The sequence below is a fragment of the Parasphingorhabdus sp. genome, assembly GCF_059726685.1.
In genome coordinates this window covers 3,075,252-3,132,458 of record NZ_AP041068.1, presented here as the reverse complement: position 1 = coordinate 3,132,458, position 57,207 = coordinate 3,075,252, and the positions used below count along the sequence as shown (strand labels likewise).

General features: G+C 54.5%; 56 protein-coding genes (2 of these 56 running past the window's edge). 39 read left to right on the top strand and 17 right to left on the bottom strand.

Annotated elements, in window-relative coordinates:
- From AC6I9Z_RS15425 to AC6I9Z_RS15385, 9 genes are all read left to right on the top strand, one after another.
- Positions 1-831, top strand: partial view of a cytochrome c oxidase subunit 3 gene (locus tag AC6I9Z_RS15425; RefSeq protein ID WP_461456776.1) — the 3' portion only. 39 nt of this gene lie to the left of the window's left edge; only the last 831 of its 870 coding nucleotides appear in the window; the start codon falls outside the window, past its left edge; the stop codon is at positions 829-831.
- Positions 832-852: 21 nt separating this feature from the next.
- Positions 853-1,245 carry a DUF983 domain-containing protein gene (locus AC6I9Z_RS15420; RefSeq protein ID WP_461456774.1) on the top strand — a complete coding sequence of 131 codons (393 nt, stop codon included), beginning with the start codon at positions 853-855 and terminating at the stop codon, positions 1,243-1,245.
- Complete coding sequence (locus AC6I9Z_RS15415) at positions 1,242-1,832, top strand: SURF1 family protein (protein WP_461456772.1); 591 nt, start codon at positions 1,242-1,244, stop codon at positions 1,830-1,832. The genes AC6I9Z_RS15420 and AC6I9Z_RS15415 overlap by 4 nt, the downstream gene beginning before the upstream one ends.
- Positions 1,833-1,874: 42 nt before the next feature.
- Positions 1,875-3,278 carry a threonine synthase gene (thrC, locus tag AC6I9Z_RS15410; protein WP_461456948.1) on the top strand — a complete coding sequence of 468 codons (1,404 nt, stop codon included), beginning with the start codon at positions 1,875-1,877 and terminating at the stop codon, positions 3,276-3,278.
- A 22-nt stretch (positions 3,279-3,300) separates the two neighbouring features.
- The gene (locus tag AC6I9Z_RS15405; RefSeq protein ID WP_461456770.1) at positions 3,301-4,155 is read left to right on the top strand and encodes an RsmD family RNA methyltransferase; all 855 of its coding nucleotides are present in this window, start codon (positions 3,301-3,303) and stop codon (positions 4,153-4,155) included.
- Positions 4,156-4,234: 79 nt separating this feature from the next.
- On the top strand, positions 4,235-4,606 hold the full coding sequence (locus AC6I9Z_RS15400; protein ID WP_109356322.1) for a dihydroneopterin aldolase: 372 nt from the start codon (positions 4,235-4,237) through the stop codon (positions 4,604-4,606).
- Entirely contained in the window at positions 4,603-5,376 is a 774-nt protein-coding gene (locus tag AC6I9Z_RS15395) for an SDR family oxidoreductase (RefSeq protein ID WP_461456768.1), read from the top strand. Before AC6I9Z_RS15400 ends, AC6I9Z_RS15395 begins: the two co-directional genes overlap by 4 nt.
- Before the next feature lie 114 nt (positions 5,377-5,490).
- Positions 5,491-6,048: a fasciclin domain-containing protein gene (locus tag AC6I9Z_RS15390; protein WP_461456766.1), complete on the top strand. Its 558-nt coding sequence runs from the start codon at positions 5,491-5,493 to the stop codon at positions 6,046-6,048.
- Positions 6,049-6,153: 105 nt separating this feature from the next.
- On the top strand, positions 6,154-6,561 hold the full coding sequence (locus AC6I9Z_RS15385) for an EVE domain-containing protein (protein WP_461456764.1): 408 nt from the start codon (positions 6,154-6,156) through the stop codon (positions 6,559-6,561).
- Positions 6,562-6,625: 64 nt separating this feature from the next.
- Here the strand turns inward: AC6I9Z_RS15385 and AC6I9Z_RS15380 are convergent, their stop codons facing one another.
- The 3 genes from AC6I9Z_RS15380 to AC6I9Z_RS15370 all read right to left on the bottom strand — a co-directional run bounded on the left by AC6I9Z_RS15380 (position 6,626) and on the right by AC6I9Z_RS15370 (position 10,321).
- The gene (locus AC6I9Z_RS15380) at positions 6,626-7,129 is read right to left on the bottom strand and encodes a VOC family protein (RefSeq protein WP_461456762.1); all 504 of its coding nucleotides are present in this window, start codon (positions 7,127-7,129) and stop codon (positions 6,626-6,628) included.
- Between the two features lie 80 nt (positions 7,130-7,209).
- Positions 7,210-8,874, bottom strand: coding sequence for a thiamine pyrophosphate-binding protein (locus AC6I9Z_RS15375; RefSeq protein ID WP_461456760.1), 1,665 nt, complete (start codon positions 8,872-8,874; stop codon positions 7,210-7,212).
- 10 nt (positions 8,875-8,884) lie between these two features.
- A complete protein-coding gene (locus AC6I9Z_RS15370; RefSeq protein ID WP_461456758.1) occupies positions 8,885-10,321 on the bottom strand; it encodes an NAD-dependent succinate-semialdehyde dehydrogenase in 1,437 nt (478 codons plus the stop codon).
- An 85-nt stretch (positions 10,322-10,406) separates the two neighbouring features.
- Between AC6I9Z_RS15370 and AC6I9Z_RS15365 the strand changes: the two genes are divergently transcribed.
- The 12 genes from AC6I9Z_RS15365 to AC6I9Z_RS15310 all read left to right on the top strand — a co-directional run bounded on the left by AC6I9Z_RS15365 (position 10,407) and on the right by AC6I9Z_RS15310 (position 25,344).
- Complete coding sequence (locus AC6I9Z_RS15365) at positions 10,407-11,327, top strand: SMP-30/gluconolactonase/LRE family protein (RefSeq protein ID WP_461456756.1); 921 nt, start codon at positions 10,407-10,409, stop codon at positions 11,325-11,327.
- The gene (locus AC6I9Z_RS15360; RefSeq protein WP_461456754.1) at positions 11,324-11,989 is read left to right on the top strand and encodes an HAD-IA family hydrolase; all 666 of its coding nucleotides are present in this window, start codon (positions 11,324-11,326) and stop codon (positions 11,987-11,989) included. Before AC6I9Z_RS15365 ends, AC6I9Z_RS15360 begins: the two co-directional genes overlap by 4 nt.
- 183 nt (positions 11,990-12,172) lie before the next feature.
- A complete protein-coding gene (locus tag AC6I9Z_RS15355) occupies positions 12,173-12,547 on the top strand; it encodes a hypothetical protein (RefSeq protein WP_461456753.1) in 375 nt (124 codons plus the stop codon).
- A gap of 300 nt (positions 12,548-12,847) precedes the next feature.
- Entirely contained in the window at positions 12,848-14,368 is a 1,521-nt protein-coding gene (locus AC6I9Z_RS15350; RefSeq protein WP_461456751.1) for a beta-helix domain-containing protein, read from the top strand.
- 77 nt (positions 14,369-14,445) lie between these two features.
- Positions 14,446-17,142 carry a TonB-dependent receptor domain-containing protein gene (locus AC6I9Z_RS15345; protein WP_461456749.1) on the top strand — a complete coding sequence of 899 codons (2,697 nt, stop codon included), beginning with the start codon at positions 14,446-14,448 and terminating at the stop codon, positions 17,140-17,142.
- A 118-nt stretch (positions 17,143-17,260) separates the two neighbouring features.
- Positions 17,261-18,100, top strand: coding sequence for a type II secretion system protein N (locus AC6I9Z_RS15340; protein WP_461456747.1), 840 nt, complete (start codon positions 17,261-17,263; stop codon positions 18,098-18,100).
- Positions 18,100-20,304 carry a type II secretion system secretin GspD gene (gene gspD, locus AC6I9Z_RS15335; protein WP_461456745.1) on the top strand — a complete coding sequence of 735 codons (2,205 nt, stop codon included), beginning with the start codon at positions 18,100-18,102 and terminating at the stop codon, positions 20,302-20,304. Before AC6I9Z_RS15340 ends, gspD begins: the two co-directional genes overlap by 1 nt.
- A complete protein-coding gene (gene gspE / locus AC6I9Z_RS15330) occupies positions 20,304-21,869 on the top strand; it encodes a type II secretion system ATPase GspE (RefSeq protein WP_461456743.1) in 1,566 nt (521 codons plus the stop codon). Before gspD ends, gspE begins: the two co-directional genes overlap by 1 nt.
- Positions 21,862-23,076, top strand: coding sequence for a type II secretion system inner membrane protein GspF (gspF, locus tag AC6I9Z_RS15325; RefSeq protein WP_461456741.1), 1,215 nt, complete (start codon positions 21,862-21,864; stop codon positions 23,074-23,076). Before gspE ends, gspF begins: the two co-directional genes overlap by 8 nt.
- Positions 23,077-23,131: 55 nt before the next feature.
- On the top strand, positions 23,132-23,584 hold the full coding sequence (gene gspG / locus AC6I9Z_RS15320; protein WP_109357614.1) for a type II secretion system major pseudopilin GspG: 453 nt from the start codon (positions 23,132-23,134) through the stop codon (positions 23,582-23,584).
- Between the two features lie 153 nt (positions 23,585-23,737).
- On the top strand, positions 23,738-24,865 hold the full coding sequence (locus AC6I9Z_RS15315; RefSeq protein WP_461456739.1) for a type II secretion system protein L: 1,128 nt from the start codon (positions 23,738-23,740) through the stop codon (positions 24,863-24,865).
- Entirely contained in the window at positions 24,862-25,344 is a 483-nt protein-coding gene (locus AC6I9Z_RS15310; protein ID WP_461456737.1) for a type II secretion system protein M, read from the top strand. Before AC6I9Z_RS15315 ends, AC6I9Z_RS15310 begins: the two co-directional genes overlap by 4 nt.
- A 4-nt stretch (positions 25,345-25,348) precedes the next feature.
- On the opposite strand, the gene AC6I9Z_RS15305 is transcribed toward AC6I9Z_RS15310, so the two are convergent.
- Complete coding sequence (locus tag AC6I9Z_RS15305; protein WP_461456735.1) at positions 25,349-26,446, bottom strand: acyl-CoA desaturase; 1,098 nt, start codon at positions 26,444-26,446, stop codon at positions 25,349-25,351.
- A 255-nt stretch (positions 26,447-26,701) separates the two neighbouring features.
- Positions 26,702-27,127 carry a MarR family winged helix-turn-helix transcriptional regulator gene (locus AC6I9Z_RS15300; protein WP_461456733.1) on the bottom strand — a complete coding sequence of 142 codons (426 nt, stop codon included), beginning with the start codon at positions 27,125-27,127 and terminating at the stop codon, positions 26,702-26,704.
- 79 nt (positions 27,128-27,206) lie between these two features.
- On the opposite strand from AC6I9Z_RS15300, the gene AC6I9Z_RS15295 reads away from it, so the two are divergent.
- Positions 27,207-28,256, top strand: a complete 1,050-nt coding sequence (locus AC6I9Z_RS15295) for a zinc-dependent alcohol dehydrogenase (protein WP_461456731.1) — start codon at positions 27,207-27,209, stop codon at positions 28,254-28,256.
- Positions 28,257-28,267: 11 nt separating this feature from the next.
- Here AC6I9Z_RS15295 and AC6I9Z_RS15290 read toward each other — a convergent pair whose 3' ends face one another.
- On the bottom strand, positions 28,268-29,104 hold the full coding sequence (locus tag AC6I9Z_RS15290) for a hypothetical protein (protein ID WP_461456729.1): 837 nt from the start codon (positions 29,102-29,104) through the stop codon (positions 28,268-28,270).
- 220 nt (positions 29,105-29,324) lie between these two features.
- On the opposite strand from AC6I9Z_RS15290, the gene AC6I9Z_RS15285 reads away from it, so the two are divergent.
- Positions 29,325-30,719 (top strand): cytochrome P450, encoded by a 1,395-nt coding sequence (locus AC6I9Z_RS15285; RefSeq protein WP_461456727.1) that lies wholly within the window; start codon positions 29,325-29,327, stop codon positions 30,717-30,719.
- Positions 30,720-30,843: 124 nt separating this feature from the next.
- On the opposite strand, the gene AC6I9Z_RS15280 is transcribed toward AC6I9Z_RS15285, so the two are convergent.
- Positions 30,844-31,428 (bottom strand): cytochrome b, encoded by a 585-nt coding sequence (locus AC6I9Z_RS15280; RefSeq protein WP_461456725.1) that lies wholly within the window; start codon positions 31,426-31,428, stop codon positions 30,844-30,846.
- On the bottom strand, positions 31,416-31,784 hold the full coding sequence (locus AC6I9Z_RS15275; protein ID WP_461456723.1) for an antibiotic biosynthesis monooxygenase family protein: 369 nt from the start codon (positions 31,782-31,784) through the stop codon (positions 31,416-31,418). Before AC6I9Z_RS15275 ends, AC6I9Z_RS15280 begins: the two co-directional genes overlap by 13 nt.
- A gap of 106 nt (positions 31,785-31,890) precedes the next feature.
- Here AC6I9Z_RS15275 and AC6I9Z_RS15270 point away from each other — a divergent pair, with 106 nt between their 5' ends.
- Together AC6I9Z_RS15270 and AC6I9Z_RS15265 are read left to right on the top strand one after the other, a co-directional pair.
- Positions 31,891-32,361 (top strand): MarR family winged helix-turn-helix transcriptional regulator, encoded by a 471-nt coding sequence (locus AC6I9Z_RS15270; protein WP_461456722.1) that lies wholly within the window; start codon positions 31,891-31,893, stop codon positions 32,359-32,361.
- 168 nt (positions 32,362-32,529) lie between these two features.
- Complete coding sequence (locus AC6I9Z_RS15265) at positions 32,530-34,224, top strand: long-chain-fatty-acid--CoA ligase (protein WP_461456720.1); 1,695 nt, start codon at positions 32,530-32,532, stop codon at positions 34,222-34,224.
- Here the strand turns inward: AC6I9Z_RS15265 and AC6I9Z_RS15260 are convergent.
- From AC6I9Z_RS15260 to AC6I9Z_RS15250, 3 genes are read right to left on the bottom strand one after another with little or no spacing between them, the layout of a single operon-like run.
- Positions 34,221-35,498 carry a spinster family MFS transporter gene (locus tag AC6I9Z_RS15260; protein WP_461456719.1) on the bottom strand — a complete coding sequence of 426 codons (1,278 nt, stop codon included), beginning with the start codon at positions 35,496-35,498 and terminating at the stop codon, positions 34,221-34,223. The genes AC6I9Z_RS15265 and AC6I9Z_RS15260 overlap by 4 nt on opposite strands.
- On the bottom strand, positions 35,499-36,404 hold the full coding sequence (locus tag AC6I9Z_RS15255; protein ID WP_461456717.1) for an alpha/beta fold hydrolase: 906 nt from the start codon (positions 36,402-36,404) through the stop codon (positions 35,499-35,501).
- Between the two features lie 11 nt (positions 36,405-36,415).
- Positions 36,416-38,755 carry a TonB-dependent receptor gene (locus AC6I9Z_RS15250; RefSeq protein ID WP_461456715.1) on the bottom strand — a complete coding sequence of 780 codons (2,340 nt, stop codon included), beginning with the start codon at positions 38,753-38,755 and terminating at the stop codon, positions 36,416-36,418.
- A gap of 128 nt (positions 38,756-38,883) precedes the next feature.
- Here AC6I9Z_RS15250 and AC6I9Z_RS15245 point away from each other — a divergent pair, with 128 nt between their 5' ends.
- From AC6I9Z_RS15245 to AC6I9Z_RS15230, 4 genes are all read left to right on the top strand, one after another.
- Positions 38,884-39,504: a TetR/AcrR family transcriptional regulator gene (locus AC6I9Z_RS15245; protein WP_109356365.1), complete on the top strand. Its 621-nt coding sequence runs from the start codon at positions 38,884-38,886 to the stop codon at positions 39,502-39,504.
- 57 nt (positions 39,505-39,561) lie between these two features.
- Positions 39,562-40,203: a glutathione S-transferase family protein gene (locus AC6I9Z_RS15240; protein WP_461456713.1), complete on the top strand. Its 642-nt coding sequence runs from the start codon at positions 39,562-39,564 to the stop codon at positions 40,201-40,203.
- Positions 40,204-40,392: 189 nt separating this feature from the next.
- Complete coding sequence (locus AC6I9Z_RS15235) at positions 40,393-41,019, top strand: DUF6445 family protein (RefSeq protein ID WP_461456711.1); 627 nt, start codon at positions 40,393-40,395, stop codon at positions 41,017-41,019.
- 17 nt (positions 41,020-41,036) lie between these two features.
- Positions 41,037-41,987: an MBL fold metallo-hydrolase gene (locus AC6I9Z_RS15230; RefSeq protein WP_461456709.1), complete on the top strand. Its 951-nt coding sequence runs from the start codon at positions 41,037-41,039 to the stop codon at positions 41,985-41,987.
- A 16-nt stretch (positions 41,988-42,003) separates the two neighbouring features.
- On the opposite strand, the gene AC6I9Z_RS15225 is transcribed toward AC6I9Z_RS15230, so the two are convergent.
- Together AC6I9Z_RS15225 and AC6I9Z_RS15220 are read right to left on the bottom strand one after the other, a co-directional pair.
- The gene (locus tag AC6I9Z_RS15225) at positions 42,004-44,358 is read right to left on the bottom strand and encodes a patatin-like protein (protein ID WP_461456707.1); all 2,355 of its coding nucleotides are present in this window, start codon (positions 44,356-44,358) and stop codon (positions 42,004-42,006) included.
- Between the two features lie 56 nt (positions 44,359-44,414).
- Entirely contained in the window at positions 44,415-44,972 is a 558-nt protein-coding gene (locus tag AC6I9Z_RS15220) for a DUF1287 domain-containing protein (RefSeq protein WP_461456705.1), read from the bottom strand.
- Positions 44,973-45,093: 121 nt separating this feature from the next.
- Between AC6I9Z_RS15220 and radA the strand changes: the two genes are divergently transcribed.
- The 4 genes from radA to AC6I9Z_RS15200 are packed head-to-tail and all read left to right on the top strand — an operon-like array spanning position 45,094 to position 49,192.
- Positions 45,094-46,458 (top strand): DNA repair protein RadA, encoded by a 1,365-nt coding sequence (gene radA / locus AC6I9Z_RS15215; protein WP_461456703.1) that lies wholly within the window; start codon positions 45,094-45,096, stop codon positions 46,456-46,458.
- Between the two features lie 9 nt (positions 46,459-46,467).
- Positions 46,468-46,980 (top strand): CvpA family protein, encoded by a 513-nt coding sequence (locus AC6I9Z_RS15210; RefSeq protein ID WP_461456701.1) that lies wholly within the window; start codon positions 46,468-46,470, stop codon positions 46,978-46,980.
- Entirely contained in the window at positions 46,977-47,417 is a 441-nt protein-coding gene (locus AC6I9Z_RS15205; RefSeq protein ID WP_461456699.1) for an iron-sulfur cluster assembly scaffold protein, read from the top strand. Before AC6I9Z_RS15210 ends, AC6I9Z_RS15205 begins: the two co-directional genes overlap by 4 nt.
- Positions 47,418-47,419: 2 nt before the next feature.
- Complete coding sequence (locus AC6I9Z_RS15200; RefSeq protein WP_461456697.1) at positions 47,420-49,192, top strand: monovalent cation:proton antiporter-2 (CPA2) family protein; 1,773 nt, start codon at positions 47,420-47,422, stop codon at positions 49,190-49,192.
- Positions 49,193-49,201: 9 nt separating this feature from the next.
- Here AC6I9Z_RS15200 and aroB read toward each other — a convergent pair whose 3' ends face one another.
- Both aroB and AC6I9Z_RS15190 read right to left on the bottom strand, forming a co-directional pair.
- Positions 49,202-50,302 (bottom strand): 3-dehydroquinate synthase, encoded by a 1,101-nt coding sequence (aroB, locus tag AC6I9Z_RS15195; RefSeq protein ID WP_461456695.1) that lies wholly within the window; start codon positions 50,300-50,302, stop codon positions 49,202-49,204.
- Complete coding sequence (locus tag AC6I9Z_RS15190; protein WP_254054345.1) at positions 50,299-50,862, bottom strand: shikimate kinase; 564 nt, start codon at positions 50,860-50,862, stop codon at positions 50,299-50,301. The genes aroB and AC6I9Z_RS15190 overlap by 4 nt, the downstream gene beginning before the upstream one ends.
- A 105-nt stretch (positions 50,863-50,967) precedes the next feature.
- Between AC6I9Z_RS15190 and AC6I9Z_RS15185 the strand changes: the two genes are divergently transcribed.
- The 5 genes from AC6I9Z_RS15185 to AC6I9Z_RS15165 all read left to right on the top strand — a co-directional run bounded on the left by AC6I9Z_RS15185 (position 50,968) and on the right by AC6I9Z_RS15165 (position 56,527).
- On the top strand, positions 50,968-51,102 hold the full coding sequence (locus AC6I9Z_RS15185) for a hypothetical protein (protein WP_301950670.1): 135 nt from the start codon (positions 50,968-50,970) through the stop codon (positions 51,100-51,102).
- A gap of 3 nt (positions 51,103-51,105) precedes the next feature.
- A complete protein-coding gene (locus tag AC6I9Z_RS15180) occupies positions 51,106-52,956 on the top strand; it encodes a hypothetical protein (RefSeq protein ID WP_461456694.1) in 1,851 nt (616 codons plus the stop codon).
- 60 nt (positions 52,957-53,016) lie between these two features.
- The gene (locus tag AC6I9Z_RS15175) at positions 53,017-53,913 is read left to right on the top strand and encodes a tyrosine recombinase (RefSeq protein ID WP_461456692.1); all 897 of its coding nucleotides are present in this window, start codon (positions 53,017-53,019) and stop codon (positions 53,911-53,913) included.
- A 31-nt stretch (positions 53,914-53,944) separates the two neighbouring features.
- Positions 53,945-54,892, top strand: coding sequence for an acetyl-CoA carboxylase carboxyltransferase subunit alpha (locus tag AC6I9Z_RS15170; RefSeq protein ID WP_461456690.1), 948 nt, complete (start codon positions 53,945-53,947; stop codon positions 54,890-54,892).
- 123 nt (positions 54,893-55,015) lie between these two features.
- Positions 55,016-56,527: a M48 family metalloprotease gene (locus AC6I9Z_RS15165; RefSeq protein WP_461456688.1), complete on the top strand. Its 1,512-nt coding sequence runs from the start codon at positions 55,016-55,018 to the stop codon at positions 56,525-56,527.
- A gap of 81 nt (positions 56,528-56,608) precedes the next feature.
- On the opposite strand, the gene AC6I9Z_RS15160 is transcribed toward AC6I9Z_RS15165, so the two are convergent.
- Positions 56,609-56,773 (bottom strand): Flp family type IVb pilin, encoded by a 165-nt coding sequence (locus AC6I9Z_RS15160; RefSeq protein WP_108810835.1) that lies wholly within the window; start codon positions 56,771-56,773, stop codon positions 56,609-56,611.
- Positions 56,774-56,888: 115 nt separating this feature from the next.
- Complete coding sequence (locus AC6I9Z_RS15155) at positions 56,889-57,059, bottom strand: Flp family type IVb pilin (RefSeq protein ID WP_109356378.1); 171 nt, start codon at positions 57,057-57,059, stop codon at positions 56,889-56,891.
- Between the two features lie 95 nt (positions 57,060-57,154).
- Between AC6I9Z_RS15155 and AC6I9Z_RS15150 the strand changes: the two genes are divergently transcribed.
- A protein-coding gene (locus tag AC6I9Z_RS15150) for a (deoxy)nucleoside triphosphate pyrophosphohydrolase (RefSeq protein ID WP_461456685.1) crosses the window boundary here: on the top strand, positions 57,155-57,207 show its 5' portion. 358 nt of this gene lie beyond the right edge of the window; only the first 53 of its 411 coding nucleotides appear in the window; its start codon is at positions 57,155-57,157; its stop codon lies off the right edge, out of view.

Sequence of the window (57,207 nt, the reverse complement as noted above, 5' to 3'; positions counted from 1 at the left end):
CCAGACATTTGGCCTTTTTTTGGCGCCTTTTCTGCGCTTACCATGGCGTTTGGCGGTGTGATGTGGTTGCATCCTGATGTTTTTGGGTCATTTGGTCCGATGGTATTTGCAATTGGCGTCGCCACGGTTGCCCTGACTTTTTACGCATGGTGGGCGAACGTGGTCAAAGAGGCACATGCCGGTGATCATACGCCCGTGGTGCAATTGCATCTGCGTTATGGGATGATCCTTTTCATTGCCTCAGAGGTGATGTTCTTTGTTGGTTGGTTTTGGGCTTGGTTCGACTATTCCCTGTTCCCGCAGCCAATTGACTTTGCCGATGGTATAGCCACCAACCTGATCGGCCAGGAGGGCGCCGCGGCGCTTGTGCAATGGCCGCCAAAGGGCATTGAAGTTCTGAACGCTTTTGAGCTTCCGCTTCTCAACACTCTCATTCTGCTCTGCTCCGGCACAACAGTGACATGGGCGCACCACTCTTTGATCCATGGCAATCGTAAGGGGCTGATTACCGGGCTGTGGCTGACGATCATACTGGGCTTGGTGTTCAGTGGCATCCAGGCTTATGAATATAGCATCGCTCCGTTCCCGTTTGCCGGCATAAACTATAGCAGCGCTTTCTACATGGCGACCGGTTTCCATGGCTTCCACGTTCTCGTCGGTACGATCTTCCTGATCGTTTGTCTGGCACGGGCTTACAAAGGCCATTTCACGCCTAAACAGCATTTTGGTTTCGAAGCTGCTGCCTGGTACTGGCATTTTGTCGATGTCGTGTGGTTGTTCCTGTTCATTGTTGTCTATGTATGGGGCGGCTGGGGCGCACCGGTTCACTAGGACATTTTTTGGGACAGTTTTTTGACGGATACCGAAAACTCAAAAGGGCAGCCGGATGTTTTTCCCGCTGCCCTTTTTGGACTCTGCCCCCATTGCGGTCAGAAAACCTTGTTTCGCAGTGTGACTGCGTTTGCGGAAAGATGCCGCGCGTGTGGACTAGATTACGACAAGTATAATGTCGGTGATGGCCCAGCCGCCTTTTTGACATTGATTGTCGGAGGGGTAGTGCTGGCGTTGGCATTGATCGTGGAGCTTAACTATTATCCACCGATGTGGCTTCATGTACTGTTGTGGGTTCCGCTCACTATCGCTGCTGTTGTGGGCTCTCTCAGAATATCCAAGGGAGTATTGCTGATTTTGGAACATCGCAATCAGGCCCGTGAGGGCAGTATCGATGACGGTGTTGAGAAATGAAAGGCCTGCCAATCATAGGCACAGTCCTGATGCTGGCCGCGGTGGCGACTATGGCAGGACTAGGCGTTTGGCAGTTACAGCGCGCTGACTGGAAAAACAGCCTGCTGGCAAGTTATGAAGCGGCGCGTGATAAACCCGCCATTAGCTATCCCGTGGTTCCTGTTGAAGATGACCCATCCTATTTTCGCCGATCATCGGTAAATTGTCTGGAGGTTCTCGATTGGCGAGCGGTTAGCGGCCGCAACGCCAATGGTCAGGCGGGCTGGGCCCATATTGCGCATTGCAAAACATCGGGCGGCGAGGGGCCTGGGGCGCATATTGTCGCTGGCTGGTCCAAATCACCGGAGGATCCGGAATGGGGAGGCGGCCCGGTCGACGGCATTGTCGCGCCCGATAGCCAATATATGGTGCGTCTTGTTGCCAGCGAGCCGGTGGCTGGATTACAAAAAAGCCAGGAGCCTTCAACAGACGACGTTCCCAACAATCATATGGCCTATGCGGTTCAATGGTTTCTGTTTGCCGGTATAGCACTGGTCATCTATTTTCTGGCTCTCAGAGGGCGCAACAAGGCTGCCAGCCAAGCTTAAAACTTGCCCTTGGCGAATGAGGCCGCTAACCCGCTGGCCATCATGGAATATATCTCAACCCGCGGTGGTGCACAGCCGCTGAATTTTGAACAGGTGACACTTGCTGGTCTGGCTGGTGACGGCGGCCTTTATGTGCCGACTCATTGGCCCAAACTGACCGAAGCGGAAATTGCCGACATGGCCGCGCTTCCCTATTCGGAAATTGCCGTTCGTGTGATGCGGCCGTTCATCGGCGATGTGCTGACCGAGGAGGAACTGCGCGATTTGTGTGAAAAGGCATATGGCCGTTTCGCGCACAAAGCCGTGACACCTCTGGTACAGCTGGATGGACAACATTGGCTGCTGGAGCTGTTCCATGGGCCAACATTGGCATTCAAGGATGTGGCGCTGCAATTGCTCGGGCTGTTGTTCGAGACTTTCTTGGCCCGGCAGGACAGACATCTGACAGTTGTGGGGGCAACATCGGGTGACACCGGATCGGCGGCCATTGATGCGCTGGCTGGACGGGAAAAGGTTGATATCTTCATGCTCCATCCCGATGGACGCATATCGGATGTACAGCGGCGCCAAATGACGACAGTGCTGGCACCCAATGTTCACAATATCGCCATTGACGGCAGCTTCGATGATGCACAGGCAATGGTGAAGCGAATGTTTGCCGATACCGAGGTGACCGACCGGTTTGCCATCTCTGCGGTGAACTCGATCAACTGGGCGCGGCTTATGGCCCAGATTGTCTATTATTTCTATGCAGCCTCGCAATTGGGAGCACCGCACCGGAAAGTGGCATTCTCTGTACCGACGGGCAACTTTGGCGATGTGTTTGCCGGTTACGTGGCCGCGCAAATGGGATTGCCGGTGGAACGGCTGATAGTCGCAACCAACGTGAATGACATTCTCCACCGCGCTTTGAGTGCGGGTGATTATTCTGCCGGAACAGTAACGCCAACAGCTGCGCCATCGATGGATATTCAGATCAGCAGCAATTTTGAACGGTTATTGTTCGACCTTGAAGGTCGTGACGGCACCAAAACTGCGGCCCGGATGAAAGCGTTTGAAGAGACGCGTGACATGCAGATCGATCCGGACATGCGGGCAAAGGCGGCATCGCTCTTCACCAGCCAGCGAGTCGACCCCGATAGCATGACCCTGGCGATGAGTAGGGCACAGGAAGAGGCGGGGCAGGTTATTGATCCGCATACTGCGATCGGTCTGGCCGCAGCACGGGCAAGCGATATTGATCCGTCCGTGCCGGTTGTGACATTGGCCACCGCTCATCCCGCAAAGTTTCGCGAAGCGGTGGAGCGGGCCACCGGCACGCGCCCGATCTTGCCGCGCCGGATTGGCGATTTGTTTGACCGGGAAGAGGCATGCGACAAACTGCCGGGAGATTATGATGCGGTTAAGGCATTCGTAACCGGCAAAGCAACACCTGCCGATGGTTGAGGCGGCGTCAAGGCCCGGCGTGATGATCAGCGATCCGCGCAGCGACTATGCGCTGATCGATAGTGGCCATGGCCGCAAGCTGGAACGCTATGGCGATTATCGGTTCATTCGCCCCGAACCGCAGGCGATGTGGTCGCCTGCGCAGGATGAATGGCAGGCGGATGGCGAGTTTATTCCGGCTTCGGATGATGACGGCGGCGGGCGCTGGCATTTCAATCGACCTGTTCCCAAAGAAGGATGGCCGCTCACTTGGGAAGAGGTCACTTTTACCGCCCAATGCACACCGTTTCGCCATCTCGCCTATTTCCCGGATATGGACCCGGTGTGGCGCTGGATCCGTTCCAATCTGGAAGGCGTTGAGGAAGCGCAAGCGCTTAATCTCTTTGGCTATACCGGTGTCGGCACGCTGGCTCTATCCGCGGCCGGCGCAAAGCTGGTTCATGTCGATGCATCCAAGAAATCGGTGTCAGCGGCGCGGGATAATGCGGCTCTTTCTGGCATGTCGGAACGTCCGGTGCGCTGGATTATCGATGATGCGGCGAAATTTGCCGCAAGAGAAGTGCGGCGCGAGCGACGCTATGACGCGATCCTGCTCGACCCACCCAAATATGGCCGCGGGCCGGATGGTGAAATCTGGCGGCTCGAGGAAGATTTGGCTCCGCTGATCGAGAGCTGCGGGCAGCTGCTGGATGAGAATAGCAAGTGCCTGTTCCTGACCGTCTACGCGGTACGTATGTCCGCTCTCGCGCTCGGCTCGCTCCTTGAAGAGAAGCTGGCTCATTTGGGCGGCACGATAGAGGTCGGCGACCTTGCGGTAAGGGAAGAAGCACGCGGTCTGCTGCTGCCAACAGCAATCTATGCGCGGTGGTCCAGATAGAAGCTCTCAGCAGCCAGCCAGATTAAACAAAGCGGCTGCATGGCTTGCCAATAGGGCCGCAACATGGTGAAGACATATTATGACAGATACACTTACATTAGAGGTCAATGATCTGGAGGTCGATGTCCTGACCGGCATCTATTCCGAAGAGACCCATTTGCCGCAACCTTTGCGTATTTCCATCGCGGCAGATTTGAAAATTCAGGAACGCTATGAAGCGGACACACCGCTGGAAAGCTCCAAAAACTATATGGATCTGAAGGACGCCGCCACGACCGCTTTGCCGGAAGGCGTGCATTTCAAGCTGATTGAAGCGGTGGCGGATCATATTATCGAAACTCTGTTTTTGCAGGATGAGAGCGTGTTGCGGGTTACCGTAAAAATTGTGAAACTGCTGATCTCCGAAAAGGGAGAAGCAATCGGGATCACTTTGTCTCGGGCGCGTAAATGAGTGACAGCGCGGTGAAGTTGGCACTGGTCACTGGCGGTGTTCGCCGTCTGGGCGCCTATATTGCGGCTGAACTGGCGGATGCGGGCTATGCGCTTGCGCTTCATGGCCATAGCGATGCAAAACCGGATGACGGGCTTAAGAAAGCTCTTGAGCGCAATGATACCCACTGGGAAGGCTTTGTTGCGGATTTCAGCGATGATGGTGCGGCGGCCGGGTTACTGGGCGCCGTCGGTGAGAATTTCGGGCGGATGCCGGACTTGCTGGTGAACAATGCATCCCTGTTTGAATATGACGATGTCAGCAGCCTGAACGGTCAATCGCTTGAAAGCCACATGAAGATCAACATGATGACGCCAACAATGCTGACCACCTTGCTGGCACGCCAAGTGCCAGAGGGAGAGCGGGCGGCGGTTGTCAATATTGTCGATCAACGTGTTCGCAATCCCAATGGCGATCAGCTGAGCTATACATTGTCAAAACAGGCTTTGGCCGAATCTGTGCGAAGTCTGGCAGTCGCCTGTGCTGACAAATTGCGTGTAAATGGTGTGGCTCCCGGGTTGACGTTGGAGACTGAGGATTATAGCGAAGACCAGATGGACCGCTTGGCGACCAATATGCCGTTGCAACGGCTTTCCTCACCCGATGACATTGCTGCGGCAGTGCGTTATCTGGCCGGGGCGGGCAGTGTTACAGGTCAGATATTGTTTGTCGACGGCGGTGCGCATATGAAAAGTTTTGATCGCGATTTCATGTTCATGGAGCATCGTTAAGTCCCCAGTTAGCACTCTACTCATCGATAAATACCTTACATGGCGGGGATCTGTCCCCACCCTGCCGTGCGGGCTTTCAGCTAAAATGGGGGACTTATTAGTGAAAGGACCATTGTGCGTAATATTTCTAAATTCCTCCTGGCTAGTGCAGCCTCCATTTCTCTAGTTGCTTGCGGCGAGCAGGCTGCGGAACCCGAAGAGGTCGCAGTGGTGGAACCTGCAGAACCGACCGATATTGTTGGTGTTGCACAAAATAAATCAGACTTGTCGACTTTGGTTGTGGCAATGACGGCCGCTGAATTGGGCAAAACCCTGTCCGGCGAGGGACCGTTCACGGTGTTCGCGCCAACCAACGAAGCCTTTAACAAGGTCGATCCGGCAGAGCTGAGTGCTTTGCTATCCCCAGAAAAGAAAGACGATCTGGCAGCTTTGCTGAACTATCATGTTATCTCTGGCAAGATGACCGCAGCCGATGTGGCCAAGGCTATTGCAGACGGCGATGGCACTGCAACATTGACCACTGTACAGGGCGCTAAGCTGAAAGCGTCTCTGGAAGGTCAGAAAGTCATTTTGGAAGATGCAACCGGCGCAAAATCAACAGTCACTCTGGCTGATGTGGATGCGACCAATGGTGTTATTCACGCCATCGATACGGTCGTGATGCCCGGTTAAAATCAAACCGAACAAATCTTGAAAGGCCTCGCCCTGCGGCGGGGCCTTTTTTGTTGGCTTTGGCAGGATTGTTGATAGGCTGTCTTGTGAAGAAGGAGCCGATACATGGCACAATATTGGTTGATGAAATCAGAGCCCGATGAATATGGCTGGGATGATCTGATCGCGGAAAAAGAAGGCACCTGGGACGGCGTTAAAAATGCGCAAGCCAGCAACAATATGAAAAAGATGAAGATCGGGGATCAGGTCTTTTTCTATCACTCGCGCCAGGGGCTGGAAATTGTCGGAATAATGGAAGTCAGCGAAGAACAATTCCCGGATCCGTTCGACGAGACCGGGCGCTGGATCGCGGTGAAGGTGAAGCCGGTTCGCAAGCTGGACAAAGCCGTGCCGCTGAAAGAAATGAAACAAAATCCGAAGCTGGCCAATCTGGCGATTATTCGTCAGACGCGCCTGTCGGTAGCGCCTGTGACCAAGGCGGAATGGGATGCCATATTGGCGATGGCGACCTGAGTCATTGCGGGCAAGATTGCGCGGACACAATTTGACGCCGACGCCAAATTTTCACCCAAAAACCCTAGTCCTTTTGTTTGATCCGGTTTGCTGGAACAATAAATTCCAGCCGCAACCCTGATGGTTCACGGATCATCATATGGGTTGTGGGGCCGTCGCCCAGAAATTCTGGTGCAAATTCAACGACAACATCCTCATGCGCAACAAATTTGCGATGCAGATCATGAAGCGTAGGTAAATCGCGCACAGTGATCGCCATATGATGCAGGCCGACATTATTCTTGCGGTCAAAGGTGACGGCCTTGGCCGGGTCAGTGACCTGCCACAGGGTGACAAACATTTTTCCGTTAGTGACAAATTTTGCGGGATATTCCGGACGTCCGCCCGCCGGTTTCCATCCCAGCGTGTCGACAAAGAAGGACGCCGTATCGTCGAGCTTCGTCACAGCAAAACCGATATGATTGAGGTCAAGTGTTGCAGCTTCCTCCTGTGAAGCGGCTTCGGTCTGAGCCAGAGCAGGAGATGCCAATAACATGCCCGCGATCAGCAGCGGCGAAAGAGGTTTCATTTAATGAATTCCTTTGATCAAATATCAGAGCGCTAACAGGTCATATTCGCTTTTGAAGCGGCCAATGTTACAACTGGCCTCTATTTGTTTCGCAGTCCGCTGACCGTGGCGCCGGCGGCGGTCAGAAATTCCACTTCAGTCTTCAGATGCAGCAGGCGCAGGCCTTTGTGCTGCATGGCCTGTTCCAGAGCCGGGGCAAATTCTTCCGTGCTCTCCACTGTCGCGCTCCATCCGCCATAGGCTTTCGCGAGCATTGCAAAATCCGGGTTTTGCAGTGAAGTGGCCGACAGACGCGCGGGATATTCGCGTTCCTGATGCAGGCGGATGGTACCGAAGCTGCCATTGTCGATGACCAGTACAAGCAGGTTGGCATCATATTGGACCGCTGTTGCAAGTTCCTGACCGTTCATCATGAAATCGCCGTCGCCTGCAATCACCACTGAGACACGCTCCGGGAAGCGAAGGGCTGCCGCGATTGAGGCGGGCACGCCATAGCCCATTGCGCCGGAAGTCGGGGCCAGCTGGCTGGGAAAATTGCCATAGGTCCAGTAGCGATGCCACCAACCGGAGAAATTGCCCGCGCCGTTGCAGATAATCGCGTCGGCAGGCAGCATGTCCTGCATCGCCGCAACGCAGGGACCGAGATCCAGCTTCGCATCAGTGGGATTGACCGTCGTCCATTGCTGATAGTCGGCATGGGCAGCCTTGCCCGCGTCGAAGCTCAGCAGGTCATCTTCCCAGAGCGCGGCCTGTTCGGCAAATTCGTGCATCTCCGCGCAGATCGGTAGATCGATGCGATAGACATGGTTGAGTTCGTCTGGATCGGGATGGATATGGACGAGTGTCTGATCGGGATGGTCCGGCGTGATGAGCGTGTATCCGTCGGTGGTTGCCTCGCCGAGCCGCGCACCGACTGCGATGACGAGATCAGCGGCCTTGACCCGCTCGACAAGTTTGGGATTGGGACCGTAGCCGAGGTTGCCGGCATAGACCGGGCTGGTATTGGGATAATTATCCTGCCGCCGGAATGCGCAGGCGACCGGCAATCCAATCCGCTCAGCATAGGCCGCAAAATTTTCGCGGGCACTCGCGCACCAGCCGGCCCCGCCGATAATCGCGATCGGGTCGGTGGCATCGCGCAGCAAATCGGTGAGCGTCGTCATCGCATTGGCGCACATGGGCTGTACCGGTGCGACCACTTTCGGGCGGTCGAGTGTATCGACAACATCGCGCAGCATATCTTCGGGCAGGCTCAGCACCACCGGGCCGGGGCGCCCGGAACTGGCCGTATCAAAGGCCCTCGCGATATATTCCGGGATCCGCGCGGCATTGTCGATCCGCGCCGCCCATTTGGCGAGCGGGGTGAACATGGCAGTGAAATCGACCTCCTGGAAGCCCTCTCGATCCCGATCATCGCGGGCGACATCGCCAATGAACAGGATCATCGGCGTGCTGTCCTGCATCGCGGTATGAACACCGATGCTGGCATTGGTAGCGCCGGGGCCGCGCGTGACAAAGGCGATGCCGGGGCTTCCGGTCAGCTTGCCATCGGCTTCGGCCATGAACGCGGCGCTGCCATCCTGACGCGTGGAAACGGTTTCAATGGTGCCGCAATCATGTAGCGCGTCGAGAACGGAAAGGAAGCTTTCACCGGGGACGGTGAATATCCTGTCGGTGCCCTGAATCACCAGTTGATCCACCAGAACCTGTGCGCCGGTTCTTTTTGCTGGAGCGTCTTTTGTCATCTGCTGATCCTCAACTCTGGTGGATGGCTTTGGTCACCATATAGGCTTTCAGGCCATCGGGGCCATCCTCTGATCCGTGCCCGGATTGTTTCACGCCGCCAAAGGGTGCATCGCCTGGGCTGACGGTGAGATTATTAATCGCGACCATGCCCGCTTCCACCATGTCTCCGACAATATTCGCGGTACGCAGATTTTCGGTAAAGGCATAGGCGGCAAGGCCGAGCGGCAGGCGATTGGCCTGTTCAATCGCTTCATCCAGCGTGTCAAACGGGCGCATGGCGGCAACGGGACCAAAGGGTTCATTGCTCATAATATCGGCCTGCAACGGGACTTCGGTCAGCACAGTCGGCCGGTAAAAATAGCCGTCGCTGTCCATCGCTTCGCCGCCAAGACGCACGGTTGCGCCTTTGGCTTTGGCATCGCCGATAAGTTGTTCCATCGCTTCCGGACGGCGCGGATTGGCAAGCGGACCCATGTCGATATTATCGCCAAAGCCGTCGCCGACCTGCACTTTTTCGGCGCGTTTGGTAAACTCCGTCGCGAATTTTTCATAGATGCCGGACTGGACATAGAAGCGGGTGGGGGAAACGCAGACCTGTCCTGCATTGCGATATTTCTGCATCGCCAGCAGGTCGAGCGCCTTGTCCATATCGCAATCGTCAAAGACCAGTACCGGCGCGTGGCCACCCAGTTCCATGGTTGTGCGCTGCATATTTTCGGTCGCCAGTTTCATCAAATGCCTGCCAACTGGCACCGATCCGGTGAAGCTGATCTTGCGAATGACTTCAGACGCGATCAGATGCGACGACACTTCGGACGGATCGCCGAACACGACTTGCGCGGTGCCGGCGGGCAGGCCGGCGTCCAGCAGACAGCGGATCATCTCGATCGGGCTGGCCGGCGTTTCCTCGGCTGGCTTGAGAATGATCGAGCAACCGGCCGCCAGGGCAGGGGCCAATTTGCGGGCGGGTGTGTAGACCGGGAAATTCCATGGGCTAAATGCTGCCACGGGGCCGACCGGCTGATATTTGACGAAGCTATTCTGTCCGGTCGGGCGGACCAGCACGCGGCCATAACAGCGCTTAGCCTCCTCGGCCATGACATCGAACATGGCGGCCGATGCCGTGACTTCTCCGGTTGCCTGACCCACTGGTTTGCCTTGCTCGGCCGTCATCATCCGGCCGATTTCCGGTGCACGTTCGCGCATCAGGTCGGCGGCTTTGTGCAATATCGCGGCACGCGCTGCGACAGGCGTATCGCGCCAGACCGGAAAGGCACGGCCCGCTGCATCCAGCGCGTGATCAAGATCAGCCCTGCTTGCTTTAGGGAGATCGGAAATGGTTTTTCCGGTTGATGGATTGACGACATGATGGACGTCGCGATCCTCAACATCGATCCATTCGCCATCAATATGGAGTTGCAGGGAAGGGGGGTAATTGTTGGACATAGTTGCTCCTGTAACCGGTTGAGACAGCACTAGACTTGTCGCTGCTTTCCCGCAATGACTGTGACAGGATTTTGAGAGGAAAAAAATGGAACTTGTCGCCGATGGATTGCGTTTCCCCGAAGGCCCGATTGCCATGCCGGATGGCAGCATCATTTTGGTCGAGATTGCCGCCGGGCAACTGACCCGCATTGCAACGGATGGCACGAAGGATGTTATTGCAAAGCCGGGTGGTGGCCCCAATGGAGCGGCGCTGGGACCGGACGGCAAAGTCTATGTCTGCAATAATGGCGGTTTTGAATATCAGGAAGCGAACGGCTTTCTGACCCCGCACGGAATTGCAAATGACTATTCCGGCGGTCGGATCGAACGGATTGATCCGCAAACCGGTGCGGTGGAAGTGCTTTACAAAAGCGGTGATTTTGACTGCGTCCTGCGCGGTCCCAATGATATTGTCTTTGATGAACATGGCGGCTTCTGGTTCACCGATCATGGCAAGATCGACTATGCCAAACGCAGTCACGATATAGTCGGGATATTCTATGCAAAAGCAGATGGCAGTCATTTAGAGGAAGTCATCTTTCCCTCGCAAAACCCCAATGGTGTCGGCCTGTCTCCCGATGGCAAAACACTCTATGCTGCGGAAACCTATACCTGCCGCCTGATGAAATTTAACATTACCGAACCGGGTAAAGTAGCCCCAGATGCAGGCCCTGGCGGTCCGGGCATCCCTGTTTACCGCCCCGCTGGCTATAAGTTTTTCGACAGCCTCGCGATTGAGGTCAGCGGCAATATCTGTGTTGCCACCATCGGCGAATGCGGGATCAGTGTGATCTCGCCAACCGGTGAGCTGGTCGAATTTGTCGGCACTGATGATATCTTCACCACCAATATCTGCTTTGGCGGCGATGACATGATGGATGCATGGCTCTGTTTGTCGGCATCGGGCCGCCTCGTCAAAACCCGCTGGAAACGCCCCGGCCTCAAACTGGAATATCTCAATAAATGAACACAAATGTTATGAACTACGACACCGTAATTTTCGATTTCGGTGGGGTTATCACATCCTCACCCTTTGATGCGTTCAACCGGCTGGAGGCAGAACGCGGCGTACCGATTCATAGCGTGCGCAAAATCAACAGCACCAATCCACATGACAATGCCTGGGCGAAATTTGAACGTTCGGAAATTGATGCGGCAGGCTTTGATGAACTGTTCGCTGAAGAAGCGCGGGCCATTGGCGTGGATCTAAAGGGCAGTGAAGTGTTGGCGTGCCTGGCTGGTGATATCCGACCGGCGATGGTCGCGATGCTCGACACACTTAAGGCCAAGGATTTTACCATTGGCTGTATCACCAACAATGTCCCATCCGGCAAGGGCTCCGGCATGGCGCTGGATGATGAAAAGGCATCGGCCATAGCGGCGATCATGGCGCGATTTGATCATATCATTGAAAGCAGCAAGGCCGGCATCAGAAAACCTGACCCGCGCATCTACGAGATGATGTGCGAGGCGCTGGATGTGCAGCCGGCGCAGTGCATTTATCTCGACGATCTCGGTATCAACTGCAAGCCAGCCGCGACTCTGGGTATGGCCGCGATCAAGGTTACGGGTGAAGAGCAAGCGCTTAAAGACTTGCATGAATTGCTTGATATGCCGTTCGGACAATAGCGGACTGCATCACAAAATTACCAAATCGTGCCGATCTTAAATCGTTGAAAGCAAACTGCTTTCTGGCACGATGGCGCTTGCAAGTCGTATTTTTATGACGATCAAATGACATAAATATTACAGTTATGTTGCAGATATAGTCACAAAAGTGTAATAAAGAAGGCAAGCAGCAGGAGAGTGAGTATGAAAAACGCACAGAAAATCGCCCTTGCTACGGGTTTTGCTATGGTAGCCTTGCCCGGATTGGCACAGGCGCAAGATGGTGAAATTGGCTATGAAAAAGATGCTCTTGCTTATGACGCCCTGATGGCCGGCGACAATGAGGCGGCCGTCGAAAAGCTGGAGAGCGGAAAGCTTACCGATCCTGCTGTCATGATTAACCTTGGCCAGGCCTACGCGCGTACCGGGCGCTCTGGCGATGCCGCCAAAATGTTCGCCGCCGCAATGAACAGCAATCGCAGCTTTGATCTGGTGCTTGCAGATGGCCAGGTGGTCAATTCCCGCAAGGCGGCCGAGATGGCGTTGAACAATCTGAATGGACGGTTGGCTTCCCGCTAAATCGAGACATCCTGTCACTATTAAAAGGCGGCCATGCGAATGGCCGCCTTTTTTGTTTAACAATATTTACACTGCAGCATTTTTGCACCGCAGCATAAAAAGCAGAGCGCTTTCGCGGCTTCCAAAGCAACTGCAACAATCCTGAAATATTATTGTCTCCAAAGAGTCATGCAAACGGCATCGGCGGGTCATTTGCCGCGCCTAGTGCCCAAGTCCGAAGGCGATGGGGGCATCTATGATTCGTTTCCACATCATCTGATCTGAAATGTTTGAAATCAGTAATCTGCGGAGACTTTTTCCATGTTAAATAAGCAAATTCGTTCAGTTCTCTTTGCTGGTGTTGCAGCAATGGCAGTAACGGCCTGTGGTGCCGATGATGTGGCTTCCCCCGGCGAAGGCACTATTGTCCTGCCAGCTCCGACCCCGACACCAACGCCTACTCCCACGCCAACACCCACCCCGCCAACTGGTGGTCCGGCAGCTGACTGTCCGACAGGCACAGCCAACGTCGGAACAATAACGACCGGTAATGGGGAAGAAGTTCGCAATTGCCAGATATCTGGTGTGATAACCAGTAATCTGACCGTACCCAATCGGAACGGCACGATCTATTCCTTTTCCGGCGCAGTCGAAGTTGGCGTTGATGGCGGAACTACCGGCATCATGACAATCGAACCCGGTGTTGTTATTTTTGGTTCATCCGGCGGTGATTTCTTGCTGGTGAACCGCGGCTCGCAGCTATTTGCGGAGGGTACTGCGGCAGAACCAATCATCATGACGTCGCGTCAGAATATATTGGGCACGACCGGCGTTAACAGCATTGGTCAGTGGGGCGGTGTTGTCATTTTGGGCCGTGCACCAATTTCTGACTGTGCGACAGGCGGTGCGTCCAACCCGGGCGGTACTCGTACCGACTGTGAAGCCATCGTGGAGGGACCATCCAATGCGGTTTATGGCGGGACCTTGCCAGCCGATTCCAGCGGCCGGATGTCTTACCTGCAGGTGCGTTACCCCGGTTTCGAAGTGTCGCCCGGCAACGAGCTTAACGGCATCACCCTGGCCGGTGTTGGTAGCGGAACATTCTTCCAGAATATTCAGGTCCACAACAGCTCGGATGACGGCGTGGAATGGTTTGGTGGCCGCGTAAATGGTAAAAACCTCGTCATGACCGGTATCGACGATGACTCGGTCGACTCTGATTCCGGCTACCAAGGTAATAACCAGTTCGTGCTCGCCGTACAGCGTGCAGGCGGCGGTGACCATGTCATGGAAGCGGATTCCAATGGCGATGAAGATGCTGAACCACGTCAGCGTCACCGTTTGGCGAATGTTACCTTTGTTTCCAGCGGCCAAGACCATGTCATATTGCTGCGCGGTGGCGGTGACTATGAATTCTATAACAGCGTATTCAATAGTCCGGCAGCCTGTATCGATATCGACAGTGCAACCACCATTCAGGCGGCCGGTGCAGCGGCGGACGAAAATGGGCCGCCGGTATTCGAATCTCTGTTTATGAGCTGCGCAACAGCATTTGTGGATGATGGCAATATCACGGCTGCCCAGATCCAGACGCTGTTCAATGCCGGCAGCAACAACACTGAATCAGGGACATCAACGCTGGCAAATTCCGCAGCGGCTTTCGCCTTTATCAACGGTGCAACCGAAAATGCGGTTACCCCGTTTGCGGTCAGCGGTGTGGACGCTTTCTTTGAGGATGTCTCCTATATCGGCGCCGTGCAGGACGCGAACGATACTCGCTTCCAGGGTTGGACCTGCGGTCTCTACGCGGATGATTGCGCGACCGCCCCCACAATTGGCTGATCTACGAAATGACAAAGGGATGGCGGCTTTCATCGGTCGCCATCCCCTTTTTTGAGTTATAAGAAGGAAAAATTCCGATGACGAAGCGGGCATCTTTGGTCACCAGTCTATTTTTGAGCACGGCTTTGTTTTCGCCTGCTGCATTGGCACAAGCTACCTCAGAGGATGCGGCCGCTCAGCCGGGCTCTGCGGATGATGCTCCGGAAGAAGATGTCGATATTTCTGCGCCTGGTGGTGATTTCAGCGGAGAGATTATCGTTCGCGGTAAGTTTATTCCGAACCCGATCCGGGCGACGTCAGAGGTTGTTTCGGTTCTCGGTGAAGAGGAGATTGCCCGTGCCGCCGATGGCGATATTGCCGGCTCCCTGCAGCGCGTAACCGGTCTCAGTGTTGTTGGCGGGCGCTTCGTTTTTGTCCGCGGCCTGGGTGAGCGCTATTCTCTGGCGTTGCTCAACGGTCTGCCACTGCCTTCTCCCGAGCCGTTGCGCCGGGTTGTGCCGCTCGACCTTTTTCCGACCAGCGTGATCGCTTCCACGGTTGTGCAGAAAAGCTATTCGGTAAATTATCCCGGTGAATTTGGCGGTGGTGTGATCAATCTGACCACGAAGGCGACGCCGGATGAACCATTTTTGAAATTCAGTTTTGGTTTAAGCGGTGACAGCGAAACCACGGGGAAACTGGGTTACACCTATGACGGTTCGGATCTCGATATCCTCGGTTATGATAGCGGAGTTCGTGATATCCCAAATGGTCTGGGACAGGCCATTGCACAGAATGTACCTATTTCAGTTGGTGATAATTTCACCAGTCTGGATCTGCAGAGTTTTGCGGCCAGCCTGAACAATGCGGAAACTTCCCTGATCCAGCGGAATAATGATATTCCGGCCAATTTCTCAGCAGAAGTCACCGGTGGTACAACCATAGATGTCGGCAATGCCTTTGTCGGTATCATTGCGACTGCCGGTTTTGAGAATAGTTGGCGCACGCGCGGCGGTGTGCAGCAAACATCGCAGGGTATCGTCAATATTGACGGCACAGCCGGATTGCGGCCTGATCAGGATTTCAATTTCCTCACCACGGAAAACCGCATAATCGTCAATGGTTTACTGGCCTTGTCTGCGGAAGTTGGTGAACATAAATTCCGGTTCACCAATCTCTATATTCATGACACGGTCAAAGACGCTTCGATCAAGCAGGGCATTGATGCGATCAACGTCGATGAAGAAACCCTGCTCAATCAAGGCCGTACGAGCTGGTTTGAACGACAACTGTTCACAACGCAATTTGTCGGGGAACTGAAATTTGACGAGATCTCTGTCGATCTGCGCGGTAGCTACGCGAACTCCAAGCGCGATGCGCCTTATCAGCGGACATATAGCTATGCCTTTGATCGCCTTTTCGCCAATGATTTCGTCAATGATCTGACATCCCCAGGCGAGTCAGCGCGCATCCGCTTCAGCGACTTGAACGATGATGTCTATGGTGCTGGTCTCGACATTGGATATGAAACCAACATTGGCGTGCCTGTCAATTTCACTGCGGGTTACAGCTATTATCTCAATGACCGCGATGCACAGCGCCGCGATTTTCGCTTCGTACCTTCCAATGGACTGCCCAGCCCATTTGACCAGCAGCGGATCGATTTCCTGCTGTCCGACCTCAATGTCTTCACGCAGGAGATTGAACTGCGCGAAGTGGCTGCGCAGACCTCTGTACCGGCCTATACTGCAGAGCTGGAAATCCATGGAGGCTATGGTCAGGTGGACGCGGAGCTGGCTGACGGCCTGCGTCTCAATCTCGGTGTGCGTTATGAAGATGCACAGCAAGAAGTCCTCCCCATCACGCTGACAGGAGGGCAGGCTTCTGTCGCGACGGGTCTGGATAATGATTATTGGTTGCCCGCCGGTACGTTGACCTGGAATTTTGCGGACGACATGCAATTTCGTCTCGCAGCTTCCAAAACCGTTGCCCGTCCTCAATTTCGTGAACTGGCGCCGCAACAGTTTCTTGACCTTGATACCGACCGGACCTTCATCGGTAACCCGCTGCTCGAGGACAGCGAGTTGATCAATGTCGAGGGCCGTTTTGAATATTATATCGGCCGCGGCGAACGGATTACACTTGCCGGCTTTTACAAGGACATCGACAATCCGATTGAGAATGTTGCCTTTGTTCAAGGTGGCGGTACGCTATTCACCGGTTTCTCCAATGCGCCAAAGGCACGACTTTATGGAGCAGAAGTGGAGCTTGTGAAATATTTCCCGCTTTATGACAAATTCGGCGGTAAATTCTTTGAAGATCGGCGCTTGTTGCTGGCGGCAAACTACACCTACACCAAATCGGAAATCCAAGTTGCCGACGGTGACACCGCAATTAATCCGGTGACGTTGCAACCTACCTCGGCCCTCAACCTGTTTGATGATGGTGACCGTCTCACCGGCCAGTCGACTCATGTCGCAAACCTGCAATTCGGGATGGAAGCAGAAGAAGGCCTCTCGCAGCAGACGATTTTGCTGACCTATAACAGCCCTCGGGTTACGGCGCGTGGACCGCAGGATCAGCCGGATCTGATCGAACGGACCGGCTGGCAGATCGACTTCGTGATGCGGGAACAGCTGGAAATTGCCGGTCAGGAATTTGAGCTGAAATTTGAGGCGCGTAACCTGCTCGGTACCGATTACCGCGAATCACAGACGCTGAATGATACTCGGATCATCAACAATGGTTATGATGTGGGTACGCGCCTGTCGATGAGCATCGGGATCAATTTCTGACCAGCCGCTTTGAGGTTCTTGGCCCCGAACGGTTTGCTGTAATTTTTCTGTCATCAATGAGTCGCAGGTTGGTCACCAAACCGTTATAGCCACTCTGGGAAGCAGAGTGCGGGGATTCGTGGATATTCAATCTTCTAACCAGTTTTTGGCAAAGGGCCGAAAGGTACCCGTGCCGGGTCTTTATTCGGTCTTGCTGGGCTTACTGGCGGTTTTTGTGGTGGTTCAGGCAATCCGGCTGATCTGGGTTGTCGTAACGCCACTGGGACCGATGGGAGATTGGCAGGCACGGGAAGTGCAGGTTTTATCGCCACAATCCCGGTTGGCGCTGTTCAGCAGTTTCGATCCATTTTATCGTACCGGCCCGGCCGCAACGGCCAATGTCGTCACGTCGTTGCAACTCACCCTATATGGCATCAGAATGAATGAGGGCTCCGGCCTCGGATCGGCGATACTGGCCGGACCGGACGGTGTGCAGGAAAGCTATGCCGTGGGTGAGGAAATCATGTCCGGTATCAAACTGGATGTGGTCAATTTCGATCATGTTGTGATTGATCGTGGCGGTACGAAGGAAAGCCTGTATCTGGATCAGTCCGTCCCGGCAGAAACCGTGGGCGGCGAGTTTGATACGGATCAGGCTGCGACCTCTGGCTCGTCATCAGGCCCTGCTGGAACTACGCCAGCAGCCGAGGCAATAGCCAATGCGGTCGATCTTGCGCCGCGCGGTGCAGATGGCAAAGTGACGGGTATCGTTGTGTCACCACGCGGTGATGGCGCCCTGTTCCGGGCTGCCGGTTTCCGGGACGGCGATATCATCGTCTCGGTCAATGGTCAGCAGGTCTCCTCGACCAGCGATATTGCGGCACTGAAACGCCGAATTGTACCGGGTGCACGACTCTCTGTAGAAGTAGAGCGCGGCGCTGATACTGTTCCCCTGGCAATTAACATGGGGACACAATGATGAACCACGCACTTACGAAAATGGCTGCCAGATGGGCAGTATCCCTTGCTATATTGGGACCTGTCGCGCTGGCCCCGGCCTTTGCCCAGCATAGCCTGAACGTTCGTGATGCTGACATCAGAGCTTTCGTGCAGGATGCGGCGCGGGTTACTGGCCGCACATTCATTGTTGATAGCCGGGTACAGGGCAAAGTGTCGGTGGTTACGGACCGGCCATTGTCCCGCTCCGAATATTTTGAGATTTTTCTGTCGACATTGCGGGCAAATAATCTGGTCGCCATCCCGACCACGGGCGGTGCCTATCGTATCCAGCCGGCCGACGGGGCTGCGACCCAGCCAACCCGGATTGGTACACGCCAATCGGCGGCGAACCAGTTTGTCACCGAAGTTGTCCGCCTGAAATCCATTGAAGCAACGGCAGCTTTGGAAACCCTGCGCCCGTTGATCAGCAAGCAGGGTGCAATTACTGCCAATCGCAACGCCAATAGCCTGGTGATTGTCGACTATGCCGACAATATCCGCCGGGTGCGGGCATTGGTCGGCCGGATTGATAAAGACAGTGCGGCTTCCACCATCGTGAACCTCAGAAATGCAGGTGCGCGGGAAATTGCGACATCGCTGCAAACACTGGCTCAACAAGGCGGCAATGGCACGGCTGCGCCGGTTACGGTTGTCGCGATTGACAGTAGTAACAGCATCGCGCTGCGCGGTGATCCCAGCGCGGTGGCCAAATTTGTGTCGATGGCGCGGGAGCTTGACCAGCGTGCTGAATCCGGCACCGAAATCCGTGTCCATCAACTGGACTATGCCAATGCGGAACAATTGCTGCCAGTGATTGAGCAGTTAATGGGACAGGGTAGCGCAGGCTCAACCGCCGCGGCTCCGTCATCTGTTGCACCGGCATCTGGGAGTAATGGAGGCGGTAACGGTGGTGCTGCGCCTGCGGTAATGCCGGTATCAACAAACGGCAGTTCCGGCGGCGGCATTGCTCGCCACGGCCCTGCGGTGGTCACACGCTATGAAGGCACGAACGCCATCATCGTTGCGGCCAATCCCGATGTGCAGCGCATGATTGGTGAATTGATCCGGCAGCTGGATACGCGTCAGGAACAGGTGTCGGTAGAAGCGATCATCGTTGAGATTTCTGACTCACTGGCGCGTGAACTGGGCATCCAGTTTTTGATCGGCGGCAAAGACACACCTTTTGCAGTAACCAATTTCTCCAACGCTGGTCCCAACATCGTCGATATCGCCGGCGGTTTACTCGCGGATCAGTTTGACACAACTACGACGACCACCACCGATACGGCCACGACAACCACGACAAATAGCGCGGTTGGCGACCAGCTGCTGGAAAATGCCGCCGATGCGATTTTAGGCGCGCGCGGCTCCTTCACCGGTTTCGCGACGACGCTGGGCGGTGATACGATTCTGGGCACGATCATCAATGCGGTGCAACGGGATTCCGATTCCAACCTGCTTTCCACACCATCTTTGACAGTGAACAACAACCTCAAAGGCAGTATCTTGTTCGGACAGGAAATTCCTGTTTCCACGGGCGAGGCCTTGTCCAACAATTTCGACAATGCATTTCGGACGATACAACGTCAAAATGTCGGTATCGAGCTGGAGGTCACACCGCAGATCAATGCCGGGGAAGAAGTGCGGCTGGAACTGCGTCAGGAGGTCAGCTCGATTGCCGGACCGGTTTCGAATGACTTCAATGAACTGATCATCAACAAGCGTGAGATAAAAACCACCGTCACGGTGGGCGACGGAGAGATTATCGCATTGGGCGGCTTGTTGGATGATAATGAACGTCGCACGATTGAGAAAATCCCGTTTCTGGGAGATATCCCGCTGATCGGCGAACTATTTAAATCGCGTGGCAAAGAACGGATAAAAACCAATTTGATGGTGTTCATCCGGCCGAAAATCCTGCGCGACCGTGCCGATGCCCGGGCGTTTTCGGCTCGCCGCTATGGCTATATCAGGGGGCGCCAATTGCGCCGCGATCCAGAGCTTGAACCGTCAATTGATGTGCTGGTTCGTGACTATATGGGAGCAGTGCCTCCGGTCGCGGAAACCCAGCCCGGTGATCAGATTATTTATGCGCCGGGTGCAGTTACTCAGTCCCAGAATAGTGAAGCTTTGCAGCAAATTCCGGTTTCACCCAGCAATCCCGGTTCGGAGAAGGATGACTGATGAAAATCGCGAAGGGAACAGATACAGACGTTTCCGGCGATGATGAAAAGCCTGTGGTTGAAGAACCCACATCTCCGCCGCTCCTGGATATTCCCTATGCGTTCGCGCGCGATCATGGCGTGTTGTTGATGCGCACGGATGGCGAAAGGCTGTCAGTTTCGATGCGTGAAGGTGCTAATCCTCAGGCCTTGCTGGAACTGCGCCGCTATCTGGCCATGCCCTTTGATGTCGACCTGGTATCACCCGACGCGTTCGAGAAGATCCTGTCCGATCACTACGCCATGGACGGCAGCGCGGCCGCCATGGCCGGGGACATGAGCCTCAGCAACGATGCACTGGATGATATTGCCGGAAATATTCCCAGCGCTGAGGATTTGCTGGACAGTGCCGACGATGCGCCAACCATCCGTTTGATCAACGGCATTATCGCAGAGGCGGCCCGGCAGGGCGCTTCCGATATTCATATCGAACCTTATGAGACAGGTCTGGTTGTCCGGATGCGTGTCGATGGCGTGTTGGAAGAAAAACTACGCATGCCGCCGCATGTCGCGTCTGTTATTGTCAACCGGATAAAGGTTATGGCGCGGCTGGATATTGCAGAGCGCCGGATACCGCAGGACGGCCGGATTAGCTTGACCCTTGGCGGGAAGCTGTTGGATGTGCGTGTCTCGACATTACCCAATCGCGCGAATGAACGTGTCGTGATGCGGATATTGGACAAGGAAAGCGCGGCGATATCGCTGGACCTTCTGGGCATGTCGAAAACAACCCACGAGATTTTGACCGAGGCCCTGTCGGAGCCCAACGGGATCATCCTGGTGACCGGTCCTACTGGTTCGGGTAAAACCACAACCCTATATGCGGGTCTGAAGCAGCTGAATGATGGCAGTCGCAATATCCTGACGGTCGAAGATCCGGTGGAATATGCTATTGAAGGCATAGGCCAGACACAGGTGAATGCCAAAGTCGGCCTGACCTTTGCCGCCGGTTTGCGCGCGATTCTGCGGCAGGATCCTGACGTTGTCATGGTGGGTGAGATCCGCGACCGGGAAACGGCGGAAATTGCCGTTCAGGCCTCTCTGACCGGTCATTTGGTACTCTCCACAGTCCATACCAATGATGCCGTTGGCGCGATTACCCGGATGCGTGACATGAAGGTCGAGCCGTTTCTGCTGGCCTCTACATTGCGCGCTGTGATTGCCCAGCGGCTGGTGCGCAAGCTGTGCCCGCATTGCCGCGTTCCGATCCAGGCAGATGGCAGCCTGGCCTCCCTGCTTGGCTTTGACAACGGCACTGTGGTGTACCGTGAAGTCGGCTGTGATAAATGCAACCATACCGGTTTTCAGGGACGCATTGGGGTTTTTGAAGCGATCCGCGTCGATGAAACTATCCGCAAACTGATCAATGATGGCGGTGATGAAGCACGCATCGCGGCTCATGCTTTCCTGAAGAAACCCAATCTGGGTTCGGCAGCCCGTGCGTTGGTCCGTGAAGGTTTAACCACCGCAGAAGAGGGAATTCGCATATCGCGCCGTGATGCGCTGGATGAGCAGGTTGATGCCTGACTTTTCCTACACGGCAATCGATCCGAAGGGCCGGGAGAAAACCGGTCGGCTGGCAGCGGAAAGCAACGATGCCGCCCGTGCCAAACTGGCCGAGCGTAACTTTTACGTGGTGAAGGTGGAAACCGCGCAGGGCGTGGAAGCAAAGCCTGCCCGTTCGCTTTTTGGCCCCAAAAAACTCCGTGCCAAGGAATTGACCCTGTTCACCCGGCAATTGTCGTCCCTTGTCCAGGTCAGTCCGCTTGAAGAAGCGCTGCGGACCATTGGCAGCCAGAATGAAAAAGAGCATGTCCGGGCGCGCATCGGTTCGGTCCATGCCGGTGTCATGGAAGGGCAACGGCTGGCCGAGGCCATGCGCCGCGAACCGGCGAGCTTTCCGCCGCTTTACCGCGCTATGATATCAGCTGGGGAAAGCTCGGGAACATTGCCAGACATTACCGAAAGGCTCGCCAGCCTGCTGGAGCGTCAGGCAGAGATGCGCGGCAAGCTGATCAGTGCGCTGGCCTATCCCATTGTACTGGCACTGGTGGCGATTGTGGTGGTCGCTCTTTTGATGATTGCCGTCGTGCCCAAAGTCGTCGAGCAATTTGACGACGTGAATCAACAGCTTCCCTTTGTCACGCGACTGGTAATCGGCATATCCGATTTTCTCGCCAACTGGTGGGGCGCAATTTTGGGCGTGATCTTCATCGTCGGCTTTGCCAGCTGGCGGGCATTGAAAGAACCAAAGGTCAAATACCGTTGTGACAGTTTTCTGCTGCGGATTCCCTTTTTAGGTAGATTGCTGCGCGATTTGAACGCGGCACGGTTGGCGAGGACCTTGTCCACCATGGTCGCAAGCCGCTTGCCAATATTGGAGGGGCTGCGGCTGACGACCAATACGATCAGCAATAGCGTGCTGCGCAAAGCGTGCGAGGACATGGTGGAAGCGATCAGAGGTGGCGGAAGCTTATCCAAGGCGCTCAAAAATACGGGCGTTTTCCCGCCCATGCTGGTCTATCTGACCGCCAGTGGGGAAGCATCGGGACAGCTTGACGAGATGCTGGCCCGGGCCGCCGATTACCTGGAACGTGAATTTGATAATTTCAGCTCTACCGCCCTATCATTACTGGAACCACTGATCATTGTTTTACTGGGCGGTGTTGTTGCCGTTGTGATTTTGGCTATATTATTGCCGATATTGCAGCTTCAGAATCTGGCCGGACTGTAAGGCGGGATCGATGGGAAAACATATGTTCAAGATTTCACACAATTTCTTCACCGACATGGGGCGCCCAACTGCACGTGGTGACAAGAAGAAACCGAAACCCAATGGCTTCACACTGGTCGAATTGATGGTGGTCATTTTCATTCTCGGCCTTCTGACAACGGTGGTTGTCATCAACGTTTTGCCGAGTCAGGACCGTGCGATGGTTGAAAAGGCGCGGGCTGATATCGCCACTTTGGGGCAGGCGCTGGAAATGTACCGGCTTGATAATCTCTCCTATCCCGCCTCATCCGACGGTTTGGCGGCGTTGACGAGCGCGCCTGCATCGCTGCCGCCATCGGCGCGCTATCGGCAGGGCGGTTATATCAAGAAGCTTCCCGATGATCCGTGGGGGCGGCCGTATCAATATGACAATCCGGGACGCAATGGGCCGGGTTTTGATCTCTATTCACTGGGCGCGGACGGTGCTCCGGGCGGCGAAGACGACAATGCGGACATTTACGCGGAATAGCCAGATTGCCAAAGGTGACATTGCGGCCAAAATTGACTAGCTAACCGCTAAAGACGCAATAAAGTTTTTCAGCCGAGTCGGGGAGGTCATGTTGGAACAAAATCCGTTGCTGTCTCTTTCCATTCGTCGATCGATCCGGGCCATAGGCGGCTAATGTCGGCATCCAAGCTCTTTGTGACAGTTTTTCCGGATGCAGAGGCGCAGGCCCTGCAATGGTGGCTTGTGGCGGATGGTGCGGTGGAAGCCAGAGGCTGTGATGTCGATCCCTTGCTCGCTGCTGGCCTGAAACTGCCTTCGCTCGAGAATGAACCGATTGCCCATATCGCACTAATGCCCGCGTCGCTCGGTATCGTGCGTTGGCATGAACCGCTTGATGACATGACCGAACAGCAGGCATTGGCGGCAGCCCGCTTGGTTGCGCAGGAAAACAGCCTCGATGTGGAAAACCTCCATATAGCGGCGGTTGCCGATGACGCGGGGCAGGTGGCGACCGCATCGGTTGGCAAGGATGTGATCGCCAGTGGACTGGTCCGACTGCAAGCCCTTGGCATTGATTCCGATGTAATTGTCCCGGCTGGCTGGCTGATCGCGCCCGAAGAAGACACCGTCGTGGAGGCCGATTTCGGCTTTGAAAAATTGCTGCGGGCGCAGCAGATGATCATTCCCGATGAGCCATCCTTGCGCGCGCATCTTGTTGGTGACGGCAACGTCACTATTTTGCCAGAAGCATCGGTTGATCAGGCGCTCGTCAATGCCGCGGACAGCGGCACGTTGAACTTGCGTTCCGGTGCTTTCGCCAAAAAAGCCGAAAGGTCGATGACTGCGCCGCAAAGGCGGCTACTGGGCTGGCTGGCCGTGGCTGCTCTGGTCATCTCTTTGCTGATTCCGGTTGTTCAATTGGTGAAGTATCACTGGGCTATAGCGGATGCGGAAACAGCAGCGTTGGCTGTGGCTGAACCGGTGATTGGACCCGCGGAAAGCGTGGATGAAGCAGACCGGCTGCTCAACGAGCGGCTGATCCGTGAAAATCGCGGCAACATCGCCTTTTCGGTGCCAGCATCCGCGCTGTTCTCGGCCGTTCAGCAGACCCAGGGCGTTTCGATAGAGCGGATCAGCTATCGTAAGGACGGCACTGTTCTGGCGGGTCTGACGGCGGTGAGGAATGAAGACATGAACCCGGCTCTGATCGCGCTCCAGAACGCTGGATTTGAGATAACGGCAACGCCCCGGACTGATGCCACAGGATCATCCAAGGCTGATATTACGGTGCGCGCACCATGATCGCTGCGCTGAAAGACTGGTTTCAGGCGCTTAGTCAGCGCGAGAAGGTAATGATCGGGATATTGGGCGTTCTGGTTGCCTTGGTTGTCGGATATTACGCAATCGTCGCGCCTTTCATCAACGCCTATGTGTCGGCTGAAAAAAGCTATGCAGATGCCATTGAAAGTCAGGCGCGGATTGAATCCAAGGTGGCGGCATTGACCGCACCGGCAGACAAGACGGTAACGCCCGTAGCTGGTCCGTTGGACGTTTTTATCAGCCAAAATGCCGGGGAAGCAGGCTTTGCAGTCGGACGGCTGGATCCGCAGACCAACGGTATGGTCAGATTGGCGATTGATTCCGCCAAGCCGACAGCCCTGTTTGGTTGGTTGGCAACGCTGGAAGCCCGCGGCATATCTTTGGAGGAACTCACGGTTAATCCCGGAGGTAACGAAACCGTTACCGCGACAATATTGCTACGATCTACAAAACCGGATTAGGGTTTTAGACTGCCTCGGCGGTCGTCTTTTGGTTGTCAGCTTTCGGATCGTCACTGAACATCAGGCCGCCATCATCTTCAGACATGGCTTCCGGACTTGTCTGTTGATCTTCCACGTTCAGCTTTTTCTCCTGCACCCAGTTGCCGTCGGCATCGCGGACATATTTCGGTGCGCGCTGAACGTTCCAGACCAGACCCATTTTCTCCCAGAGCGAGATGATATAGCCGTTCACGTCCACTTCCCACCACATCATGCCGGCATAGGCCGAACGCGGATGCTGGTGATGGTTGTTGTGCCAGCCATCGCCAAAGGTCATCCAGGCCATGAACCAGTTATTGCGTGATCCGTCCTTGGTCTTGAAACGTTGTGAACCGAAGACATGGCCGACGCTGTTCACGCCCATGACGAAGTTGAGGAAGAAGAAGTTGCGGAAAAACCCGCCGATCAGGATCGTACCGATAATATGTTCCGGTCCGCCAAAGGCGAGCGCCCATAGTGCGGGAAATACCACACTGGAAAAAATGGCAATCGACCAGCGATGCCGGTGACACCACAATACTTGCGGATCATCGATCAGGCCTTTGCCGTAAACTTTCATATCCGACGTGGTGTTGTCGAACAGCCAGCCAAAATGAGCGATGCCCAGGCCCTTCCACTTCGACATTTTCTTGCCATGTCCGTCAATATAGGGGCTGTGGAGATCGCCAACACGGTCGGAAAAGGCATGATGCCGCCGGTGATCGGCCGCCCATTTCAGGACCGAAGCCTGACAGGCCATTTGCGCCATAATGCCAATGGCGAGACGCATTTTCGGACCGGCTTCAAAGGCGCGATGCGTATAAAAGCGGTGATAGCCGATACCAACACCCATGTTGATAAGGACATAGCCAAACAGGAAAGCAGACCATTCGACCCAGCCAGTGGCATGGGTCAGCGTCCAGTAAAGTGCGCCAAGTGATCCGATAACCATAGAGGACAGCAGGATGCCATATTCGATGCGTTTGGCCCGCGCGGCGGGTCCGCCGATGATTACACCATGTTGTGGATGCGCTTCGGCAGGTTCAAACCGATCGGGTTGAATGTCACTATACGCGGTAGCCATAGATATGCCCCTGATACTATTTACATCAATGAAATTAGCGGTTTTGGGAAAAGATTACAATTCTCTTAACTATTATTCGAACCGATATGGAGGCGATTGGCCAAAATCGAAAAAGTTTCGTTTGGAATCAAGTCAGTGCCACCGCCGCGGCTGTGACTTAGTCGCATCATCCGTCCGTCTCGTCCGGGGATATCGCATGTTCATGAAACGAAAGTTGCCTTTCGGGGGATTCGCAATCCGCCATGCTCATGCCTGTCACCGGAAAGTTTCGGTCAATCTTTCCAGATAGTCAGCCAGATTCTCTATCTCGGTGTCATCCAGCACGGATTCTATGCGGTTATTTATCTTTTTAAACGGCGGGCGGGTGTTTTGGTGGATTGCATGCCCGCTGTCAGTAAGGTTCAGGAGCTTGGCCCTGCCATCATGCTCACTTTTTTGACGCTCAACATATCCAAGGCCAATGAGCCGCCTGACCATTGCGGTAATGGCTGATTCGTTTAGGCCAAGAGCGACAGCCACATCTTTTTGGGTGACGTTGGTACCGTTGCCAATAACTGCGATCACGCCAAGCTGTGCCGTGGTTACGTTGCCACTTTCCAGGAGGTCGCGATCCGCGCGTTTTTGCAAGAAATGCGCGGCCAGTTGCAAGCGCCAATATAGCTTCAGTTTCGATGCAGACATGGGCTTACTCTATCCCCCTTGAAAATTTCTGTCCTCCAGAATATACTTTAGGAGTGAAGTATATTCTGGAGGACGTTCGATGATAGACAGCAGCATGCAGCAGTTTACGTTTTTGGCAGCCAGGCAGTTCGAGTGGCGCGAAGTGCCCGCGCCGAAAATAGAAAGCCCGGGACAGGCCATTGTCAGGCCCTTGGCGGTCACCCGCTGCGACCTCGACCTCTATATAGCAAACGGCATTGTTCCCATGCGGGATGAAGCTTTCGCTTTCGGTCATGAAATTGCCGGCGAAATTGTCGAAATTGGTGATGATGTGGATGGATTTGTTCCAGGCGACAGGGTCATTGTTCCATTCCAGATTAACTGCGGCACATGCAAAAATTGCCAGCTTGGTTTTCCCAACGCCTGCACCAGTGTTCCGGCTTTTTCGGCTTATGGCCTGGCGCAAAGTAGCGGCAAGGACTGGGGCGGTGGATTGAGCGATTATGTGCTGGTCCCCTATGCAGATGCAATGCTGGTCAAAATTCCCGATCAGATATCGCTGCCGGTGGCGGCGGCCATTTCTGACAATGCCAGCGACGGATATCGGACGGTTTCAGGCCCCCTGGAGAAACAGCCTGGAGAAGATGTTCTTGTTGTCGGCGGTCTTGCGCAAAGTGTCGGTTTGTTCGCTGCCCAGGCAGCGTTAGCTCTTGGTGCAGGACGCGTCGTCTATACGGATTTTGACAGTGACAGGTTGGGGCAGGCAAAGAAGATCGGTGCCGAGGTGCTCGAAAGGCAATATCATGCCGATATGCCTGTTGATGGACAGTTTGCCATCGTCGTCGATGCATCCAATATGCCGGATGGTCTGATCTATGCGCTGAATTCCACTGCGGCTTGCGGTCATTGCACCGGCGTATCTGCGCCCGGGAGAAAGATGGACAATATCCCGTTGGGATCAATGTACATGAAGGGTATCACCTACGACATAAGCCGGGCCCAAGCGCGGGCGACGATGCCGGATGTCATCAAATGCGCTTGCGACGGACGCATAAAGCACGAAGAGGTGATTTCAAAAACGATCCCCTTTGCGCAGGCCGAAGAAACCATTGGCGATCCCGATATAAAGATCGTCTTTGTCAGAGACTGAACCGTTTTTTCTCAATCAATATTGACGTTACGGCGGGACACATCGCCGCGAGATGATCGCCGCGCCGGACGTTCCCTGGGCACTGAGCGCGGCTGAGGGCGCGCTTTGGTCCGGACTGCTGGCCTGGCTTGCTGCCTGATTTGCTGGCGGCGTTGTTGTGCTGCCGCCGGTCGGGCGCGGCGTTCAGACCGGGCACCGTTGTTTTGTCGGTTGGCGCGCCGGTTTTGTCTGGCCTCACCGCTGCGCTGACCGCGTATTGCGCCATCGCGCAAGGCTGCCCGACCCGTGCGGGCACCATTATCGGTTCTGCGTTCCCGTCTTTCCGCTCTCCGCTCGCGGCGCTCGGCGCGTTGTTCCGGGGTTAGGTTGCGGAGTCTTTCTTCTCTGCGATCCCGTCGCTCCGCCCGTTGTTCTGGTGTAAGGTTGCGACGCCGTTCTGCTCGGCGGTCTCGGCGCTCGGCGCGCTGCTCAGGTGTCAGGTTGCGCCACCTTTCTCCCCGGCGGCCGCCCTTGCGCCAACCATATTCAGCGCGCTTTCTGGCCCAATGGCGCTTATGATGGCGCTTCATCGCATAGCGGGATCCGCGCCGGTCGAAAATATAGATGCCGTAACCGGGATAGTAGAAACTGTCATACCAGCCGCCGCCAAATCCGATATTGGCATAGCCATAACCATTGTCGCAGGCATAATAATCATCAAATGGTGCGTAGGGATCGCAGCCATAACCCACACCGTTCACATAGCCGTCACCATATGATCCGCCGCCGTAAGCGCAGGCACTGAGGCTGAGCATCGCTCCGCTCAGCAAGGCTGGTTTTGCAAGCCTGTTGATCCAGTTATCAGCCATGTTCATTCCCCTCTTTGCACCGGCCGCCCAGCATCGCGTGCTGCTGCTTCGGGTGTTCACTGCTTTAGACTGGCTTGGCCCCGCGAGTCCGGTTTCTTTTCCTGTTGCCCTATTTTGTAACATTGATGGATTGAATTGGAAATGAACACAGATGCTTGCTGACATTAATGAAAGTAGTTAGTATGACCCGGTAAAACTAAGTATTTTCGGAGAGATTATTTTGGCCAGCGCAGCACAAGCCCACGGATATCCCTATACCGAGACCGCCAACCCGCATTGGGTGAAACCTCCCAGCAAGGAAGCGCTTGGTCATATTCCAGGTGAGGAAGGCATGCCGATATTCGGTTCGACGCTGAAACTTATCAAGGATCCCATTGCGTTCGGGCGTCAGATGTTCGAAAAATATGGCTCGGTCTATCGGACCTATAATTTTGGCAAGCATAATGTCACGCTGCTCGGTGCTGACGCCACTGAACTGGTCATGTTCAACAAAGACAAGATTTTTTCCAGCGAACAGGGCTGGGGACCGGTCCTCAACAATCTCTTCCCGCGCGGGTTGATGCTGATGGATTTTGAACGTCACCGGGCGGATCGCAAAGCACTATCGGTTGCGTTCAAGCCGGGACCGATGAAGCATCATTGCAAGGTTCTGAACGAAGGCATAGCGGAGCGGGTGGCCGAGTGGAGCGGAACCGGATTTGAATTTTATCCGGCGATCAAATCCCTGTCACTGGACACAGCAGCGAGCGCGATTCTCGGCATTCCCTGGGGTCCGGAAGCGGACAAGATCAACAAGGCTTTTGTCGATGAGGTGCAGGCCTCCGTCGGCGTTGCCCGCAAACCTATTCCGTTCACGAAAATGTGGCGCGGCGTAAAGGCGCGCGAATATCTTCTGAGCTATTTCACACCGCAGGTGAAGGAACGGCGGGAAAAAGGCGGCGAGGACATATTTACGCAAATCTGCCTGGCGACCCATGAAAATGGAGAGCTTCTGACCGAAGATGAAGTTGTCGATCACATGAACTTCCTGATGATGGCGGCGCATGACACCATCACGTCTTCGGCCACAAGCATGACCTATTTGCTCGCCAAGCACCCGGAATGGCAGGACAAGCTGCGCGAAGAGCTTTTGTCAGTGGCACCTGCCGGTCAACCGCTGGCTTATGAAGATCTCGGCAAGCTGGAATTGACCGAAATGGCATTCAAGGAATCCCTGCGCCTGATCCCGCCGGTGCCGAGCATTCCTCGCCGCGCAGTCAAGGAATTCACTTTCCGCAACTATACCATTCCGGCTGGCACCAATATCGGCATCAGCCCGCAATTTGTTCACAAGATGGAAAAGCACTGGCCGAATCCGAGCAAATTTGACCCGATGCGCTTCACGCCGGAAAACAGCGCCGGTCGGCACAAATATGCCTGGGTGCCTTTTGGCGGCGGTGCCCATATGTGTCTGGGGCTGCATTTCGCCTATATGCAGATCAAAATCTTGATGCATGCGATGCTGACACAGAATCGTATCGTCCTCAGCGCCGGACCGGACTACGAACCGAAATGGCAGGTTTTCCCGATCCCGCAGCCACGCGATGGTCTGCCGGTCCAGCTGGAAGCGCTGTAAAACGTGAAAGTTACTGTGCCGGACTCTTGACCACAATATAAACCACACTATCGAATTGGCTCGCACTCGTTTTAGATGCGAGAAAGAAAGCCGAATATCCCGGCGATGGCGTGAGCTTTCGTTTTCATTGATCAGTTCCTTTGAACCACATCCGCGCCAAAAGGCCGTCGCGCTTTATAAAGTGATGATAAAGTGCAGCGCCAATGTGGGCGACTAGCAGCAAGACCATGAAGCGCGCTCCTATGCCGTGTGGAATGCGGGGCTTGTAATTTTCAAATTCTGGCAACGGACTGGTTTCATTCCCGAACACGATCGCGCCTGCATCAGACAGAATGAACATGCCCGCACCGCTTGCCGCCATGCCCAGGATCACAACGTAAAAAAGCCAATGAACGACTTTTGCACTGGACTGTTGCCAGTTTGGTGCACCGGCTACAGGATCAGGTTTCTGGTCTATAAAGAGCCACCACAACAGCCTTGCGACTGTTAACAGAGTCACCAAAATCGCTATTGGTACATGAATGGTCAGAAGTTGAGCCTTTGCAGCGGGATCGACTGTGCTCGCAGTTCTGAATCCCGTGGCAAGGGCTATAACAATCAAAATTGCGCTCAACCAGTGAATGGTCAGGGCAACTGATCCATATCTGGATTGGGTACTTTTTAGCGACATGTCTCTTCCTTCTAAGATCTGCTGTTTCAGGCTGTGCAACAATCCGAAACAGCGACTTTCTCGAAGAGATGGGGCGCTGTGACAGCGCTCGAAGGATAGTGACTGAGCGCGTTTTGGAACTCAGGATTGGAGAATGCCGAGCGAAAATGCGATACTGATTCCCAGATTGCGTAATTCAGATACATGCTGCTCGCACCGACGGCTTTATGCAGTTGCGTACTGATATATCCCGGTTGCTTCTTCATATAGAGAGCATCATTTCTCCACGCTGCGACCAACGCTTCCTGATCTTTGGGGTCAACCGTGAAAAGATTGACCAATACGACGGGTCCAACATCGTTCCCCAATTGTTTTTCAATTGGATAATTTTCATCGAGAGGTTTGAAACCGACCATTATCACTGCTCCTTGATATTTCGTTTATTTTGGTGATATGTTGTCATATCGACAATACGGATAAATTAATTGACAACATATTGTCAATAAGAAAATAGGAGTATCAATGGCGACAGAAAAATGGACCGCTGAGGGAGAAGCTGTGACAGCGCTAATCCTGGATGTTTTTCGTCTCAATGGCCGATTGATTACGGCCGGTGACCGGCTCGTGGCTGATCTCGGACTGACCAGTGCCAGATGGCAGGTCCTCGGTGCATTGGCCAACGCAGAACGACCGGAGTCCATAGCGTGGCATGCAAGAACAATGGGGCATCATCGGCAGGGAGTACAACGTATCGCAAATGACCTGGAGAAAGAAGGCATTGTCGAGTTCCAGCCAAATCCACACCATAAAAGAGCACATCTCGTGATACTCACTTCCAAGGGACGGAAGCTGTACGAATCTGCAATTGCATTGCAGACCCCTTGGGTAAACTCGCTTTCCAGTGGCTTGTCTCTGAAAGACATCGCAATCACTCAAAAGGTCATCGAGCGGTTGAAAACACATCTCGAACTGGAAAACGGGAATGCGCCCTAGAGCATCCATATTGACTTATCTTGCGAAAATCATCCGGCAAGCTCTGATAGCTGAAGGCTTCGCTTCCGGAATCAAGCGGACGCTTCCAACTTTCAGTCTATTCGGGAAAGGACCAAAATTCGCCGATCACCATTGTCAGCGGCCAGATATTCACTTACATAAATGTCAATGACTGACACCCCCGAAACACAGCCGCTTGGCGATTCCACTCCTATCTGGAAATCGCGTTATAATCATCCCACGGACTGGGATCAGTTTTTCCCGCCGCTGTCGATGCCGGGCATGTTCTTTCGCTCGGCCGGACGGCGGGGAGATGCCAATCTGCTCGATTTTATGGGGCGGAAATATAGCTATGCCGAGGTTGCTGCCGGTGTTGTCCGGGTGGCTAAAGGGTTGCAGGATCTAGGCGTTCAAAAGGGCGATCGGGTCGGTCTGTTCCTGCCTAATGTTCCTCACTATGTAACTGCCTATTACGGCGCGATGGCAATCGGCGCGACGGTGGTCAACTTTTCGCCGCTTTATACCGTGGATGAACTCAATCATCAGGTTGAAGATAGCGGCACAAAAATTCTTTTCACGCTCTCGGCCAGTGCCGTGTTCCCGACCGCTTATGAAGTGTTGCGGCAATCGAGCCTCGAACGACTGGTCGTTGGCAGTGTCGCTGGCGCGCTGCCCGGTGCCAAGGCGCTGTTTTACCGCCTGTTCCGGCGCAAGGAAAACTCGCCGCAGCCAAAGGATGACCGGATCACGCCCTTTGCCGACCTGACCGATAATGACGGCAAATATGTTGCGCCCAATATCCATCCGGAAAAGGATATTGCCCTGTTGCAATATACCGGCGGGACCACGGGGACACCTAAGGGCGCGATGCTTAGCCACCAGAACCTGACCGGCAATGCCCGGCAGATTAATAGTATTGATCCGTTTATTGATGATGACGACCGGCTGATGGGCGTGCTGCCCTTCTTCCATGTGTTTGCGAACAGCGCGGTGCTCAACCGGACGGTGCAAAGGGGCGGTGAGATTGTCATGTTGCCGCGCTTTGATGCCAAGCAGACGTTGAAGGCCATTACCCGCAACCAGATTACCGCCATGCCCGGTGTGCCGACCATGTATCAGGCGCTGCTCGACCATCCGGATATCGACAAAACCAATTTCTCGTCGCTGAAGGTCTGTGTATCGGGCGGCGCGCCGTTGCCGCTGGAACTCAAGAAGAAATTCGAAGCGAAGACCGGGGCCAAGCTGGTCGAAGGCTATGGCCTTACCGAAAGCTCCGGTGTTGTCAGCGCCAATCCCTATTCGGGTCTGAACAAGTCGGGCACCATCGGACAGCCGGTGCCGGGGACATTGGTCCGGCTGGTCGACAAGGAAGATCCAACCAAGCAGGTTCCTGACGGCGAGCCGGGCGAGCTGATCTTTTCGGGGCCGCAGGTCATGCAGGGGTACTGGAACCGGCCAGATGCGGATGATGACGTGTTTGTCGACGGCTTCCTGCGCACCGGTGACGTCGCGGAGATTGATGACGATGGCTATGTCAAAATTGTCGACCGGCTAAAGGATATGATCGCGGTCGGCGGTTTCAAGGTCTTCCCGAGCCAGGTTGAGGAAGTGCTATACAAGCATGATGCGGTCAAGGAAGCGCTCGTCATCGGGGTGCCCGACGACTATCGCGGTGAAAGCCCGAAAGCTTTTGTGGCGTTGGAAGAAGGCATGGATGTCGACGGCGCTACGTTGAAAAACTGGCTGAACCCGCAGCTTGGCAAGCATGAACGGGTTGAGGATGTCGTGGTAAGAGAGAGCCTGCCCAAAACCATGATCGGGAAACTGGATCGCAAAGCCTTGCGGGCCGAGGAATTGGGCTAGGCGGTTTCCTCGATCCATTCCCGTTGCAAGGGCCTTGCCGCCAGTGCCATGAAACCTGCCGCGATCACATAGAATATCAGCGATATCAGCATGGAATAGCGCAGGCTGTCCTCGCCATAAATCGGGACGAGGCTGTCAGAGAGCGCGCCGAGAAAGAATATCCCGCCGCCAATGCCAACGAGATTATTGATCAGCAGGAACAGCGCCGACGCGGTGGCCCGGGTTTCGGCGGTGACCAGATGCTGCACTGCTGACAAAACCGGTCCCAGCCAGATATAGGCCAGGCCCTGCGGGATCAGGAACAGGATGAAGGCGAGGGTAGCCGAACCGCTCATGATGCCTGCGGCAAACAGAGGAACAGCGAGCAGGAATGCGGCCGCCGGGACCAGCCCGTAGGCGCCCTTGTTTTTGCTGCCGAGCCAGTCTCCCAATATCCCGCCGCTAATGACACCGGCTACGCCGCCGATCAGCAATATTGATCCAAAGAACAGGGAGGTTTCGATAAGGTCAAGGCCAAAGCTGCGCTGCAAAAGGCTGGGCAGCCAGAAGGCAATGCCATAGCCGAGCATCGAACTGGAGGCCGCGCCAAAGGCCAGAAACCAGAAGGCGCGCTTTTTGGCCAGAATTTTTACGATATCGACAAAGCGGGCTTGTGAAGGTGCAGCTTCCGCGATCACCGGTTTTTTGCCGGGATCGCGCACAAGATATTTAAATAATGGCGCGATCAAAACCCCCGACAGCCCGACGACGATAAAGGCGAGGCGCCAGTCGACGGTGGCGGCAATATAGCCGCCTGCGATCACGCCTGTTGCCGATCCCAAGGGGATGCCCAGCGAATAGATGGACAGGGCGCGGGCGCGCTTTTCGCTGGGGAAATAATCCGCGATCAGCGCGTAGGACGGCGCAACTCCGCCAGCCTCTCCTATGCCAACGCCAAGGCGTGCGAGGAAAATCGACCAGAAACCCTGCGCGAAACCGCAAAGCGCCGTAAATCCGCTCCATACACCTAGGGAAAGGGTGATGACCCAGCTGCGGCTGGTCTTGTCGGCTATCCAGCCAAGCGGTACTGCCAGCGTAGAATAGAGCAGGGCGAAGGCAATGCCGCCGAGTAATCCCATCTGGGTGTCGCTGAGGCCGAGATCAGCCTGAATCGGGCCAGCGAGTATTGCCAATATCTGCCGGTCAACGAAGTTGAATATATAGACGACCAGCAACATGCCCAGCGCAACATTGGGAGAGGTAGCGCGTGCGGGGATATGGGCATTGCTCGCCATTCAGGATTCTAGACTTTGCAGGAAACCGTCAATTGCCGAGATTGCGGCCGGTTCGTCCAACATTGGGGCGTGACCGCGATCTGCAATCTCGATAGCGCTAATGGGTCCGGAATGGCGATCTTGCATTTGCGCCACAGTGGTCGGGGAGATTATGTCTGTCAACGCACCATGGACGATCAAGGTGGGGATGGCATCAAGCTGCTCCCATACCGGCCACAGATCTGGTGGGACAGCGGTCTGTTCGTTGCCGCCAAGACCTTCGGAAATGGCGGGGTCATAGGCGAATTTTATGCGTCCGTCAGGCAGTGGCTGACAGGTGCGCTGCGCGAAACCGAGCCAGTCCTGTTCATCATAGCCGCGCATCACGTCGCCATGCACCTTGCGGCAATGATCGGCTGCTTCCTGCCAGCTGTCAAAGGGAGTGAGCGCGCCGACATAGCTTTGAATGCGGTCCAGACCATCCTGTTCCACAACAGGGCCAATGTCGTTGAGGATGACGCTGGTGAAACGCCGCGGTTCGGTGGCAGCCATCATCATCGCCATGAGACCGCCCATGGACGTACCGATCAGACCGATTTGATCAAGCTGCAGACTGTCTAGCAGTGCCATCATATCGACAACATAGGAGGCCGGTATGTAGTTGACCGGATCCGGGTCATAGTCCGATCGTCCGCGACCGCGTTGGTCGGGAACGATCAGGCGATATTTCCCGGCCAGATGTGCCGCCAGCCCCTCAAAATCGGCGCTGTTGCGGGTCAGTCCGTGCATCAGCAGCAAGGGCGGCCCGTCGCTTTCGTAGATGCGTGCGTACAGCGTCAGCCGATCATCACCGCTGCGGTAGAAATGATCCTGATAGGCAGGCGGATCGCTTTTCTCGCGATCCGCCGGTGGGGAGTCGTTCGCCACGTCCGGCCGGCTTAAAACTTGATTTCGCCAGTGACGAAAACGCGCCGGGGGTCACCGAAGAAGGCCGTCAGGGTCCCCTCCAGACCCAAGGTCGAGACAAAGGGTGCTCCATTTTGTCCGCCTGCAACAAAATTATATCCGGCCACCTTATACCGTTTGTCGAACAGGTTCTTGCCATGGACGCCAATCGAGAACAGATCGCTGTCATCGGTGTAAACCAGGCTGGCATCGACCAGTGAAAAACCATCTTGGTCGAGGAACGGATTGGGCGATTCAAACTGGCTGGCATCGCTGCGGAAGGATATCGAACTGATCAGATCGAGCATCCCGCTTGCCACCGGCACGCCAAGATTGAACGACATGCTGCCAGTCCAGTCCGGCGTGTTCTGGAACACGCGTTCATCGGCCACATCATTGCCAAGATTGTCGATAAACGTGTTGAAACTGGCATCGAGATAGCCAAGTGACCAGCTGACATTGAAACGGCTGCCCGGTCCGGCAAAATCTTTGCCGACCAGGGCGCGCCCTTCAAATTCGAAGCCGTTGACGTCAGCGCTGGCGGCGTTGGAGGTGATGCCCGCAAAACTGTCATTGGTACCGTCTCCATCGGTATCGAAACCGACTGAGCCGGGTATCTGGACATCGGAATAATCACCCTTGAACAGCGCAACGCTGACATTCAGGCGATTGTCGAGCAGAGACCCCTTCCAGCCCAGCTCATAACTGTCGACGGTTTCCGGATCAAATTGCAGGAAGTTGAAAACCTCATCGGCGGAAATTGTGCCATCTTGATCGAAATCGGGTGTTGCACTGCTCTGACCGCGCGGATCAAATCCGCCGCCTTTGAAGCCGCGTGAATAGGTGAAATAGATATTGTGGTTTTCATCTGGCTTCCAGCTGATCGACGCGCGCGGGGTAAATTCCTTGAACGTGTCGCTCCCTTCAAAATCGGACGTCACGGCAAAAGGAACACCCGCCCCACCGAACTGGTCGGAAAAGCCGTTCACAAATGACGTGCGCAAAATCCGCGAGCTACGCTTGTCATTGGTATAGCGGCCACCCACAGACAGGCTGAGATGATCGGAAATATCATAGGTAAAATCGCCGAAAATCGACCAGGTTTCGGTATCGACATCGCCAAGCGTCTGGGCGTTCAGGCCGGGCAGGTTGACGAAGGGCAGCGCGCCGGTCGTCGCCAGCAGCACGTCGAACACGTTAAATGCGTTGGCGTCGAGATAATAAGCGCCCAAGACGCCGTTCAGATTGTCGCTTTCATACAGGACCTGGAACTCCTGACTGAACTGGTCATTCTCATAGATGACCGGAACGTCGAGATCTTCGGACGGCAAGCTGTCAAAGTCGATATTGGAGGAAGATTTATCCTCGCGATACGCGGTGATGCTTTTCAGCGTGATATTGTCCGATACCGGCGCTTCGATCAGCAGCGATCCGCCATAAGCTTCGACCAGTTGCTCGGGGACAGTCAGGCCAGCGCGTGTGTCAAAAACATCATCCAGAACCGGTGCGCCGGTCAGCAGGCTGGGGATAAGACGATGCCCCTGGCGCGGGTCGCTTTCGTCGCGGATATAGTCGCCCGACAAGCGCACGAAAAATCCGTTATCATCATATTCGATGCTGCCGCGCGCCGCCCAAACGTCCTTGTTGTAATTTTCAACACCCTGCTGAACCAGATTGTCGCCAAAGCCGCTGCGGCTGAGCCGCGCGCCGCTGGCACCGATGCGCAGGCTGTCGGTAATCGGGGTAGAGGCCGTGACGATCAGGTCGGCCTGGTCATAGGAGCCGTATGTTCCACGGATTTTGACCGATGTGTCGTCGGGCAGGCGGCGTGAGACATATTTGATCGCACCACCAATGGTATTGCGGCCATATAATGTGCCCTGCGGCCCTCGCAGAACTTCAATCCGCTCGACATCATAAATGTCCAGAACAGCGGCTTGCGGCCGGTTGAGATAGACATCATCAACATAGAGACCCACGCCTGCCTCAAAGCCGGCAACCGGATCTTGCTGACCCACGCCGCGAATGAAGGCAGTCAATGTGGTGTTGGTACCGCGTGATACTTCCAATGTAAGATTGGGGACCTCCTGACCGATCTCGGTGATATCCTGCACGCCCGAGGCGACCAGATCATCGCCGCTAATCGCGGTGATGGAAAGCGGTACGTCAACCAGACGCTCTTCGCGGCGCCGTGCGGTGACAACAATTATGCCGTCATCAGCGTCCTGGCTGGCCGCCTCTGTCTGCTGCGCGTGGGCGGCCGTTGGAACGAGCATTGCCGTCGCCAAACCGGACACCAAAGCTGCATAACTGACGCTGTGTTGAAATCTCATGGGGAACCTCCTCCTAAACATTTTTTAGCCTGGCATTTCCAGATCGTTACACTGCCTTTACTGAAACATGAACCACCTTTCAACTATGAAATTTGCCAATCCCGCAAAATGCCGTTAGCCGTGACTTCATGGCCACAGAATATTCCGATCATGTCGAATCGAAAGACAAGCAACCCCGCACCGCACGGGGTCTGAAAACCAAAAGAAAATTGCTGGATGCTGCGGCGCTGGAATTTGGTGAAAAAGGCTTTCATGAAGCCTCGATTACCGGAATTACCCAAAGGGCCGGAACCGCCTTGGGCAGTTTCTATACCTATTTCGATTCGAAGGATGAATTGTTCAGCGCGCTGGTGAAAGACATGAGCGCACGGGTCAAAACCCACGCCGCCAGTGCGATGACCGAATGGCAGGATGCGCTGGAGCGGGAAAAACTGGCGCTGGAAGCATTTATGAGCTTCGCCCGCGAGCACAAGGAAATTTACCGGATCATCGACGAAGCGGAATTTGTCGATCCTGCAAGCTATCGATCTCACTATGAGGAAACAGCCGCACGCATTGCCGAGCGATTACAGGAGGGCAGCAAGGCGGGTGATTTGCGCGATGATATGGATGAGGCCCATGCCTGGGCGATCATGGGCATGAATGTCTTTCTGGGGCTGCGCTATGGTATCTGGACGGAGGATAAATCCCCGGCGGAGGTAGCGGCAATCGCAAACGACATTCTAACCAAAGGTATTGCGAGCGCCTGAAATTTCGATAGGCGGTCAGAGGATGACAGGTGCATATTTTCGCACTAGCCTTGCCTGATGGTTCAACCGACGCTTCAGATTCATGGAACGATAGTCTCGACCTATAGCCGCATTGTCCAGACTGTGGCGGAAGAGGCCGGGATTAGCTGGGGCATAACCGCCACTCCAGCGGGCAGCGAGGAAAACAGGCGGCGCCATCCGTTCCGCAAGGTCCCCACGGTCGAGATTGATGGACTGAATCTCTATGAGAGCGTCGCGATCTGCCAATATATTGACAATGCCCATAATGGCGGCGCGCTGCAGCCGGACAATCATGCCGCGCGGGCGGAAATGGATCGCTGGATATCGGTGGCGAACAACTATCTGTTTCCGGTTGCCGAACATGGCCTTTTGATGCCGCGGCTGGCGCACCGTTTTTTGAAGACACCATTGCGATCGGATGTGATAGAGGCCGCCTTGCCGGAAATCGCGGAGCATCTCGGTATAGTCTGTCAGCGGGTGGAGGAAGCTCCCTATTTTGCCGGAGCGGAATTTTCGCTGGCGGATATTTTCATCTATTGCATCTTGCGGCCCGTCCAGATGACGTCAGAAGGAGACAATCTGATCGGTCAGCTTTTGCCATTACGGCACTGGCTCAACAAAATCGGCAAGCGCCCCAGCCTGATTGCCACACGGTGGGAGACAGAGAGCAAGCCATAAATTTCTGTCCTACAGATGCAGAATTGTGATAATCGGGGTCAGTTGCCGTTCAAATAAGGAATTTTCATAATTACTGTTAATTATCAAACATTTATCATCTTCTTATAACTGTTTTTCTCGGAGCTCAAACGCCCTAAAGGACATTGTGCACATCGTAAACTTCGCAATAAAATTACAAAGGCTGAATTGATGCTGCCATCACTACTGATCATTGATGACTTTCTGTCCGATCCAATGGCTGCGCGTCAGGCAGCCCTGGCGCTGGACTATGATGCGGCTTTCAAGCGCGGTAATTACCCCGGACATATTTCGACAACACCGCTGGATATTCAAGGATTGGATGAGCGCGTTTCAAAGATAATTGGCGCACCGGTAAAAGCTGCCGATGGAACCAGTCACAGCCATTGCCGGATTACCCTGAAAGGCGACAAGGGGCGCAGCGGTGTGCATATAGATCCGGCCTTCTATTCCGGCATTCTCTATCTGTCCTTGCCGGAGCATTGCAAAGGCGGCACCGAGTTTTTCCGCCACAAACGCACCGGGCTGGAACGCGTGCCCAGTGATCCACTTGCCATTACCAAGGCGGGATATGCGGATATCAACGCGCTGATCGAAGATGTCGTGAACCGGGACACGCAAAATAAAGCGAGATGGGAGCGGACCATGCTGGTCCCGATGCGTTTCAATCGCCTGATCCTGTTCAGTCCCTGGCTGTTTCACAATAGCGGTGCGGCTTTTGGGACATCGCACGATACCGGCCGGCTGGTGCATTTGATGTTCTTTGCCAAAGCCAAAACTTCGTCTACAAGGCCTTGAATTTAGGAGAAAGCCCCATGGAAAATATTGTAACCAAGACCATCTCGCTGGCGCTACTGGCCGCATCTCCCTTGGCGTTGACGGCTTGTGCCGAGACCAATGCACAGGAAACGGATCGCTTCGCGAAGGTGGAGATCAAGACCGAGCAGCTTGGCGATGGTATCGCGGTGCTCTTTGGGGCAGGCGGCAATATTGGCGTATCCTATGGGCCCGATGGCACGGTGTTGATTGACGACCAGTTCGCGCCATTGACGCCGAAAATTCAGGCAGCGGTTGCAGCCTTGGGCGCAGAACCGGTCAAATATCTGATCAACACCCACTGGCACTATGACCATACCGGCGGGAACGAGAATTTCGGCAAGGCCGGCGCGCTGATCATGGCGCATGACAATGTTCGTGAGCGGATGGCGGGCAAGCAAACCAGCGGAAACGGAAATGACCCGGCGTCACCCAAAGAGGCACTGCCGGTGGTCACCTATCATGATGGCGTGAAGCTGCATCTCAATGGCGATGAAGTGCATGTGAAGCATATGGCGCACGCGCATACCGATGGAGACAGCATCGTGTTCTGGAAAAACGCCAATGTCCTGCACATGGGTGATCTTTACTTCCACAAGGTGACCCTGCCATTTATCGACATCAATAGCGGCGGTAATGCGCGAGGCGTGTTGGCGGCTGCGGAAAAGGCGCTGACCATGGTGAATGACGAAACCAGAATCATTCCCGGGCATGGTCCGATGGCGACCAAGGCAGATCTGACAGACTATCGTGATATGATGAAAAGCGTCATCGGATCCGTCGAAAAAGCGCGTGGTGAGGGCAAGACGCTGGAGCAGATTCAGGCGATGAAGCCTGCCGCTCAGTGGGACACCAACAAGGACGCGTTCATCAAGGGTGACGCATTTGTTGAGGCTGTATTCAAGAGTCTGGAAATGCCGGCCCATGGAACAGGTGACCATCAACACTAGGCGTCATTGTTAAGCATTACGGCGTTGCGCGCTCAATTTCCTTGCGAAGCGAGATGATCAGCGGGCCGATCTTGGTCAGCCGCTGCTCCTCTTCATCAATGATTGCGCGAAACAATGTCTTTTTGAACGCCAGCGTCTTTTCCGGGTCAGGGCGCTTTGCTTCGGGGAGGGTCGAGAGAAGGATATCAATCATCCGTTCGGCGCCATGGAGCCGGCCCCAAAGATAGTCATTCTCGCGATAGTTCCTGCTAAAGAACGCACCAAAGTTATTGAACTCAATGCCCTTTAGTGTTGCGACAACACCGCCCTGACGGATCGATTTTGCATCTTCAGGGGAAATGCGATCCACCTTGATCGGGTCAAATTCATCGAGACCTTCGCCTTGCAAAAGAGGCAGGGTGGCGACGTCGTAAAACGGGAAGCCGAGAAAGGCGAGCAGCATGGATCGGCGCTCCGGCTTGGGCAGTCCCGCCATCGCTTCGGCCAGCTTGGCATCGACCAAAGCATCGGCGGAGGCGAGATCACGAGCCTTGGCCAGACTGTCGAGCATTGCGGCCGGTGCATGCTCGGCATTTTTGGCCAGTGCCACAAAGTCATCGCCCAGATATTCAATCGTTTCACGCTCAATATAAAGGGAAAGACAGTCATATATGACATCATGCATCTGCTCGATCACGGCATAGTCATCGGGATGTGCGCTATCGAGATCTTCGGCAAACCGGCGGGCCAGAAACCGCAGCCGGCGGATGCGATAACCCAGATCATGCTGTCGAAAGAAATCGGCGGCAAGCTTTGACGGGCCAGCACCGCCTTTTTTGGCGATATTCTCAAAACCGCGCTCACGCAGTTCCGCCCACAGCACTTCGCGCAACGCATGATGACTTTGGACATTGGAATCGGCCTTCGCCCGCCTCACCGTATGGGCGATGTCCTCAAGCACGGTCGCGAGTTTAAGATGACCATAAGCGCTATAGGAAAAGCCTGCGAGCTTACCGGCTTTGTCCCGCGACTTGCGCCGCCATGCAGCAAGGCGCGCCGCCGTCGGTTTGTCCAGAAACAGCGTGCGGCCGAAAATGGCCTCGACATTCTGCTCAACCTCGCCGCGCAGATTATCGGTAATTTGCCGCATCTGGATAATCCGGTTTGACCGCCGTGATATGTCATCAAGATTGTCGCGGATTGGTTGCTCTCGCGGAATATTCGATATCGCCCCGAATATGGTCGAGAAGAAGCCGGGGAGGTTTTCGTCCTCTGCTTCTTGTGCGGCCTGAAGCCGTTGCAGCGCCCGGTCGCTTTTGGCGACATCCAGGTCCGGTCTTGGGTCGATATAGACAAAACGTCGATCCACCTCCCGCTTCGCTGGCCGGTTTTTCAAAGCTTCAATGGCCTGCGCAAAGGGGGCGTTCGCCAAAACGGAACCATCAATCAACACCGTATCATTGGCGGTGCCAGCCCGGCTTTGATTGGGCAATATCCGCTTTAGAAAACGTGACCGATTGGTCCAAACCTGATTACGGTCGGATAGAACATTGTCCAATTCGGTGACCGTGAATGGTGGAAACGCGCCCGGAAAGCTGGCTGTTGCCCGGCCGGCAAAAACGAGTTCGGCGGGATCAGCGATATCGCCGCCCGGCTTGCCCCGCGTGGAAAAACTGATGGTGATGCGGTGCTCCATCTCCAGAGCCTCTGGCGGACTATGGAGTTGCAGCTTTTCCGGATGACCGACAAAGTCAGTCACGGTGACAAATAAATCAAGCGGCTGCCCCGGTGGCAGTAATTTGGGACCGCGCTTGGTCTTCTTCATCGTTGCCAGTGCGTCCAAGATCAGGCCGGAGAATATCTTTCCGCCAAATGGAGGCGCAAACCAGCGTGCCCGCACGAAGCGGGACAGCTTCATTTTTACCTCTTCACGCGCTTCCTTGGAAACTGTTTGTTCCACCGCACCGCCTTTACGGCCAAGTGCCATCCAGGCAATGGGTTCTGCCCAGAATTTGGAGAAGCGCGACAGGGGCCGCGCATCGGGATCCAGCAGCGTATCGACATCGGCTGTTTCCAGCCACATATCGGTCAGCGGTTCGAGAGATTCTCCTGATATGATGGCTTGCGACAGGAATATGCCGTTAATCCCGCCGGCGCTGGCTCCTGCGATAATGTCGGGCAGCACCCGCAATTTGACAGTGCTTTCCTGCTCTATCCACTCCAATATGTCGTAATAGGTACCGCGACTGCAGCTATCGTTTTTCTGGCCGTCATGAAAATCCCGGCTGGCCTTGGCAAGCTTCCAGATTTCCTTGGTGATGCCATGCATGTAAATGGCGAGGCTCACGCCGCCATAGCAGATCAGGGCCAGTCGGAGTTCTTTTTGCCGCATGATTTTTCACTACAGGATGGCAGGGAGTGTGCAAGCGTGGAATTGGACCAATATCGCTAGACTGCCCAACGATAATGGCCTGTGATTGGCCACGCAAAGAGGCGGTCTTCCTCACGGGTGCCCCGTCCGACATTGTGGATCAGCAGCGGGCGGCTTCGTAGTTTGCGATCCGAAACAATCCCGCAATGTGCAAGTCTGCCGTCAATAACGCTTGTGACGATATCGCCGGGCAACCAGTCTTCAGGGTCTTTCGAAAATGGCTCGACTGCGCCTTGGCGCTTGAAGAAGGTACGCATGTTCGGGACGCGGCGATGGTCGATATTTCGATCGGTCGTCTTGAGACCCCAGATTTTGGGATAGGCCGAAAATGCCTTTTTCATGTCCAGATGGATAAGTTTTTGCAGATCCAGATCAAGGCCATCGCGATAGGCGCGGATGATGACATCGGTGCACGCACCAGATTTGCGAGGAAAATCCCCGTTCGGATAGCCGATGCCGTGATAGGCCTGGCTGTAAACGGTGGTGACGCCAACTTGGCTGCGCGCCGCCAGAACCAATTTTGCCGCGCGGTCCAGCGGCTTTGCTTTCAACAACGGCGGGAGAAGCAAGCTCACACCAGCTGCCGCGACGATTTGCCTTCGGGAAATTTTCATCCTGAAAACATGCATTTGGATGCGTGAATCCTGAATGAATGAAAAGGCTGGTGTTCCGTATTTGTTCTGATAAATAGCTCTTATGGCCAAACCGAAGAAAAAATATGTATGTCAGGAATGTGGCTCGATTTCCCATCGCTGGCAGGGACAGTGCGTGGATTGTGGGGAATGGAATACGCTGGTTGAAGAGGCCGGGGATACGGTCTTTGCAGCCAAGCATAATTTGCAGAGCGGGGGCAGGGAGGTTCGGCTGGTCGGTCTCGACAGCGACATAGCTTTGCCCGAACGCAAGCTAACCGGAATCGCGGAATTTGACCGGGCTATAGGCGGCGGCCTTGTGGCTGGCTCGGCAACGCTGATGGGCGGCGATCCGGGAATTGGTAAATCAACTTTGCTCCTGCAGGTTTCTGCCCGGTTGGCCGAGGCTGGCCTTTCGGTAGCCTATATTTCCGGTGAGGAGGCTGCGGATCAGGTTCGGCTGCGCGCTCGGCGGCTGGGCTTGGGGAAGGCGCCGGTGAAGCTGGCTTCTGCAACATCGGTTCGCGACATACTGACCACGCTTGGGAAAGATGCGCCGGATTTTGTGGTGATCGATTCGATCCAGACCATGCATAGCGATTTGATTGAAGGCGCGCCCGGAACCGTCAGTCAGGTGCGGGCATCAGCGCAGGAACTCATCAAATTTGCCAAGGAACACGGCACAATGATCATGCTCGTCGGGCATGTGACGAAAGACGGAAATATCGCCGGGCCTCGTGTATTGGAGCACATGGTCGATACGGTGATGAGCTTTGAAGGCGAACGCAGCCATCAGTATCGAATATTGCGGTCGATCAAAAATCGCTTTGGCGGCACTGATGAAATTGGCGTCTTCGCAATGGAGGAAATGGGCCTTAGCGAGGTCCGGAATCCATCAGCGCTGTTTTTAACAGACCGTAGCGAAGAAGTGACAGGCGCCACTGTCTTTCCGGCTCTGGAGGGAACACGGCCGGTTCTGGTCGAAATTCAGGCGCTTACGGTTCGCCTGGCCAGTGGTGCGACCCCGCGGCGTTCCGTCGTTGGGTGGGATAGCTCTCGCCTCGCCATGATATTGGCGGTGCTCGAAGCGCGTTGTGGACTCAGTTTTTCGGGCGCGGAAGTATATCTGAATGTGGCCGGGGGATACCGCCTGACTGATCCCGCAGCCGACCTTGCCGTCGCAGCCGCGCTGATTTCTGCTCATGCCGAAAAACCGATGCCAAGCGATGCTGTGATCTTTGGAGAAATCGCGCTCTCTGGTGAGATTCGGGCAGTGTCCAACACACCAATGCGGTTGAAGGAGGCTTCGAAACTAGGCTTCGGAAGAGCTTTGATACCCGCATCCAAAGAAAACTCTGCCCCGGGTGTGAATTGTGTGAACTTTGCGAAGCTTGCCAATCTCGTTGACCATATGCTTGGCCGCGATTAGCTAGTCTTCATGACTGGTCTGGATATTTTTGTATTGGCGTTGATGGGCGGCGCCGCTGTTCTTGGTTTTCTTCGCGGATTTGTGCAGGAAACGCTGTCCCTCATTGCTTGGGTGTTGGTTATCTTCGCTGTCCGGTTCTTGCATACGCCTGTCACGGATTTCCTGATCGCGCCAATTGGTAATGACGGCGGAGCGGCGGTATTGGCTTTTTGCGCGATTGTGATCGTTACCTATGCTTTGGGACGCTGGTTCGCCAAATCTGTTGGGCGTAAATCACGCAAGTCGCTGCTCGGTCCGATTGACCGTGTGCTTGGCTTTGGATTTGGCATGATCAAGGGGCTGATCGGGGCGACCTTGGCGTATCTGCTGGTGGTGCTGGTTTATGACAGCATCTATGGTGCAGCAGAGGCGCGGCCTGAATGGATTGTCGATAGCCGCACTTACCCATTGCTTAATGCCAGCGGTGATGCTCTGGTTCAATTCGTTGAGGAGCAGCGCGAAATGGCGGAAGTAGAAGAATGAGCGACGCGCTTTATACACGGGATATATTGCGTCTGGCGGTGTCCATTCCGCATCAATCGCGACTGGAAGAGCCCGATGGCACGGCGGAGGTCCGGTCTCGTACATGCGGAAGCCGAGTGGCTGCCGATATCATATTGTCTGAAGACCGATCTATTGCGCAATTGGGAATAGAGGTAAATGCGTGTGCATTGGGGCAGGCTTCTACTGCCATTGTGGGGACGGAAGCGATCGGCAAGTCTGCAAAAGACATTGCGGTCGCTAGAGATCGTCTGGCAAAATTTCTCAACGGCTCAAACGATGATCCAGGTTCATGGACCAATATGGATCATCTGCGCGCTGCAAAAGATCATTCCGGACGACATGCCGCAATATTGCTTCCTTATGATGCGATTCTCGCGGCTTTTAAAGCGGCCGAAAATGCGAGCGAGGTGGCATAGGTATGGAAGGTGCAGAAGCACATATGGGTGACCTGCTTTTAGGCGGTTTCATCATGCTCGGTGCGGCTTTGCTCTTGGTGCTATTGTTCCGTAAATTCGGGATAGGTGCTGTTCTGGGCTATCTGATCGCCGGTATATTGATCGGACCGCAAGGTTTCGGACTGATCAGTGAGGGGGAGACGATCCTCGAATTTTCCGAAATCGGGATCATCCTGCTGTTATTCCTTGTTGGGCTGGAACTGGCGCCTGCGCGCCTCATGCGGCTGCGCAAGGCGATATTCGGTCTGGGGATGAGCCAGGTTGTTTTCTGCGGGATCGCCCTGTTTCTGTTGATCATGGCTACCACGAACTTCACTTTTGGAGCCGCCATTGCACTTGGCTTGCCGCTCGCACTGTCATCGACAGCGCAGGTGCTGCCGATGCTGCAATCCTCCGGAAGGCTGAATACGCCAACCGGTGAAAAAGCATTCTCGATCCTGCTGTTTCAGGATTTGTCGATCATCCCGCTGCTGACAATTATCGGTGTATTGTCCCGGGCACCGGCAGAACCCGGAGCATTATCCGGCTGGATGACCGCGATACTGGGCGTCGTTGCGATTGGCGGATTGATACTGGCCGGGCGATATGTACTGCAACCGGCTTTGGAACTGATCGGCAGGATTGCTGAGCGGGAATTGTTCATTGTCGCAGGGCTGGTTGCAGTTTTTGGCAGTGCTGCATTGATGGAACTGATCGGCCTTTCGCCTGCTCTTGGAGCTTTCATCGCTGGCGTAATGCTGGCCAACTCTCCGTATCGCCATGAACTGGAAGCGGATATTGATCCCTTCCGATCCTTGCTTCTGGGGCTGTTCTTCCTGGCTGTGGGGATGATGCTTGATGTCGGCGTGATCGCGGAGAATACCGCTTTTGTGTTCGGTGCGGCCATTGCACTGGTTGTGACAAAAATTGTCATCATATTTTGTCTGGGCAAACTTTTCGGCATGGATACTTTGCCTGCACTAGGCATGGGCATGTTGCTCAGTCAGGGCGGTGAATTTGGTTTTGTGCTGTTTGCCGAAGCCGAAAAAGCGCTGCTTATCCAGTCGGAAGCCAGTAGTCTTTTTGGTGCTGTGATTACGGTTTCGATGGCAACAACACCGCTGCTCATGCTGATTGTAGAGCGTTTTAATGTTGCGCGGACAGAAGGCGATGTCGATCTGGACGATCCCTCTCAGGCAGGCCAGGCTTCTGCGATAGTGGTTGGTCATGGCCGGTTCGGGCAGACAGTCGCCCAGATGCTCAGCGGGGCTAATATTCCGGTCACAATCATCGATATCAAGCCGCAGCAAATCGGAGTGAGTCAGAAATTTGGCCGCAAGGTTTTCTATGGCGACGGCACCCGGGTTGATCTGTTGCGCGGGGCAGGGGCCGATCAATGTGCGGCGATTGTTTTTTGTATAGATGGCAAGGTGCTGAACGCCGAATGTCTTGACGCAATAAAGATGTCCTTCCCCGAAGCGAAACTGTTTGTACGCGCTTATGATCGTGTCCATTTGCTGGAGGTCAAAAAGGCCGGTCTCGACGGTGTAAAGCGTGAGGTCTTTGAATCGGCAATCCATTTGGCGCGTCAGACTATGACGGCGATCGACGTGGATGAATCACTAATCGACGAAGTGGACCGAGAGTTTCGACAGCTTGATTGTGACCGCCTCGAGGCGCAGCGCGCTGCCGGAGACATGCTTGCTGGCAGGCATCTGGGTTTTGGAATTACCGGCGCAAACAAGGGCGGTGACTAGCAAGCGAATTCAATCTGCCAGATCGAGAAACGCCGCAACATCATCCAAATCAACATCATCGGCGAGATAGGTTTGCCCGATACCGTTGGCTAATAGAAAGGGCAGGTTCCCGGCCGTCATTTTCTTGTCGTGCAGCATATGCTGAACCAATTTCTGGCCTGAGGCTTTGACCGAAGCACTGTTCAGACTATGCGGCAGTCCTGCACTTTTCAGATGGCTTTCGACGCGCCGTGCGTCGGACTCGTCACAATGGCCGCGTCTGACGGAGTAGTGAAAGGCCAGCGCCATTCCCGCGGCTACCGCTTCGCCGTGTACCAGTTCGCTGGAATAGCCGGTTTCCGCTTCCAGCGCATGTCCGAATGTATGACCAAGGTTGAGCAGCGCCCGGCGGCCGCTTAGCTCTTTTTCGTCTTCTGCAACGATATTTGCTTTCGCCTGAACACTTTCGGTTATGGCATAGCTTAGAGCCTTGGGATCGCGGTTTAGCAGCGCCGCGCCATTTTGCTCACACCATTCGAAAAAAGCCGTGTTATTGATCAGGCCATATTTGATGACTTCCGCATAGCCAGCACGCAATTCACGGTCCGGCAAGCTGTTAAGCACCAGTGGGTCAATGAGGACAAATTTCGGTTGGTTAAACCGTCCGATCAGGTTCTTTCCCGCTCGGCTATTAATGGCAGTTTTACCACCGACGCTGCTGTCAACTTGTGCGAGCAGACTTGTCGGGATCTGGATAAAATGACAGCCACGTTTCAGGATGGCTGCCGCAAAGCCCGTCAGGTCACCGATGACGCCGCCACCGAGGGCGACAAGCGTATCCGATCGCTCCGCACCTTCGGCCAATAGCCAGTCGGTAAGCTCTTCAAGTCCTGCCCAGCTTTTTGTATGTTCACCGGCCGGAAGGACGTGATGGATCACCTTAACGCCGGATTTCTGCAAATCGGCTTGCAACGGTTCGAGCCATTTCGCCGCGACATTGGTGTCGGTAACCACGAAAACCCTGTCGTTGCTGATATGCGGTGCGAGATGAACCGAGGGCGTGTTGAGTGCGCCGGGCTCGACAAGGATCTCATACCCATTACCAGCAAGATTAACGGCTATGCTGTTCATTTACGCAGCACCTTGATAATGTTTTCTACTGTCAAATCATGCGGCGCATCGTTGCCGGTTACGTGGTGATGAGCCAGCGCATAGACCGGATTTCTTTTGGCAGCCAGATCCCGTAATATTGTCTCGGGATCACCGCTTCTCAGCAGTGGTCTTGTGTCGCGGCGGGCGACACGTTTCACCAATATATCGATATCTGCATCGAGCCAGATCGCCGTTGCTTTTGATAAAATCAGCTCGCGTGTTTCTTCGTTCATAAACGCCCCGCCGCCGGTTGCGATGACTTGTCGGCCGTCCTCCATAAGACGCGCAATGACCCGCCTTTCACCATCACGGAAATATTCTTCGCCAAACCGATCGAAAATTTCCGAGACCTTGAGGTCCGCAGCTTTTTCAATCTCTTCATCAGCATCAACAAATGGCAAATTGAGCCTTTTCGCCAGTCGGCGGCCGACGGTTGTCTTGCCAACGCCCATTAAGCCGATCAAAACCAGAGGTTTTTCGATTAATATGCCACACTCTTCACCGGATTCTTCGGTGGATCGGTCAAAAGGGTCTTTCATGTTTTTGTCCATTGAGGCAAAGGCTATACAGAGGATGGTGGTGAGTGCAAAACCGAATGCGCCTGCGCCTGTAAATTTGGTAAAAAGAAAGATATTGGAACAAAGATGCCGCGTAACTTGGTTTTTCTGATCGTCTTTCTGGTCGCCATTGTCGGAGCGATGTTCCTTTTGGCATCGATGGATGTCGAACAAGACGTAAAACCGGTCGAAAAACCAGTGATTGGCGGAGAATTGAACTAAGCGATGCGCGTCCGCCTTAAACATATATCGCTTGCGACGGCCGGCATCTCTGCTCTCGCGCTGTCTTTGCCCGTTTTGGGCCAGAGTTCCCCTGAATCGCTTTTGCCGCCCGGTTTCGGTGATCCTGCTCCTGCGCCTACACCAACCCCCGCGCCGACGCCAACACCGGCGCCTGGCCCAACGCCAGCAGCACCTTCTGTGATTAATCCGCCTTCAGGCGGATCAGTCGTCAGCGGTCCAGCTTCAGCTCCTGATGTGGCAATCGGATCACCTGATTCGATATTAGATCTGGATGAAGACGGTAATTTGAGTGCGCTGGACGATGCGTTGCAGCCGCAATATTATCTGGCGCCCGGTGCCCGCCGCTCAATGGCGCAAATTGGTGTGCTGACCGAGAATTCAGGAGGGATGGCACCCGATGCTTTTGGTGCAGAAGGTGGTCAATATCTGACCAATCTCATCAAAAACCTCCATGGCCCGATTATTTCGCGTTGGGGCTCAATCTTGCTGCGCCGTACTTTGTTGAGCAAAGTCGCTAGCCCAGAAAATGTCAATCCGGCTGATTGGGTTGCCGAACGTGCGTGGCGGCTGTTGCTTATGGGAGAAGCAGAAGCAGCACGCGGGCTGGTATTGAAGGTCGATGGCGGTAATTTTACACCGCGACTTTATACTGTCGCCATGCAAGCCCATCTGGCAACCGCAGACCCCGCTGGTATCTGTCCTTATGTAGAAGGAGGGGTGAGGGCCAGTGAGGCACCGACATGGGTGATGTTCCGCCCAATTTGCGCTTCATTTTCCGGTGAACAAAGCCGTGCCTCATCGCTATTGCGTATCGCTGCGCGAGAAAAGACCGCAACCGGTATAGATTATCTGCTGGCGGAAAAAACAGTGGGTGCGGGATTTGAAGGGCGACGTGCAGTTTCGATAAACTGGGATGACATAGAATATTTCAACAATTGGCGCTTTGGTTTGGGATCTGCAACCGGGGTAGAGCCGCCCGACCGTTTATACGAACAGGCCGGTCGGCATGTGCAGGGCTGGCGCGCCCGGGCGCCTATGCTTTCCAGGGATTCACGGATGAAGGCGGCGGACACCGCAGCCGCGATTGGCGTGTTGTCTAACAAGGCCATGGTCGATCTTTATTCGGCAACTTATGACGATCTGGACGCGAGTGACGATCTGAAAGCACGCGCCTCGACGTTGCGTCAAGCTTATACCGGCGGAACAGCGACTGCGCGTATTGAAGCGATGCGTGCGCTTTGGGAGCGCTCCAACGGAGCTTTGACGTCCTATTCTGCAAAAATTCTGACCGCTCGTGCGGCTGCGAAAATTCCGGCATCGGCCAATTTGCAAGATGCCAGCGGCGATTTAATTGCGTCGATGTTGTCGGCAGGGTTGGATCGTAATGCCGCGCGTTGGGCAGACCAGGTAGATGCGGGTAGCAACGGATGGGCTTTGCTCGCTGTAGGTGCTCCCAATCCGGCCGTTACCGTTGACGCATCGGCGCTTGATGGGTTTAGCGATAATGATGAGAGTGTCGGTCAGCTGAAGAGCCAGTTTCTTCTTGCTGCGCTGGCGGGCTTGGGACGTATTGATACCGAGACTCTCCAAAACGTTTCGAGCGATTTGGAAATTGATCTGGATGAAACATCCAGATGGACCGGCGCCATAAGGTCTGCCGCGCAGCGCGGGCAGGGCGGTACCGTCGCTCTTTTGGCGGCCGTCGGCATGCAGGGACGGGACTGGAATGCGATGTCGCCGCTTCATCTATTCCATATCACCCGTTCGCTGTCTCGTGTGGGCATGGAAGCGGAAGCACGTATGATCGCTGCCGAAGCGCTGATGCGAACATGACACCCATGGAATCATAGACAGCTTTCCAAGCGGGCAAGGCGTCGTTATCGTTGTGGTCCCATGAGCAACGACACCGTCTATATTGATAGATTTCTGGAAATGATGGCTGCGGAAGGCGGTGCGTCTCAAAATACATTATCAGCCTATCGGTCAGATCTCGAACAGGCATCCAGTTTTGCCAAAGGCAAGCTGGCAGACAGTGACCGGGGCGCCTTGCAGGATGTCGCCAGTGCCTGGAGTGATCTGAAAAACAATAGCGTTTCTCGGAAATCGTCTTCCTTGCGCCGTTTTTTTGGTTTTTTGGTTGAGGAGGGCTTTCGTCAGGATGATCCTTCGGACGCATTGCCGCGTCCCGGCGGGCAGCGCAGTTTGCCAAAGGTCTTGTCGCATGATGAAATCGCGCGGCTTTTCGAAACCATTGAAACCAGAATGGCTTCGCAACAGGTAAAGCCGAACGACGCCAGGCTGTCGGCTTTTATTGAACTGCTATATGGCTCAGGGCTAAGAGCCAGCGAACTTGTCTCCCTGCCACGCAAATCTGTGATGGTGGATCGCCCGTTCCTGATTATCCGCGGGAAAGGCGGGAAAGAGCGGCTTGTACCCATTTCCGACCGCGCACGCAGCGCTGTCAAACGGTGGAGCGATTTTGTCGACACCGATGAAAAATATTTGTTTCCCTCTCGCACGGGGCATATCAGTCGTATTCGTTTGTTTCAGATTATCAAAGACTTGGCTGTTAAGTCTGATATCAGCCCTGCAAAAATCAGCCCTCATGTCCTTCGGCATGCTTTCGCAACTCATTTACTTGAAGGGGGTGCTGATCTTCGTGCGTTGCAGACCCTGCTGGGTCACAGTGATATTAGCACGACGCAAATATATACCCACGTTGACAGCGCCCGATTGGTGGAATTGGTGAATAACCGCCATCCGCTCAGCCGTCGTAATCTGACGCGTTGACGTTTTTGTCTGGCGGTTCTAACCGAATATGATGACATCTTTTCTAGATTTTGAAAAACCGATTGCCGCCCTTGAATCGCGGATTATTGAACTCAGAGAAACAGCCGACGAAGGATCGCTGGATATTGAGTCCGAAATTGCCAAATTACAGGCAAAATCGGCAAAAATGCTCCGCGATACCTATGCGAATCTGACGCCTTGGCAGAAAACCCAAGTTGCGCGGCATCCTGAGCGGCCGCATTTCAAGGATCTCGTTTCCGGCCTGTTTGACGAATTTGTACCGCTAGGTGGGGATCGCAACTTTGGCGACGATCAGGCGATCATCGGTGGTTTTGCCAAGATTGGTGACATGCGCCTTGTCGTTATTGGCCACGAGAAAGGCGATGATACCGAAAGCCGGCTGCGCCACAATTTCGGTATGGGAAAGCCGGAGGGGTATCGCAAAGCCATTCGCTTGATGGATATTGCCGACCGGTTCTCTCTGCCAGTGGTTACTTTGGTCGATACTTCCGGCGCTTTTCCTGGCGTTTCCGCAGAGGAGCGTGGGCAGGCCGAAGCAATTGCCCGGTCCACCGAAAAATGCTTGTCTCTTGGCGTTCCCATGGTTGCTGTGATTGTCGGCGAAGGCGGTTCGGGCGGTGCAGTGGCGCTGGCGGCTGCAGAACGCGTTTTGATGCTGGAGCACGCCGTGTATTCTGTCATATCTCCGGAAGGCTGTGCTTCGATCCTATGGCGTACTGGGGACAAAGCGGACGTAGCGGCCGATGCCATGAAAATCACGGCGCAAAATCTCAAGAAGCTTGGCGTGATAGACCGGATAGTGAAAGAGCCCGTGGGCGGAGCGCATCGCGATCGAAACCTGTCGATTGCCACATTGGGTAAAGCGATTGTTGAAGAAGTTGAGGCGCTTCAGAAACTGGATCGAAAAGAGCTACGCGCTATGCGCCGCGACAAATTTCTGAAAATTGGAACGATATAGCGTTCTCGTTACGATGCTGGACAGTTAGATGAGGCTCAACAGGGCCAAGGCTACGCTATTTTACATTCGCTCCCCTTTCGCTGAACTGCTCTCTCATATAGGCTGAGACGCAAGGAGAGTCTGATGAGAACCATATCCAAGAAATTGCTTTCAACCGCCGCGATATTGTCGTTAGCGGCCTGCGGTGGTTCGGGCGCTGACGCAGGTGCGGTTGAATCGGCCGGTAGCAGTTCATCTGGTGAGCGCGGCGAAGTGCGCTCTATTTCTGCTAAGGACAAACGCAAAGGCGCAGAGGCGCATCCCCAATTATTGCAGGAATTTGGCGGGGCCTATACCGGTCCACAAAGCGCCTATGTCGTCCGGATTGGACAGGATATTGCCGTGCAGTCAGGACTGGGTGATGCGCGCAGCGACTTTACGGTGACGCTGCTTAATAGCCCTGTAAATAATGCTTTTGCCATACCCGGAGGCTATGTCTATTTGACGCGGCAGTTAATGGCTTTGATGAATGACGAGGCCGAGATGGCCGGCGTTTTGGGTCATGAAGTGGGTCATGTTGCTGCGCTTCACGGCGAAAAAAGACAAAAAGCAGCCCGGCGAAATAGCATTTTGGGTGTATTGGGCCAGATTGGTTCAGCCGTTCTTTTAGGGGATTCTGCTCTGGGAAAACTGGGTCAGGAAGTTTTCGGGACCGGTAGCCAGTTACTGACGCTGAGATATTCCAGAAAACAGGAATATGAGGCGGATGACTTGGGTATCCGATATCTTGCGTCTGCCGGATACGCGCCTGATGCGTTGGCAACAATGCTGGAATCATTGGCAGCGCAGTCTGCTATTGATGCCCGGGTGGCCGGGCGGGACGCGCGGAGCGTTCCCGAATGGGCGAGTACTCATCCCAATCCTGTACAACGCGTATCGAGGGCCGCCAGAAATGCAGGGAAGCTTGGAGTCTCGGGCGGAAAGCGTAATCGCGAAGCCTTTTTGCGGAATCTGGACGGGGTTCTATATGGTGATGATCCCAAACAAGGCGTGATAGAGGGTAACAGCTTCCTTCACCCGGATCTGAAATTGAAATTCACCGTACCCAATGGGTTTGGTATGCAAAACGGTACCAGAGCTGTGACGATTAGCGGCTCCGCCGGCCAAGGGCAATTTACAACCGGTCCCTATAACGGCAATATGGCGACTTATATTTCCTCCGCTTTCAAGGCCTTGTCAGGCAAGGGGCAGGATATTGCCTATGGTGATATCCAGCGAACAACCATCAATGGGCTGCCGGCATCTTATGCGACAGGCCGGGTAAACAACCGCAATGGTCAGGTGGATGTGACAATATTTGCCTACGAATTCTCGAAAAGCAGTGCTTTTCATTTTGCAACATTGGCACCGGCAGGCAGGACTTCTGTCTTCACACCAATGTATGACAGCGTTAAGCGGCTGACGACCCGTGAGGCTGCCGCAATAAAACCGCGGAAAATTGATGTTGTGACGGTCAGAAGTGGTGACACGATTGACAGTCTCTCGCGCAAAATGGCTTATTCCGACTATCAGAAGGATCGGTTCTTGGTGTTGAACCGGATGCGCTCTACCGACAACCTTCGCGCAGGTCAGAAGGTAAAGATTGTTACCTACTGATTCTAGTCGATTTACTTATGCACAAAAAAAGACGGCAGCCTTTGCAGGCTGCCGTCCCAAATTTCTAAATTAATCCGAAGATTAACCAGCCATTTCACTTTCAACTTCGTTGAAGGTGTTGCTGAGGGTGTTACCCAGCTGACCCATTGCAACGATAGCTGCAACAGCGATCAGAGCAGCGATCAGACCATATTCAATAGCCGTTGCGCCTTCTTCGTTCTTAAACATTTTACGTACGAGTTTCATGTCTGGTCTCCTATATTTGACAAACTTCACTTACCCAATCAAACCCTTAAACTCGGGCCGATAATGATCACACTAATTCAGAAAACTTTATAAATGTTTAATGACATACGGCCGTTTAGGAACTTGCGACTACTTCATCAGCCACTGTATTCCACATGTTTCCGGTTGAATTTGCCACGCCGCTAATCGCCACGATTGCGGTGATCGCGATGAGTGCCAAAATCAGACCATATTCCACGGCCGTCGCCCCCTGTTCCGAACGATATAATTTTTTAAACAGTTCCATTATATCCCTCTCTTCACTTCTAAAGTTCTGCTAAGTTGCGAACGATCCGTGTTTCACAGAAAGGGATTAACAAAATCCTTACATCGCAAAAAAAAGTGGAAAATAATCCGACATATCTGTTTGTGGTCGCCGCGGCCCTGATCGATGG

Coding starts and splice junctions, on each gene's coding strand:
- AC6I9Z_RS15415 (WP_461456772.1), top strand. CDS start 1,242: ATGAAAGGCCTGCCAATCATAGGCACAGTCCTGATGCTGGCCGCGGTG.
- AC6I9Z_RS15275 (WP_461456723.1), bottom strand. CDS start 31,784: ATGGTCGGTTTCAAACCTCTCGATGAAAATTATCCAATTGAAAAACAA.
- AC6I9Z_RS15205 (WP_461456699.1), top strand. CDS start 46,977: ATGAGCGACGCGCTTTATACACGGGATATATTGCGTCTGGCGGTGTCC.
- AC6I9Z_RS15155 (WP_109356378.1), bottom strand. CDS start 57,059: ATGGAACTGTTTAAAAAATTATATCGTTCGGAACAGGGGGCGACGGCC.
- thrC (WP_461456948.1), top strand. CDS start 1,875: ATGGAATATATCTCAACCCGCGGTGGTGCACAGCCGCTGAATTTTGAA.
- AC6I9Z_RS15345 (WP_461456749.1), top strand. CDS start 14,446: ATGACGAAGCGGGCATCTTTGGTCACCAGTCTATTTTTGAGCACGGCT.
- AC6I9Z_RS15230 (WP_461456709.1), top strand. CDS start 41,037: ATGGAAAATATTGTAACCAAGACCATCTCGCTGGCGCTACTGGCCGCA.
- AC6I9Z_RS15355 (WP_461456753.1), top strand. CDS start 12,173: ATGAAAAACGCACAGAAAATCGCCCTTGCTACGGGTTTTGCTATGGTA.
- AC6I9Z_RS15405 (WP_461456770.1), top strand. CDS start 3,301: ATGATCAGCGATCCGCGCAGCGACTATGCGCTGATCGATAGTGGCCAT.
- AC6I9Z_RS15260 (WP_461456719.1), bottom strand. CDS start 35,498: ATGGCGAGCAATGCCCATATCCCCGCACGCGCTACCTCTCCCAATGTT.
- AC6I9Z_RS15175 (WP_461456692.1), top strand. CDS start 53,017: ATGAGCAACGACACCGTCTATATTGATAGATTTCTGGAAATGATGGCT.
- gspG (WP_109357614.1), top strand. CDS start 23,132: ATGGGGCGCCCAACTGCACGTGGTGACAAGAAGAAACCGAAACCCAAT.
- AC6I9Z_RS15380 (WP_461456762.1), bottom strand. CDS start 7,129: ATGAAACCTCTTTCGCCGCTGCTGATCGCGGGCATGTTATTGGCATCT.
- AC6I9Z_RS15295 (WP_461456731.1), top strand. CDS start 27,207: ATGATAGACAGCAGCATGCAGCAGTTTACGTTTTTGGCAGCCAGGCAG.
- gspF (WP_461456741.1), top strand. CDS start 21,862: ATGCCTGACTTTTCCTACACGGCAATCGATCCGAAGGGCCGGGAGAAA.
- AC6I9Z_RS15245 (WP_109356365.1), top strand. CDS start 38,884: ATGGCCACAGAATATTCCGATCATGTCGAATCGAAAGACAAGCAACCC.
- AC6I9Z_RS15315 (WP_461456739.1), top strand. CDS start 23,738: ATGTCGGCATCCAAGCTCTTTGTGACAGTTTTTCCGGATGCAGAGGCG.
- AC6I9Z_RS15365 (WP_461456756.1), top strand. CDS start 10,407: ATGGAACTTGTCGCCGATGGATTGCGTTTCCCCGAAGGCCCGATTGCC.
- radA (WP_461456703.1), top strand. CDS start 45,094: ATGGCCAAACCGAAGAAAAAATATGTATGTCAGGAATGTGGCTCGATT.
- AC6I9Z_RS15165 (WP_461456688.1), top strand. CDS start 55,016: ATGAGAACCATATCCAAGAAATTGCTTTCAACCGCCGCGATATTGTCG.
- gspD (WP_461456745.1), top strand. CDS start 18,100: ATGAACCACGCACTTACGAAAATGGCTGCCAGATGGGCAGTATCCCTT.
- AC6I9Z_RS15190 (WP_254054345.1), bottom strand. CDS start 50,862: ATGAAAGACCCTTTTGACCGATCCACCGAAGAATCCGGTGAAGAGTGT.
- AC6I9Z_RS15170 (WP_461456690.1), top strand. CDS start 53,945: ATGACATCTTTTCTAGATTTTGAAAAACCGATTGCCGCCCTTGAATCG.
- AC6I9Z_RS15305 (WP_461456735.1), bottom strand. CDS start 26,446: ATGGCTACCGCGTATAGTGACATTCAACCCGATCGGTTTGAACCTGCC.
- AC6I9Z_RS15180 (WP_461456694.1), top strand. CDS start 51,106: ATGCGCGTCCGCCTTAAACATATATCGCTTGCGACGGCCGGCATCTCT.
- AC6I9Z_RS15375 (WP_461456760.1), bottom strand. CDS start 8,874: ATGACAAAAGACGCTCCAGCAAAAAGAACCGGCGCACAGGTTCTGGTG.
- AC6I9Z_RS15225 (WP_461456707.1), bottom strand. CDS start 44,358: ATGCGGCAAAAAGAACTCCGACTGGCCCTGATCTGCTATGGCGGCGTG.
- aroB (WP_461456695.1), bottom strand. CDS start 50,302: ATGAACAGCATAGCCGTTAATCTTGCTGGTAATGGGTATGAGATCCTT.
- AC6I9Z_RS15265 (WP_461456720.1), top strand. CDS start 32,530: ATGACTGACACCCCCGAAACACAGCCGCTTGGCGATTCCACTCCTATC.
- AC6I9Z_RS15210 (WP_461456701.1), top strand. CDS start 46,468: ATGACTGGTCTGGATATTTTTGTATTGGCGTTGATGGGCGGCGCCGCT.
- AC6I9Z_RS15270 (WP_461456722.1), top strand. CDS start 31,891: ATGGCGACAGAAAAATGGACCGCTGAGGGAGAAGCTGTGACAGCGCTA.
- AC6I9Z_RS15240 (WP_461456713.1), top strand. CDS start 39,562: ATGGTTCAACCGACGCTTCAGATTCATGGAACGATAGTCTCGACCTAT.
- AC6I9Z_RS15235 (WP_461456711.1), top strand. CDS start 40,393: ATGCTGCCATCACTACTGATCATTGATGACTTTCTGTCCGATCCAATG.
- AC6I9Z_RS15360 (WP_461456754.1), top strand. CDS start 11,324: ATGAACACAAATGTTATGAACTACGACACCGTAATTTTCGATTTCGGT.
- AC6I9Z_RS15185 (WP_301950670.1), top strand. CDS start 50,968: ATGCCGCGTAACTTGGTTTTTCTGATCGTCTTTCTGGTCGCCATTGTC.
- AC6I9Z_RS15310 (WP_461456737.1), top strand. CDS start 24,862: ATGATCGCTGCGCTGAAAGACTGGTTTCAGGCGCTTAGTCAGCGCGAG.
- AC6I9Z_RS15400 (WP_109356322.1), top strand. CDS start 4,235: ATGACAGATACACTTACATTAGAGGTCAATGATCTGGAGGTCGATGTC.
- AC6I9Z_RS15385 (WP_461456764.1), top strand. CDS start 6,154: ATGGCACAATATTGGTTGATGAAATCAGAGCCCGATGAATATGGCTGG.
- AC6I9Z_RS15250 (WP_461456715.1), bottom strand. CDS start 38,755: ATGAGATTTCAACACAGCGTCAGTTATGCAGCTTTGGTGTCCGGTTTG.
- AC6I9Z_RS15200 (WP_461456697.1), top strand. CDS start 47,420: ATGGAAGGTGCAGAAGCACATATGGGTGACCTGCTTTTAGGCGGTTTC.
- AC6I9Z_RS15370 (WP_461456758.1), bottom strand. CDS start 10,321: ATGTCCAACAATTACCCCCCTTCCCTGCAACTCCATATTGATGGCGAA.
- AC6I9Z_RS15395 (WP_461456768.1), top strand. CDS start 4,603: ATGAGTGACAGCGCGGTGAAGTTGGCACTGGTCACTGGCGGTGTTCGC.
- AC6I9Z_RS15160 (WP_108810835.1), bottom strand. CDS start 56,773: ATGAAACTCGTACGTAAAATGTTTAAGAACGAAGAAGGCGCAACGGCT.
- AC6I9Z_RS15300 (WP_461456733.1), bottom strand. CDS start 27,127: ATGTCTGCATCGAAACTGAAGCTATATTGGCGCTTGCAACTGGCCGCG.
- AC6I9Z_RS15290 (WP_461456729.1), bottom strand. CDS start 29,104: ATGGCTGATAACTGGATCAACAGGCTTGCAAAACCAGCCTTGCTGAGC.
- gspE (WP_461456743.1), top strand. CDS start 20,304: ATGAAAATCGCGAAGGGAACAGATACAGACGTTTCCGGCGATGATGAA.
- AC6I9Z_RS15350 (WP_461456751.1), top strand. CDS start 12,848: ATGTTAAATAAGCAAATTCGTTCAGTTCTCTTTGCTGGTGTTGCAGCA.